This is a genomic window from Hymenobacter sp. J193, assembly GCF_024700075.1.
Taxonomy (GTDB): Bacteria; Bacteroidota; Bacteroidia; order Cytophagales; family Hymenobacteraceae; genus Hymenobacter.
The window spans coordinates 3,722,416-3,780,086 of the sequence record NZ_JAJONE010000001.1 but is presented as its reverse complement, the minus strand read 5'-3'; the positions used below and the strand labels follow the sequence as shown (position 1 = coordinate 3,780,086).

The window sequence follows — 57,671 nt, the reverse complement described above, 5'->3', positions numbered from 1 at the left end:
GTTTCCTTGCCTATTTGGGTGGGAATAAAGCGGCTTACATTAGTACCATCCCCCAGTTTGCCTGACATATTATTACCCCAGGCCCACAATGTTCCATCCTTACGAATAGCAACAGCATACCCGTTGCCAGCACTAATACTAGCCCATGTTGTATTAGCACTAATTTTTGCCGGGCTTACATAAGAGCCGTAAGTACCATTTTGCGCTAATTGCCCCAGCTTGTTGCTGCCCCAGCCCCATAACGTTCCATCAGCGTGTATAGCCAACGCGAAGTCCTCATACGTTGCTACGCTTTTCCATTTGTCCGTAGTGGCAATGTGTTTCGGAGAGCTGCGAAGACTTTGAGCTGAACTTTCTCCTAGCACATAATCTCTGTTTGATCCCCAAGACCATAGAGTACCGTCAGGCAGGATTGAAAGAGAGTGCCCGGCCCCAGCCGCAACGGTTGTTGACGTATTTTGAGCTATGACAGGTAAGCCGAAGGAATATATATAGGCTAGTAAAAGCACTGTGAGTATCGATTGCTTCATGACAGAGACATAAGACTTTATTACAAAGATAATTTCATTCCTTATCATGAAGCATTTAATAGCTTCTCTTATTATATCCTTTCACCACCCGTCCACTTGCTGAGCTTCTGCTGCTGGCGGAAGTAGCGCAGGGTCCAGCGCCGTTCCGGGCACATCCAGCGCTACGCGGAGACCGTGACCTTAGCGTTTCAGGATCAGGTCATCTACTCGAAAAGCACGCTTTACCAGCGCATCGTCCTTACTAAAAATCAGCGCGAGCTGCGCCTGTTCCTCAACGGCAACCTGCAGTTCAGCTCCCAGGATGAGTACCGCTACCACGAGGCGCTGGTGCACCCAGCCATGCAGGCCCTGCCCCAGGCCCGGCGCGTACTGGTGCTGGGCGGCGGCGACGGGCTGGCCGTGCGCGAGCTGCTGAAGTACCCCCAGCTGCAGCAGATCCGTCTCGTCGACCTCGACCCCGGCATGACGCAGCTGTTTCGTCCGGCCCTCTACGGCTCCTACCACGCCATTCAGAACCTCACCAGCCAGCTTCCGGCCCAGGTCTACGACGTAGTGGGTCCCATCTGCGAGTCGTCGGACCCCTTTGGGCTCTAGATGCTGCTGCCCGAAACCCGCCGCGGCGACCTGCTGGCCATTCGCTCGGCCGGGGCCTACGGAGAGGTCATGTCGTCGGGCTACAACCTGCGCGAGAAGGCCGGGACCGAGTATCGGTAGCTTTATTGATGGGAGAAAAGCCGCGGACTCTTCGCCCGGCATCTTTTTCCCGGAAAGGAGAGTTAGTGCGTAAAACCGTTTTCTGGTGAGCATATATTAAGCACACAGACCTTACTTCCTTCGGCGGCATTATCCCAAATCCGGGCTAATGTGTAATATTGGGGGCTACGCTCGGGTTTATGCTCGCAGCGCCAACGGTTATCGTCGCTTTATTCTGATGCTCACTTATTCGCCGGGGCTGCACATGCTGGCCACATTTTCGGCCCCCGTTGGTCCGCTCACGGCGGCGGCGGCCTGTCGGTCTTTCTTCGACGGCGAAATAGCCCGGCTGGGCCTCACGAAGGTGGGCGAAGTGTACCACACCTTTCCCAATGGCTCCTTCACGGCGGTGGTAGGCCTCACCGAGTCGCACCTAAGCATTCATACCTGGCCGGAGCATGGCCTGGCCACGTTCGACGTGTTCCTGAGCAACTTTCAGCGCGACAACTCAGCTACCGTGCGGCAGCTGTACGCGGCCACGCTGCAGTTTTTCGAGGCCACAGAGCAAAGCAAAACCGAGGTAAGCCGATGAGCACCGCCGCTACCTCCGCCCAGGCCCAACTGTCATGCCCCAAGTGCCAGGCCCCGGTCCCGTACTTCGACGAGGCCAACAGCACGCACTTTGTGTGCCCGCAGTGCGAGTCCTACTTCGAGGCCACCGATGACAAGCCCGTCCGGGCCATCGGTAAGTTCAACGGGGCGCATGCCGCGCCGGTGCTGCCAGTAGGCGCTGTGGGCACGCTACGCGGGCAGCAGTACCGGGTAACGGGCTGGACGCAGCGGCGCGAATCCAAGACCATCTATCAGTGGCAGGAGTACATGCTGCGCCACGAAGAAACCGGCATTTACGCCCAGCTGGCCGTGTACGAAGGGCACTGGATGCTGGTAGGCCCCGCCGCCCAGAGCTACAAGGTGCAGATGCGCCAGATCGTGGAAACGCCGGAAACCACGTACAACATCTACAACAAGTATAAGGTGCAGATCCTGTTTGCCGCCGGCGAGTTCGACTGGGATATTCGGGAAGACGAGCAGCTGACGGTGACGGAATACATTGCGCCCCCGCACATGCTGGTGCAGGAGAAAAGGGGCAAAACCGAGCACTGGTACAAAGGCCTGCACCTGGAGCCCCGGGAAATTGCCGACGCCTTCGGTATCCCCAGCCACCAGCTGCCCTACCGCAATGGCGTGGGAGCCGTGCAGCCGCCCCCTGGCACCGCAGCCTGGCCGGTGCTGCGCAACTTCACCCTGGGCATGGCCTTGCTGATCGTGTTTACCCAGCTGGCCTTCCTCGTTATCAAGCCCGAAAAGCAAGTGCTGGCCCAGGAGTTCAGCAGCGGCCGCGACACCTCGTCGACAGCTGCCGTGGCTGAGGCGCTGGCGGCGGGCAGCAACCGGGTTATCGTTTCCAAGCCCTTTGAGGTGGAGGGGCCGGCGGCCCTGGAGTTTCGGGTAGGCTCCTCGCTAACCAACCAGTGGCTGGAAGTGCCCGTGACGCTGGTAAACGAGCAAACCGGCCGGCAGTACGAATTCACCAAGAACCTGGAATACTACTCCGGGGTGGAAGACGGGGAAAGCTGGAGCGAGGGCGACCCGGCCCAGGATGCTACCCTGGCCAAGATTCCGACCGGCCGCTACCACCTCAACCTCTACCCCGTCACCGAAAACGGCCAGGACCTGCCCCTGCGGCTGCAGGTAAGCCAGCATACGCCCCTGCACTCCAATGCGGTGCTGGCCTTGCTGGCGTTGTTGGCGTACCCGGTCCTGCTCTACGGGTGGCGCAGCTACCACGAGCAGCAGCGCTGGCAGAACAGTGACTACGGCCCCCAGTAAACCAACTAACGCGCCCCCCATGCCGTTTCTTCGCTCCCTGCTTTCCATCCGCTACTACGCCCTCGTGGCCTTGCTCGTGTACGGGGTGTTCGTGTGGGCCAACGCCACCAGCACCCGCCTGCTCGGCGACGACAACGAAGCTCCCGCCAATGCCCGCGGCAACGGCCTGCGCGGCGGCCGTACGCATTTTTATCATAAATAGGTGATGAGGTGACAGATAACACGTGACAGGTTTTGGCGGCAGACTCAGGCCGCAGGCCGCGTCTGTTCGCCGAAGACTGAAAGCCAGTCCCCTGACTGGCGGCCGCAACGCGGCCATCCAAAGCCGCGCCATCTGCCTGTCACTTGTCACGTGTCACCTGTTACCTCCCTTCCCCAGCACCGCTCACCTCATCACCTCCCGCATGGAATACCTCAACTTCAAGCTTATTGCCGCCTCGGTTATCTATTCCGTCATCGGCATCATCATTCTGTTTGCCAGCTTTTTCATCTTTGATAAGCTCACGCCGCGCACCCTCTGGCGCGAGATTGTGGAAGAGCACAACACGGCCCTGGCCATTGTGGCGGCGGCCTTTATCGTGGCTGTAGCCCTGATTATCAGCTCGGCCATTCATGGGTAACCCCGAGGCGGCAACGCCCGATTTGCCCGCGGCGCGGCCGGCCGGGCCGGCCGCGCGCGAAACGCAGTCGGTGCTGCTGCTGGGCTCGGTGTTCATCATTGCCACCTGCGGGCTTATCTACGAGCTGATTGCGGGCACGCTTGCCAGCTACCTGCTCGGCGACTCCGTCACGCAGTTTTCCACCATCATTGGGGCCTACCTGTTTTCGATGGGCGTGGGCTCGTGGTTTTCGCGCTACCTGGGCCAGCCCCTGCTCAAGTGGTTTATCCGGCTCGAAATTCTGGTGGGGCTGGTGGGCGGCTTTTCGGCCCCGCTCCTGTTTGTGCTGTTCGAGTACGTCACCTCCTTCCGGCTGATTCTCTACGCGCTGGTGGGCCTCACGGGCATTCTGGTAGGGCTGGAAATTCCGCTGCTGATGCGCATTCTAGAAAACCGGTTCGAGTTCAAGGACCTGGTTTCGCGGGTGTTCACCTTCGACTATATCGGGGCGCTGCTGGCCTCACTTATCTTTCCGCTGGTGCTGGTGCCGCAGCTGGGGCTGATGCGCACTTCCCTGCTGTTTGGGGCGCTGAACGTGGTGGTAGCCGCCGTGGCGCTGTACCGCTTCCAGGAAACCCGCCCCTACCGCCGCGCCTTTGCCGGGCTGATGGCGCTGTCCCTGCTGGCGTTGGGCGGCACGTTTGCCTACGCCGGCCGCATCCAGCGCTATACCGAAACCCTGGCGTTTCAGGATCAGGTCATCTACTCAAAAAGCACGCTTTACCAGCGCATCGTCATTACCAAAAATCAGCGCGAGCTACGCCTGTTCCTCAACGGCAACCTGCAGTTTAGCTCCCAGGATGAGTACCGCTACCACGAGGCGCTGGTGCACCCGGCCATGCAGGCCCTGCCCCAGGCCCGGCGCGTACTGGTGCTGGGCGGCGGCGACGGGCTGGCCGTGCGCGAGCTGCTGAAGTACCCCCAGTTGCAGCAGATCCGCCTCGTCGACCTCGACCCCGGCATGACGCAGCTGTTTCGCAGCAACGCCCTGCTCACCAGCCTCAACCAGCGGGCTTTCTTCTCGCCGAAGGTAGACGTCATCAACGGCGACGCCTACCAGTGGGTGCGCCAGGACACCACCCGCTACGACTGCCTGATTGTGGACTTCCCCGACCCCGGCAACTACTCCATCGGCAAGCTGTACTCGGCCGCCTTCTACCAGGAGCTGCACCGCCTGCTCCGGCCCGGCGGGCGCATTGTGGTGCAGAGCACCTCCCCCTACGTGGCGCGGCAGTCGTTCTGGTGCATTGTGCACACGCTGCGGGCCGCTGGGTTCCATACCATACCCTACCATTGCTACGTGCCCTCGTTTGGGGAGTGGGGCTACGTGATGGCCGGCCAGAATGCCCACTGGCGCCCCGATGCCGGCCCGCTGCCCCAGGGCCTGCGCTACGTCACACCCACCACCATCCGTCAGATGCTCGATTTCCCGCCCGATATGGCCGAAATACCCACCGAAATAAACCAGCTGAACAACCAGGCGCTGGTTCGCTATTTCGAGGAAGACTGGGGCCCGTATGCGCAGTAAGGAGCCAGCTGGCAACTCCCTTAGCCGCCGTGCCTTTCTGGCCCGGACTGGCGCCGGCGTGGCCGGGGCGCTGCTGGGGCCAGGCGTGCTCCTGGAAAGCTGCGGGCCGGCCGGCTCAGGGCTGGAGCACATCCGGGGCGGTTTGCGCGGGGCCAACCACCGGGTAGGCCACCTGGTGCGCCACCCCGAGCAACTGCCTCCGCCCTCTCGCGAATTGCAAACCGGCGTGCTGATCGTAGGCGGGGGCGTGGCCGGCCTTACTGCCCGGCGCGAGCTGGCCCGCCACGGCCGCTCCGACGTACTGCTGCTGGAGCTGGAAAACCACCCCGGCGGCAACGCGGCCAGCGGCCGGAATACCGTGTCGGCCTACCCCTGGGGCGCCCACTACCTGCCCATACCCGATGTGCGCAACCGGGAGTTGCTGGCCTTTCTGCACGAAAGTGGCGTCATCACCGGCTACGATAAGGTTTCCGGCCTGCCCATCTACAACGAATACCACCTGTGCCATGACCCCGAGGAGCGGCTGCTCATCAACGGGCACTGGCAGGCCGGGCTGGTACCCGAAACCGGTGTACCCGCCGCCGAACGAGCCCAGATAGCAAGCTTTTCCCGGCTGGTAGAAGAGCTGAAGCAGGCCCGTGGCACCGACGGGCGCGAGGCTTTCACCATTCCGCTCGACCAATCTTCCGGGGACGAGCAGTTCCGCCAGCTTGACCAGCTCAGCTTTGCGGAATACCTCTCACGGGAAAACTTTACCTCGCCCCACCTGCGCTGGTACCTCGACTACGGCTGCCGCGACGACTACGGCGCCACGCTGGAGCAGGTATCGGCTTGGGCGGGACTCCACTATTTTGCCGCCCGCAAAGGCCAGGCCCACAACGCCGGCAGCTCCGACGTGCTGACCTGGCCCGAGGGTAATGGCTTTCTGGCTGAGCAGCTGCGCCGGCAGGCTTCTTCCCCCATTCTTGCCGAAACGGTGGCCTGCCGGCTGCACGAAACCCCAGCGGGCGTGGAAGTACTGGCCTATGATGCCGCCCATAAGGAAACCATCCGCATTCAGGCCCGGCAGGTGGTACTGGCCGTGCCTCAGTTCGTGGCCCATCAGCTGCTGACCGAAGTAGCGGGTGTAGCTCAGCCAACCCAGCCCCTGCACCATGCCCCCTGGCTCATTGCCAACCTGACGGTTACGCAGCTGCCCCAGGGGCCCGGTCAGCCGCTGTGCTGGGACAATGTGGGCTATGGCGGGGCCTCGGTGGGCTACGTGAATGCCAGTCATCAAAGCCTGAGCTTGAGTGCCGACGAGCCTAAGGTGATGACGCTCTACTGGCCACTCTGCAACGAAGCGCCTGCCGCGGCCCGCCGCCAGGCCTACCAGAAAACGTACGCGGAGTGGCTGCCGCAGATTATGGCCGAAATGGAGCGGCTGCACCCCGGCCTGACGCCCTACGTGCAGCGCGTGGAGGCCTGGGTGTGGGGCCACGGCATGGTAGCGCCCACGCCCGGCTACCTCTGGGGCCCCGACCGCACCCAACTGGCCCGGCCGTTGCGCCAGCGCCTCTTCTTTGCCCATACCGACTACAGCGGTATGTCGATTTTCGAGGAGGCCTTCTATCAGGGCATCCGGGTAGCCCGGGAAGTTACGGGTCAGGAAAAGGCATAGAAAGAGGTATGTGTATCTTCTCTGGCTCTATACCGCCAGCAAAAAGCTACAGAAAACTACACAGCACGCTGCATTATTACGAAATATTCGTAGAATTACGATTAATTCGTAATTATTATGCTCACTGCCTCCGTAGACTGTTCTCGTATGAGCCCATTGCTGTACAGGGCGCTGCTCTTGCTGGGAATGCTGAGTTGGCTGACGCCCGTGGCCCTGGGCCAGGCCCGGCTGAGCGGCACCGTGCTCGACTCACTTACGCAACAGCCTTTACCATTCAGCACCGTGTTTCTGGCCAACACCACCCGCGGCGTCACCACCGACGAGGCTGGGCGCTTCGTGTTTGAGCAAGTGCCGGCGGGCAGCTACGAGGCCGTAGCATCGTATTTGGGCTATCGGCTGCAGCGGCAGAATATTACGGTGCGCACCGAGCCGCAGCAGCTAACATTCCGACTCGCGCCCAGCGCCAATGCCCTGCGGGAAGTGGTGGTGCGCCCCACGCCCAACAAGCCCGAGGACTATCAGGTCTTTGCCGATGCGCTGTTGGGCAGCACGTCGTTTTCCAAATTGTGCCGCATTCGCAACCCCAAGGCCGTGCAGGTGCGCTTCGATGCCGGGAAGAACGAGCTTACGGCCAGCTGCCCGGACTTTTTGGAAATTGAGAACCGGGCGCTAGGATACCGCATCCGCTACTACGGGCTGGAGTTCACGCTCAATTTTCAGGAAGATTGGGTATCGTTTTATGGTTCGCCGGTGTTTGAGCCGCTACGGGCACGCTCGGCCCGGCAGCAGCGTACCTGGGAAGGTAACCGCCGTAAGGCCTATACTGGCTCACTGCTTCATTTTCTGCGCTCGGCCTATACTGGCCAAGTAGCGGAAGCCGGCTTTCGGGTGCAGCGGCTGCGGCGCCTCCCCCACCCCGCCTGGCCCCGCGCCGACAGCCTGCTAAAGCTGCTGCGGAGTATGCCGGCAGAAGTGTGGAACCGCAATTCCGCCGTTTTTAGCGACTCCGCGCAGCGGCTGAGCAAGTTTCCCCGGCAAGTAGAATACCTGTTTGCCGAGCCCCTGCCGGCCACTGCGTACCGGCAGAAACTTCCCGATGGTGTTGCGCTGCGCTTTGCCGATCTGCTGCAGGTCACGTATGCCGCCGAGCCAGCCGACCCTGCCTACGTAGCCTACACGGCCCGCCAGCGGCGCCCCGGCCAACCGCTACCGGCCGGACTCAGCGTCCAATCCTCGGTGCTGCACCTACAAAGCCCGACGGTAGAGCTGCAACCCAACGGCGCGCCCACCGATCCACTGGCGTTATTGACGGAAGACTATTGGGGATTTGAGAAGATGGGCGAGTTTCTGCCGCTGGATTACCAGCCGTAACCCGGCCCCGTATTCCAGGCAAAGGGCGTATTTTCGGCGGCTATTCTCCTCTGCTATGTCGCCTGCTGTCGTTTCTGCCGCCGTGGCTGCCCCGCGCCAGCCCTGGATCCGCTCGGCCCGCTTTGATGGGCTCTGGATTCTGGGGCCACCATTCTTGGCGCTACTGTTGGTGGCGCTGCTGCCGCCCGCATTCCGCACCACAGGCCGGATGCCCACGCTGGCCTGGCTGGTGCTGGTCGTGTTCATTGACGTGGCGCACGTGTACAGCACCTTGTTCCGCACCTACCTCGACCCCGTGCGCCGCCACCGCTACCGCACCCTGCTGTGGGTGGTGCCGCTGGCCTGCTACCTGGCAGGTGCAGCGCTGTACTGGCACAGTGCGGGCTGGTTTTGGCGCGCCTTGGCCTATGGGGCAGTATTTCACTTCATCCGGCAGCAGTATGGTTTTCTACGCCTCTACAGCCGCCAGGAAACCGCGCCAGGCTGGCATCGGCAACTGGACGTGGTGCTGATATATGCCGCCACGCTCTACCCGCTACTGTACTGGCATTTGTCGGCCCCGCGCAATTTTGTGTGGTTTGTGACTGGTGACTTTCTGCACTACGACTGGCCGATGGGCCGGCTGGTGCTAAGCTGCCTGTTCGGGCTCCTGCTTGTGGCGTATCTGGGCAAGGAAATACACGCCTGGCAGCGCGGCCAGCCCTACAACGTGCCGCGTAATCTGCTACTGTTGGGCACAGCAGCCTCCTGGTACGTGGGTATTGTACTGCTGAACGGCGACCTGGCCTTCACCCTGCTCAACGTCGTGGCCCACGGCATTCCGTACCTGGCGCTGATTTGGGTTACCAGTCAACCCGCCGGAACGGGGCGGAAGCGGGCGCAGCACTGGTGGCAGGGCCGCACCGGCGTGGCACTTTTCCTGGGGTTGCTTTTGGGGTTGGCTTATGTGGAAGAAGGCATCTGGGACGGGCTGGTGTGGCGGGAGCATGCGCCGGTGTTCGGCTGGTTTCAGCAGCTGCCTGCCGTATCCGATTCGCTTTATTTAGCCCTGCTGGTGCCGTTGCTGGCCCTGCCCCAGGCCACCCACTACGTGCTGGACGGCTTTATCTGGCGGCGCAACAGTTGATAAAGCGTCCTAGTGGCTTACAGTGCCAGCTCCACCGCTACGGCCGTGGAGCCGCCCGCGTCATCATCCGTCACCAGCAGCAGATCAAACGTGTTGCCTTTCAGGCGGCGGCGCACGGCTACGCTCTCCACCTTGCCCCGGTAAGGCCGGCCGCCGGGCAGCGCCAGCTGCGCCAGCCGCACGGGCAAAGGCTGCGCACTAACCTGGCTTAGGTCGAGTACCCCCCACGAACGAGCCCAGCACGGCCCCGTCCAGCACGGCATCCTGGGTGTCTTCCACGGAGGCCGTAACAAAGAGCTTCTCCGCAAACCACGTAGCGCCCGAAAAGCCGGCCGGCTTCCCGTCGATTGTGGGCAGCTGATAGAACTGCCGACGCACCGCGGGCAGCTGGGCCGAGTGGTGGTGCAGATATTCCAGCGTGTCAACCAGAGGCAGCCGGAAGACCAGGTTGCCAGCCTCCGAGCCCACGGTGCGCTGAAACAGTACCAGCTCGGTGGCCGTGGCCGCCACGGCTTCCATATTCAGGACGGTGCCTGCGGGCAGCAGGGGACGCAGCGCGGCGTAGAGGCCACTTAAGCTGAGTGGATACACACTGGCCGCCGCGCCCGTGGTGCCGGGCAATGGCACCCAGAAGCCCTGCTCCCGCGCAGCCGTGGCGCCCGAGCCCAGCACCAGCAGCCCGCTTTCGCCGGCCGGGGTGGTGAGGGCGGTAAGGCACTCCAGGTCCAGCTTTATGTTTTTGGGAATACGGCCGGTGCTGAAATGGGCCGTTTCAAACAAGGTCAGCCGCTCCCCTGCCGCCAGGGAGGCCGCATCCAGCCGGTACAGAAAAGGCGCATCATCGCCAATGACGTAGGCTACGTCGCCGATAACCTCAATACCGGAAGCAGAGGGCAGATTGGGCAACGAAATTTCCTGAACAATGGTGGCACGCATCGGGCGCAGGTAAAGAGGTTAACAGAGGGTTGGCCCGGGTCATTACTTTACACGGGCCATGCAAAGCAATGACATTAGGAATGTCATTGCTTTGCATTTAGAATGTCATTGCCTTTCATTTCAAATGTCATTGCTTTACACGCATCATGCAAAGCAATGACATTCGAAAGATAAGTGGCGTAGCATGGCTTGAGTGCACGCTCAGCGCAACCTGACAAGCCGGCGTTGGCTTTACTTCACAATGGTGAACTCGACGCGGCGGTTGAGGCGGCGGGTTTCTTCGCGGTCGTTGCTGGCGCGGGGCTTGGAGCCGCCATAGCCGATGGTGCTGATCCGGGTTTCGGCCACGCCCCGGCGCACGAGGTAGCGCTTCACCTCCGTCACCCGCTCCTCCGACAGCTTCACGTTCAGCCTGGCATCCCCCACATTATCGGTGTGGCCCTCGAGCCGGATATTCACCGTGGGGTTGTCGATGAGTGTGGAAGCCAGGCGGTTCAGCTCTGTGTAAGAAGCCGGCAGCATGGTAAACTTTCCCTGCGCAAAGATGAGCGTGGGCAGCTCCAGGCGCGAGCCTACGCTGGCGGGCACCACCAGCAGGTCGCGGGTTTGGTTGGTGGTAAGGTTGAGCGTATCGGTAGCCGTGAGAAAACCGCCGGCCGTGGCCGCCACGCGGTAGCGCCCGGGGGGTACCAGCAGCTGGTAGGTACCACCACTGGCCTCGCTGCGGGCCTGCACCACCACTATGGTTGTACCATCCAGGCGCTCCAGCTTGATGGAAGCCGCCACCGGTTTGCGGGTTTTGGCGTCCAGCACCCGCCCCGAAAGGCTGGCCCGGAACAAAGCCGGCCCCGCTACCGGCTTGGCCGTCGTGTCGGGAGCGGGTGGGACAACGGCCCCTACTTCCGCGCGCACAATATCGGCGGGACCATTGGCCGTGCGGGCCTGGGCAAAATACGCCTGCTTGCCGTCGGCCGTCAGCTGGAAGTAGGCATCGAAGCCGGGGCCGTTGATGCCGGGCCCCAGGTTCTGGGGGGCGCTCCAGCTGGTCCAGGAGTCGTCGAGGCGGTGGCTGACGAAGATATCCGCGCTGCCGTAGCCAGCGTGGCCGTAGGAGGCGAAGTACAGCGTGCGACCGTCGGGCGTAAGCCAGGGCGCAAACTCAAACCCGGGCGAGTTGATGCCGTTGCCCAGATTGCGCGGCTCGCCCCACGTGCCGTCGCGGCCGGGCAGGCTCACGTACAGGTCGTTGGCTCCGTAGGCATCGGGGCGCTCCAGGGAAAGCAGCAGCACTTTCTCGTCGGCCGGCGCGAAGAACGTGGTGGAGGTGCCGTTGGAATAGTAGTTGGTGATATCCAGGGGCTCAGGCTTGAGGGCCTGCTTGCCCGTGAGGTCGGCGCGGGAAAGGCCATCATCCCGGAACGAGCCGTCGCGCTCGTAGTGGCCGCGTATCAGCAGGGCTTTCCCGTTTTCCACCACAGCCATTACACCGTTGTTTTGCGGGGTATTCAGAGCATCGAGACGCTGGCCCAGGCCCCAGGTGCGGCCCCCGTCGCTGGAGCGGCTCACCCAGATATCCGCCGACTCGGTGTTGCCTTCGGTGTTGCCGGCAAAGCGGTTGCGGGCAAAATACAGCGTGCTGCCATCGGGGCTAAGCACGGGCTGCAGCTCATTGCCCACGCTGTTTACGCCCGGGCCCAAGCTAGTTGGTGGTCCCCACGCGGGCTGGTCGGTGGCTACGTTCAGCTTCAGCGGAAAAAGCCACCACTGCTGGCTGGCGCGCCCCAGGGCCCGTTGTCCCACTACTGGCGTGGCGTTGGCCTTATCGGCGGATGCCAGGGCCAGGCTGAAGTCGTTGCCCCGGGAGGCCAGCTGAAAGGAACCGGCCGGCCCGGCTGGCACAATGCGCCACTGCTGGTAGAAGCTGCCCGACCAGGCCTGCTGCGTAACGGCGGCATTGTCGGCGGGGCCATCCAGCGTCAGGGCTTTGCCGCTGTGGCGCACTTCGATGCGGTAGTAGGTGCTGTTGGGCGTGACGGGTGTGAAGCGCCACTGCTGGCTTTGGGCCTGGGTGAATTCCCACTGCACGGCCCGGGCGCCGTTTTCGGGCGAGGCATTGCTGACGTCCAGTGCCCGGCCGCTGCTACGCGATACGACGCCGTACCACACGTTGCTGGCGGGAGCCGGGCCCGCCGTTTGGGCCCAGGCACTGGCTATGCTTACCAGCCCCACCAGCAGGCCGCTTATCAATCGAATCATTCGTAGCCAAAACATGATAACCGGCCCCAAGTTAGCCGATTTCCGTGCGGCGGCGCCTACCTGCCTACTGATACAGGTGTCCCCGGGCCTTGCACGAAGCCTGAAGGCGCTTTCAGCAGACCGCGAGTACAAATGAGATTCGGCGGCGCTTAGCCCTTACCGGCCCTTGTTTTCGCTGATGAATTTAAAGCGTATAAACCGTTCGTTTTCATAAATAGGGGCAAAATGTCCGCCGGCCATAGCACCTGTTTGGCTTGGGGCAGCTTCTGCCAATTGCCCATTTGCGTGGTCATTTCCGGTGGCTTTCGTCATCGGCAGTGCCGGATGAGCCCCCGGCGTGAGGTCCGGCACGTGGCAAATGAAGGAAAGCAGCCTGGAAGCCATAGCAGTACATTTTATAGGCAGGAAATCCAAAGGTGCTATCCGTAAGTAGCACCAGTGTTTATGAACAATGCGAATATAAATTAATAATATTTTAATCAAAAAAAACCATATATAGACTGGTTTATATTACCAGCAAATTCCGGGTGGCCCAGGCCTTATATTTGCTCAGGGCTGCTACCGGCGCAAACAGCTGCTATGCCACGCCGCTTGCTGGCCTGTTTCCCGGCAGCGCGGCCGCATCGGCAGCCAGGGCATTTGCGGGCACCGGTACTACCAGGGTTACTATAGTGCCCCGGTTAGGAGACGCATCAAAGTCGGCCTGACCGCCCAGGTACGCCAGCCTACTTTGCATATTATGCAAGCCCAGACCCTCGGCACTTTTCCTGCCTTCCGTGTCGTAGCCCACGCCGTTGTCTTCTATCATCACCGTCAGGTCCTGCTCCGTCTGAACAAGCTGCACGTGGATTTCGGTGGCCTGGGCGTGTTTCAGGATGTTCTGCACGGCTTCCTGAATAGCCCGGAACAGGACAGCTTCCACCAGCACGTCCAGGCGGCTGTGCTCTACGCCAAACACCTGCATTCTTACCTGCAGGCGGCTATCGATTCTGGCAATATTGACCAGCAGGTTCTTGACCGCCGGCACCAAGCCGGCCTTCAGTAGATTTGCCGGCAACAGGTTATGCGAGATACTGCGCACTTCCTTCACCGACTCATCCAGGCCGTGCAGGGCATTGGTCAGCAGTTCCTGATGGGCCGGATTGGTGAGGGCCAGCCGGTGTTCCAGCGCCAGCAGGTTCATGCGGGTGGCACTCAGCAGCTGGCCCACGCCATCGTGCAGCTCAGCGCCCACGCGCTGCCGCTCCTTTTCCTCGCCTTCCAGCACCGCCACGGCCCGCTGCCGCACGAGGCGCTGCCGCTCCTGGGCAAACTCTACTTCCCGCCGCAGGTGCCGCCGCCCGATGAGCAGATAGCCAATGCCCGCTACCAGCACTACGCCCCCCAGAGCGGCCTGCAACAGCCGCTGCCGCTGCTCCACGGCGGCGCGCTGGTGCTGTTCGGCCAGCTCCAGGTGCCGCAGCTGCTCACTGAAATTGAGGGCCTGTACCTGCATGAGCTTGGCTTGGCTGAACAGCGTGTCGCGGGTGGCATTGGCCGCCACCAGAAACTGATAGGCCTGCGCCGTGTTGTCCTGGTGCGCGTAGATGTCGGCCAGATAAGCGCTGGCTTCCATAACGCCCTTGGTGTAGCGCCCTTGCTTGCTGGCCTGCAGGGCCTGCCGGGCGTAGCGCACGGCGTCGGTGGCTTGCCCGCGGGCCCGGGCCAGGCGGGCCAACCCCAGATACGAGCGGCACAAGGCGTAGGAAACCGGCATACCCTGGGCCCGCGCAATGGACTGCTGGTAATACGCCGCCGCCGCCGCCGGATTTTGCCGGGCTTCTATGTCGCCCAGGATGGACAGGTCGCCGATTTCGCTGTGTTGGTCGCGCAGCCGCTTGTCCAGCTCGTAGCCCCACTGGGTGTAGTAGCGGGCGGAGTCGAGCTGGCCTGTTTGCAGATAGGCGTACCCGATGTTGCCGGGAATAGGCGCCAGCAGCACGGAGTCGGGAATTTGCTGCGCCAGGTTGGTAGCCCGGAAAAAGTACCGCAGCGCCAGCACGTAGTTGCCCTGCTCCAGATGCGCATAGCCCAGGCCGTTGTCGGCGTGCACGAGGCCGCCGCGGTAGTGAATAGTTTCGGCCAGCTTGCGCGCCTGCAGGTGGCTTTGTACGGCCGTAGGGTAGTTGCCGCTGCGCAGAAAGGCCCAGCCCAGCATCAGCAGGGCCCGGCACTCGCCCGGCCGGAATTGCAACCGGCGAGCCAGCGCCAGGCTTTTTTGACCATACTCAATGGCAGCCAGCGGGTTATCATCGGTACGGTCCCAGGCCAGCTGTATCAGCAGCTGCACCCGGCTGGTATCGGGCCCGGACCGGGCCAGGAGCCGCTGCAGGCTGTCAGCCCGGGCACTGGGCTGCTGGGCCTCAACCCGTTGCGTTGCCAGCAGCACCAGGAATACAAATAATAGGGGCAGTTTCTTCAACGGGGATAAGGTAAATTCCGGTCAAGATACTATTCCCCCTGCTTCCTATCCACTGCTTTGCCAGATTCAGCCGGCAGAAAAAACGCCACCGACCGTCAGGCAGCCCCTGCCGTACCAGGGCCGCACGCAGCGCACAAAAACGCCCCGGCCAATTGCTCGGCCGGGGCGTTTTCAAATGGGTGCCTAGACGCTTATTTGTTGTCGGCGTCGGGCTCGATGAAGGCTTGCTCCTCCATTTCGGTGGGCACTACCACAATACCCTGCTGCAGCTTGGAGTTTTTGCGGCCGTACAGGAAGTATACCACGAAGCCCAGCAGCATCCAGATAAGCGCGAGCTTGAGCGTGTCGTAATCGAGGGCCATGATCATGAGCAGGCAGATACCGGCTCCCAGAAACGGCACCAGCGGGAAGCTGGCCGACGAAAGCGGGGAACGGAATGGCCGCGGCTGGTTGGGGTCGGAGCGGCGCATGAGCCACACGCCGATGCTCACCAGCACGAAGGCCAGCAGCGTACCGAAGGAAGTCAAATCACCCGCCAGGGAGCCGGGAATGAAAGCCGCGAAGGCGCCCACAAACACCAGCAGCGCCAGGTTTGACTTATAGGGGGTGTGGAACTTGGGGTGCAGCTCCGAAAAAGCCTTGGGCATCAGTCCGTCGTTGGCCATGGAGAAGAACACGCGGCTCTGGCCCATCAGCATCACTAGAATAACCGACGAGAAGCCTGCCAGGATAGCCACCGTCACGGCCGTGCTCAGCCACTCGAAACCGGGCATGTGCTCCTTGATAGCATACGCTACCGAAGCCTCGCCACCCTTGGCCGGGTCGGCAAACTCGCGCCAGCTGGCCACGCCCGTCAGTACGTGCCCAAACAGGATGTAAAGCACGGTGCACACCGCCAGGGAACCGAGAATACCGATGGGCATATCCCGCTTCGGGTTCTTGGCTTCCTGCGCCGCCGTCGATACGGCGTCGAAGCCAATGAAGGCAAAAAATACAATGGCCGCCCCGCCCAGGATACCACCCCAGCCGTGCTTGTTCCAGGCCTCGTAGGAGCGCACTATCTCGCCAGCCGCATTTTTCACGGGCTCGGCGTTTTCGGGAATCAGGTAAGGCGTGTGGTTGGCCGGGTTGATGAACTGCCAGCCAACGGCAATGAAAATCAGCACAATGGCCACCTTCACCACGACAATAACGGAGTTGAACGTAGCCGACTCCTGCGTGCCTTTGATCAGCAGCAAGCTCAGTACCACCACGATAAACAGAGCGGGCAGATTGATGATGCCATGCTCCATTACCCCGTTGACGGCGGCACTCTCCAGCGGAGAATGGCTCCAGGCGTACGGTATACTGGTGCCAAAGACCTCCAAGAGCTTGTTCAGGTACTCGCTCCAGGCAATGGCCACGGTGGCCGCCCCCAGGGCATATTCCATAATCAGCGCCCAGCCAATAACCCAGGCTATAAACTCGCCCATGGTAGTATAGGCATACGTGTAGGCCGAGCCGGCAATCGGAATCATGGCGGCAAACTCGGCGTAGCAGAGGCCGGCAAAGGCGCAGCCAATAGCGGCTACAATGAAGGCCAGCGTGACGCCCGGGCCGGATGCCTGCGCAGCAGCAGCAGCGGTGCGTACAAACAAGCCGGCCCCAATAATGGCGCCTACCCCGAGGGCTACCAGGTTGGCTGCCCCCAGCGTCCGTTTCAGCGTGCCTTCCCCGGAGGAGTTGGCTTCACCGAGCAGGATTGCCAGCGGCTTTTTGGCGAAAATATTTGCCATAGAAAAGGAGAGAAAAGAAAGAGAGAAAGGTGAGTGTGGGATTATGAAAATGGCAGAAAAAGCCGTCTGCAAACGGCTAGGTGGCCCGAATATAGCCGTTTCCGCTGACTGCTATGCCCGGCTGCGTACCTGGCAGCTGGTTTTTCCGGCGCCGGAGCTTAAACCAACCTGGCTGCTGGCCTTCTAACCAGCCGGTAAACTTCACCACAGACTCCACTCTTATGAAAAAGATGCTTGTATTGCTGGCTGCTGCGGCCCTGGTCAGCGCCTCCGCCTCCGCCCAGACGACCACCGAAACCACTACCCCATCGGCCGGCTACCAGGGCCGTGCCCACCTCTCGCCCGAGCAGCGCGCCCAGCGCATGACGGAGCGCCTCACCCGGGAGCTTACCCTCACGGCCGAGCAGGCGCCACGAGTGCAGGCCATTCTGCTGGCTCAGGCACAGGAAACTGAGGCCATCCGCGCCAAATACGCCGCCAGCACCGACCGCCGGGCCGCTCTGCCCGAAATGAAGGCTGCCAAAGACAAGTACGATGCGCAGCTGGCGGGCGTGCTCACGGCCGGGCAGCGTACCCGGTACGCTCAGCTGCGCGAGGAACAGCAGCAGAAGCGCAAGGAAAAAATCAAGGACGGCAAAGTAAAAGTCAAAGCGCAGTCGTAGGGCTTTTGGCAGCGTGCTTTCTGCGGAGCCCCGGCTTAATTGTCGGGGCTCTTTTTTGGCCAGAGCTTACGGCGGCGGATTTCAAAAATTAACGCATTGTTTTACAGGTAATTATTGTAAACTTATTTCAATCAGCCGCCCTCCGGCAGTACAGGCACATGCCTTCTTGTTTATATTTGAGAATATGCACCCGGCGCCCCAGGGGCCGGCCGCGGCGCATTCACCTCATCCACACCCCATGAGTCCTCTGCCCAGTAGTACCACGTCGGTACAGATTCAGCAGTTCTACGATAAAGGCCTGGCCCACGCGAGCTACGCCATCCGCAGCGGCCGCCAGGTGGCCATCATCGACCCGGCCCGCGACCCGCAGCCCTACTACGATTTCGCCGACGAGCACGACGCCAAGATCGTAGCCGTCATCGAAACCCACCCCCACGCCGACTTTGTGAGCAGCCACCTGGAAATAGCCCAGGAAACCGGCGCCACCATCTACGTCAGCAAGCTGGTGCACGCCAGCTACCCCCACCAGACGTTCGACGACGGCCAGCGCATCAGCCTGGGCTCGGTGGAATTGCACGCCATCAACACCCCCGGCCACTCCCCCGACTCCATCAGCATCCTGCTGGTAGATGAGTTTGCCCAGCACCGCGCCGTGTTTACCGGCGACACCCTGTTTGTGGGCGACGTAGGCCGCCCCGACCTGCGCGAGGACGATAACGTGGGCGGCCACAGCCGCGAGGAACTGGCCGCCCAGCTCTACCACAGCACCCGCCAGAAGCTGATGACGCTGCCCGCCACCACTAAGGTGTACCCGGCCCATGGCCCCGGCTCGCTCTGCGGCAAGACCACCAGCACCGACCTCGACAGCACCATCGGCCGGGAGGTGAAAACCAACTACGCCCTGCAGCCAATGTCGCAGGAAGAGTTTATCAAGGTTCTGCTGGAAGATCAGCCCTTCATGCCCAAGTATTTCGGGCACGATGTGGTGCTGAACAAGCAGGGTGCCCTGCCTTTTGAGGACAGCGTACGGGCCGTACCGCGCCTGCAGCCGGGTACGGCTCTGGCCCCGGGCGTGGTGGTGATTGACACGCGCCCGGCCGCGCAGTTCCGGGCGGGCCACATGCCCGGCGCCATCAACCTCATGGACGGCGGCAAGTTTGAAACCTGGCTGGGCTCGGTAGTAGGGCCGCAGGAGCCGTTCTACCTCATTGCCGACTCGCAGATTGCCCTGGATACCGTTATCCGCAAGTCCGCCAAGATTGGCTACGAAACCAACATCAAAGGCGCCCTGCTCACCCCCCGCGAGCTGCCCGCCGCCTCCCCCGCCACCGACGTGGAGCACGTGCGTCGGCAGCCGCAGGACTTCACCATCGTGGACATCCGCAACCGCACCGAAGCCCAGCAGCCCGTGTTCGACAACGCGCTGGTGATTCCGCTGCCCGAGCTGCGCGAGCGGGCCCACGAAATCCCCACCAGCAAGCCCGTGCTGATCCATTGCGCTGGCGGCTACCGCTCGGCGGCGGGCAGCAGCATTGTGCAGGCTGCGCTGCCGGTTGAGGTGCCCGTGTATGATCTGGGCGAGGCTGTTACGGACTTTCAGCCGGCCTCGGCCCACGCGTAAGCGCGGCCCTGGCCATGCAACTTTCTTCGGATAGTCTGGCTCTACTTCAGTGAGCAAATGCCCGGGGCCATGCGGCCCGGGCATTTTTCTTTCACTTGTTTTCAGCTATTCAAACTATGAAGAAAGTCTTTACTATTCTGCTGCTGGCGGGGAGCCTGCTCACGGGCTGCGAGGATGCCGAGGTGGCCAAAGGCACTCCCAAGTGCATCAAGGAAAAAATTGAGTCCTTCGCGAAAGAGACAATCTGTGAGGATGAGGTGAAGGTAGATGAGTATCTGTTTCAGGATGAAACGGTCTACTTATTTGCCGAAGGCAACTGCATAGCCGACGGGGGCGCAAAGGTGTACAACGCCGACTGCCAGTACATAGGATATCTGGGCGGTTTTGGCGGGCTCAACGATATCAACGGCGTAGATTTCAGAATGAGCGCCACTTTCCAGCGCACCGTGTGGGAGAAATAGGTACGCTTGCATTGCTTTTCGTCCAGCCCTGGCTCTACTGGCCGAGGCTTTCTTGTTGAAGCTGGCGGCCGTACCTTCGTGGTCATGCGCGTACTACACACCGCCGACTGGCACCTGGGCCAGCGCTTTATTCAGGGCCACGAGCGAACCGAGGAGCACCGCCATTTTCTGAACTGGCTGGTGCAAACCATCCAGGAGCAGCAGGTAGAAGTGCTGGTGGTGGCCGGCGACGTATTCGATACCGGCTCGCCTTCCAACCAGGCCCTGGAGCTGTACTACAGCTTTCTGCTGAATATGCAGAAAACCAACTGCCGCGACATCGTGGTGGTGGGCGGCAACCACGATTCGCCGGCCACGCTGAACGCCCCGGCCCGGCTGCTGCGCCACCTGCGCGTGCACGTGGTGGGCTGCGTGCCCGAGTGCTTTGAGGACCAGGTGCTGGTGCTGGATGATGCCGCCGGCCAGCCCGGTCTGGTGGTGTGCGCCGTGCCCTTCCTGCGCGACCGGGACGTGCGTCTTTCGGTGCCCGGCGAAACGGCCGAGGAGCGCGAAGCCCGCATCAAGCAAGGCATTGCCGACCACTACCTGCGCCTGTCGGAAGTAGAACAAGTATGGCAGCTGAAGGACCTGGGCCTGCCCGTGCTGGCCACCGGCCACCTCTACGCCGCTGGCGCCGCCCCGTCGGATTCGGAGCGCACAATTCACGTGGGCAACCTGGGGCAGGTAACGGCCGACCATTTTCCGGCGGTGTTCGACTACGTGGCGCTGGGCCACCTGCACCGCCCGCAGCGCGTGGGTGGGCGGGAGCATATCCGCTACTCCGGCTCCCCTATCCCGCTGTCTTTCTCGGAAATCGACCACCCGAAGGAAGTGCTGCTGCTGGACTTTGCGGGCGGCAAGCTCACTCAGCTGCTGAGTTTGCCGGTGCCGGGGGCGCGGCGGCTGGTGCGCTTCCACGGCACCCTGGATGAGGTAACTCTGGGCCTCGCCTCCTACGACAACACCGGCTACCTGCTGCCGGCCTGGGCCGATGTGCAGATTCACTCGGAACTCACCCAGCTGGAAGTGGCCGATGCCCTGCTCAAGGTGATTCAGGAGCTGGACCGCAAGCAGCTGGAAGTGCTGGCCCGCCGTCATTTTCGCCTCATAAAGCTCCGCGCCCTGGGCCAGGATGAGGAAGAAGCCGACGCCTCGCTCACCCGCAGCCTACATGACTTCACGGAGCGGGAAGTATTTGAGCAGCGCCTCGAAGCGGAGCCCGAAGCCAGCCGGGCGGAGCTGCTGCGCACCTTCGACGAGCTGCTGGAACGGATGTAGGGGCGCAGTGTCCTGCTCTCCCTGCTGCGCCGCTGGCACCAAGCCGGACCGCCGGAAGCGGCTTGGCAAAACACCGGCAGGCTCTTCCGGCGCAGTCTGTTTTTGAATCATATCCGGCAGCCCGCCACCGCTTTCTGCATGTCCGTTTCGCCGGCGCCTCACCCGCACAAGTACCTTTTGCCCGGCCTGACGGTGACGGACCTGACCAGCGCCGTGGTGTGGCTCCACTGCGCCGAGCTGCCGCCCACCGATACCCGCACGCTGGCTTCCATTCAGCCCGAAACGCTGGAGCTAAACCACGGCACTTTTATCAGCACGGCCGGTACGCTGCCGTTCCCGGCGGTAGCAGTGCAGCAGCTGGATGGCAACCTCCTTATTTCCTGCGGCTGCGCTACGCCTAAAGCGGTGCTCTGCGAGCATCAGGCGCTGGTGCTCCTGGCCGTGGTGCAGCGCCGGGAGCTGCGCCTGTTTTTCGACCAGCCGGCCCGCCACCACTACCTGCGCGCCCTTGCCCGCGACTATGGACTGGAGCAGGCTGCCGACCTGGATGCGCATTTTGAGCTGACGTACACGCGCCCGGCCTCTGTGACGGCCAAGCCCCGGCAGGCGGCACTCTACCCCGTTACGCCCGTTACCAACCAGGAGCTGATAGCGCAGCTGCTGCCGCCCAGGCCGACGCCGCTCGCTGCACCCGCGGGCAGCCGTAAGCTATTGGTGCTGGGCCGCCATAAGCACTACGGGCACCTGACGCTGCAACTGGCCGAGGCCGCCCTCACGGCAACGGGCAAAGTCAAGAACCCCATTCTTCTGCTTCAGCCGCTGGAAGGCATCTGGCTTCTGCAGGATGCCGAGGAAATCAAGTTCTACACCGCCGTAGCGCACTTCCAGCGCAATTTTGAGGATACCCGCTCAGCAGCGTCCCTCAACGCCCTGCGGGCCGTGGTGCAGAACCCGGCCGGCGTAGCTTTTTACACGCACACCCCGTCCGTTTCCGACAACTTCACGGCCCAATCCCTGAGCCTGGTGCAGCTCCGCACAGCCCGCACCGACCTGCGGCTGACGGTAACCCAGCAGAACGACTACTACGAAATCAGCGGCAAGCTGCTGCTCCACGACCAGCCCTACGACCTCCAGAGCCTCACCATCCGCTACGACTATTTTGTGGCGACGCCGGAGGCCCTGTACCTGCTGGACGATGTGGCGGTGTGGCGGGTGGTGGAGTTTTTCCGGAAGCGCAACAACACCCTGCTGATTCACCAAAGCAAGTTCGCGGAGTTTCAGCGGGATGTGCTGGCCAACCTCGAAGACCGGCTGCGCATCAGCTACGGCCACCTGCGCCCGGCTACGCCCGAGCAGCGCGCTGCCCTGGGCTTCGACGCCCCGCCCGAGCTGCTGCTTTATCTTTCCGATGCCGGCCCGGGCGTGGAGCTGCTGCCGGTGATGCGCTACGGCCCCAAGGAAGTGTCCATCCTCTCGCGGCGGCAGCTGCACGCGGTGGATGAGTTGGGCCGGCCGTTTGTGCTAACCCGGGATGCTACGGCCGAGGACCGGTTTGTGGCGGCGCTGCTACGTCAGTATCCTGAGTTCCAAGAGCAGCTGCAGCAGGAGGCGCTGTACGTGCCCAAAACGCAGTTTTTGCGGGAAGAATGGTTGCTGGAAGCATTCGACGACTGGCGCCGGGCCGGCATTACCATCCTGGGCTTCAACCAGCTCAGGAAAAACACGCTCAATCCGTACAAAGCCCGCATTACGGTACGCGTGACCGGCGAAACCAACTGGTTTGATACGGCCGTAGGGGTACACTTTGGGCGGCAGCAGGTTACGCTGCAGCACCTGCAGCAGGCCGTTCGCAACCGCCGCCGCTACGTACCGCTCGATGATGGCACGCGCGGCATTTTGCCCCAGGAATGGCTGGAGAAGTTTGCTGCCTGGTTTGCCGCCGGCCACGTGGAAGAAGACCGGATTCGCACGCCCAGCATCAACTTCGCCACCCTCGCCGAGCTGTACGACCCCGAAGCCCTGGCGCCCTCCGCTGCGGCCCAGCTGGCCCGCTACCGCGCCGCCGTTACTGACTTCTCCGGCATTGAGTTAGTGCCCGTGCCAGCTGAGTTGCAGGCCACCCTGCGCGAGTACCAACGCCAGGGCCTCAACTGGCTCAACTTCCTCGACACCTTCAACTTCGGCGGCTGCTTGGCCGATGATATGGGCCTGGGCAAAACCCTGCAGGTACTGGCATTTTTGCTGACGCAGCGCGCAAAGGGCCACCCGACCGCCAGCCTGGTGGTAGTACCGACCTCGCTGGTGTTCAACTGGCTGGCCGAGGTGCAGAAGTTTGCCCCGACGCTGCGGGTGTACGTGCTGCACGGTTCCGGCCGCCGCCAGGCTGCTCGGGAATTTGAGGGGTTTGATATCGTGCTGACGACCTACAACACGATGGTATCGGACATTCGCTGGCTGCGCGAATACTGCTTCAACTACGTGGTGCTGGACGAGGCACAGGCCATCAAAAACCCCGACTCCCAGCGCTACCGCGCCGCCTGCCTGCTGCAGGCCCGCAACCGCTTGGTGCTGACGGGCACTCCGGTCGAAAACAACACCTACGACCTCTACGGGCAGCTTTCCTTTGCCTGCCCCGGCCTGCTGGGCAGCCGCCAGTTCTTTCAGGACCAGTATGCCGCCCCCATCGACAAGTTCAAGGATGGGCGGCACGCGCGGGCGCTGCAGCGCAAAATCAGCCCGTTTGTGCTGCGCCGCACCAAGGCCCAGGTAGCGGCCGAGCTGCCTGCCAAAACCGAAATGGTGCTCTACTGCGAAATGGGTGCGGAGCAGCGCCGCATCTATGAGGCATGCCGCCAGGAATTCCGGGCCAAGCTGACGGGCCAGCACCCCGATACGCCCCGCAAAAACAGCGCGCACGTGCTGCAGGGCCTCACCCGCCTGCGCCAGATCTGCAATGCCCCGGCGCTGCTGCCCGATGAGGAGTACCTGGGCCCTACCTCGGCCAAGCTGAACGTGCTGCTGGAGGAAATTGAAACCAAAGCCCCACAGCACAAGCTCCTGATTTTCTCGCAGTTTGTGGGCATGCTCGACCTGATTCGCCCGGAGCTGGAGCAGCGCAGTATCGGCTACCAGCAGCTCACTGGTCAGACGCGTAACCGGGCAGCCGCAGTGCGGGCGTTTCAGGAGGATGAAAGCGTGCGGGTGTTCCTGATCAGCCTTAAAGCGGGCGGCACCGGCCTCAACCTCACCGCCGCCGACTACGTGTACCTTGTGGACCCGTGGTGGAACCCGGCCGTCGAAAACCAGGCCATTGACCGCGCCCACCGCCTCGGCCAGACGCGCAAGGTGGTGGCCGTGCGCCTTATCTGCCCCGATACCATTGAGGAGAAAATCATGAAGCTGCAGGAAGGCAAGCGGGAGCTGGCCCACGACCTGATCAAAACTGACGCTTCCCTGCTCAAGTCCCTGACGGCGCAGCAGTTGCTGGAGCTGTTCAGTTAGATTTTTTACCTTCGATCCTACCTATACACTGCCTATGTCCGCTACGTCCTATATCCTTCTTTACCAGTCCCCAATGGACAACCTCAGCTGGAAGTCCACCTCCAGAACGAGACGGTGTGGCTCACGCAGGCCCAGATGGCAGAGCTGTTTGATACCACCAAACAGAACGTCAGCTTGCACACGCGCAACGCATTCCGAAAAGGTGAGCTTGATGAGAATTCAGTTGTCAAGAAATCCTTGACAACTGCCGCCGATAGTAAATCCTAACGCACGAAGCACTACAACCTCGACGTAATCATTTCCGTCGGGTATCGGGTGAAATCGTTGCAAGGGACGCACTTCCGGCAGTGGGCTACTGGCGTGCTGCGGCAGTATCTGGTGCAGCTGCGAAGCAACGTGGCCACACGAGGGTGACGCTGGTCGTGAACCTGATCAATCAGGGAAATTAGCGCGTCTGGACGTCAATTGTAGGGGCGGGGCTTGCCCCCGCCCGGTATTGGACCACGAGCACGAGGTTCCTTCAACGACGGGCGGGGGCGAGCCCCGCCCCTACATTAACCTACTTTCCACCCACATAAAACGGGATGTTGGCCGTAGCTACGTTGTCTTGGCCGTCGTAGGCATAGACGAAGAGGCGGTAGGCGCCTTCCTGCTTGGGGGCGGTGAGGGCAGTCTGGCCGGTAGCGCCCTTCGGCAGCAGGCCGGCAATGGCACTAGGGCGGCTTTCCCGGTCACCGCCGGATTTCAGGTCGGTGCTTTCCGGCAGCAACTCGTAGCGGTAGGTTAGCTTGTCCTTGTCGGGGTCCGATACGGCGGCTTGCACGGGGTAGGATTTGCCGGGCTGCAGCCGCACGTTGTCGGTAGCCTGCTTGCCATCCAGTGTGAAGGAGGCCAGGTGTGGGGCGCGGTTTTTGGGCCACTGACCGCTCCAAAGGTACTGCATCACATCCACCACTTCCGACTCCTTGCCATCCTCGGTGAAGATGCCGTACCAGGTGGGCGTGCGCTCCTGTTTCTGGCCCCACAAAAACACGTAAGTGCCCAGGCACTGGGTTTTATCTTTGGCCACGGAGGCTTCGTAGCGGCTCTGATACACGGCGGCTTTCTGGCTGCTGGTTTCCTCCACCGATGCTTTCCAGGGCGTCACGGGGCTTTCCCAGTGGCCGGTGGGGCCCCACTCAGCTACCACGTAGGGGCCAGTCCAACCCATGGTGCGCACCTGCTGCGGAATGGCGGCCAGCCCGGCGTAGGTGTTGATGCTTAGAATATCCACCGACGGGCACTTGGCCTTGATGTAGTCAACTTCGGGCTGGTTGATGCCGGCCAGCACGGTGCTGGTAGGGTGGTTGGGGTCCACTTCGTGAATCATGCGGGCAATCTGCTCCACGGCGTCCCACACCTTGGGGTTCTTATACTCTAGGTTCAGCTCGTTGCCGATGCCCCAAAACAGCACGGCGGGGTTGTCTTTGTACTTGATGACCTCGGCGCGCAGCTTCTGCAGCTGGGCCGCCACGGCCTGGGGGTCGTCGTAGTTGAAGCCGTGCCGCTCCCGGGCCACATCCAGGCCCAGCATCACGGTAAGGCCATTCTTTTGAGCTTCGGCCAGCGTTTTGTCGGCCCCATCGGTGCTCCAGGTGCGCAGGGAGTTGCCGCCGTAGGCCCGCACGCGCTCCGGAAACTGTCCCCCGCCCGCACCTTTGATAAAGTAGGGCTGCTCGCCACGCCGCAGCTCATAGCGGCCGTCGGCTTGCTTTACTTCAACTTTGATGGGGCCGTTTTGCGCGGAGGCCGCGGAGGTAAAAGCCAGCAGCGCCAGCAACACAGGAAACTTCATGGGATGCGCGAAAAGAGAACGGGAAGGATTGGCCTAAAGCTAGCACGCGTTTGGCATACCCGCCAACTCAACAGCTAGCCGGAGCCCGGGAGACGCCATTGGGCGGCCCAGCTAGTGCGAGTTTTTGCCGAGCTGAACTCGCGCCTGGGAAGCGGCACACAACAATGCGGCCCGGGCGTACGTTACGGAGCCTACACCATTTTCCTTGTCAATCATGAGCATATTTGGTTCTGACCGCCCGAGCGGCACTATGGGTGGCCTGCTTTCAGGCCTGTTTGGCGGACGTACTGCCGTAAACCCAACCACTGGAACGTACGATACCGCCGCTCGTCCCGGGGGTATGAACCGCAAGCTGCTGGGCGGTGCCCTACTAGCTGCCGGGGCCGCTTACCTCTACAACCGCAACAAAAACAAAGTCGCCAGCAAGCCCTGGTAAGCTGGCCGCCCTGATTACGCAAACGCCCCATTCCTATCAGGATGGGGCGTTTTTGTGGGCATACTGCTGCAGTAGGCGCACATGCCCCAACTGGTGCCCTTGCTCTGCGTTTCCAAACGCCTTGCTGGCAAAATGCGTCACAGAGGCTCGCTGGCGGCTACCTTGTTTCGGTGTCGAACGATATATTTTTCCTCGCCATCGTGAATGGTATACAGATAATTCTTATCACGATATTCAACATCAACGGTACTCCTGCCTTTGATCTGACGAAATGAATTTATGTCGATTCCATTCAGGTCATCATTCAATTTATATTGGTTACTCCCATCATATTCATACTCAATACGAACTACATTAACATTATCAAATTTCATAAATCTGCTTTTTGTAAAGCGAGTTACATAAATCGGGTTTTTCAACTCTTCCGCAAGTTTATAATTCATTACATGAAAGGCCCAAGCTCCACACATGAATATTAAGATTAGTAAAAACAACTTCTTCATTTCAAGTGAGCTTTATTACGATTTACTATGTTTTAGCCAACTTACTACTGGCGCGGCTTTGGAGGCTCATCCCCCACCCATGTTCATGGGTGGTCACGAGGTATGCTGCGCTAAGCTCGTGCCAGATGGGCTTATTGAGAAGTTTAATCAGGCATGTTCAGTAGCTCTACCTTACTTAGAGCGTGTTGGGGAATTTAGGACCGATTGAGCGACATGGTGATGTTGGCCAATAACAGCCACGTGACATGGCTAGCGGGGGTAAATTCGTAATCGACTACGACGCGGCGAAAGCAGGCCAGCCAGGCGAAGGTGCGCTCGACGACCCAGCGCCGGGCCAGGGGTACGAAGCCGTGCAGGGTAGGCGGCCGACTACTAATTTGTTGGACTAGGCCCAACCGCAGCAGTTGCTGGGCAAAGCGCCCACGGTAGGCCGCATCGGTCAGCACAAGCTGCAGGCGCCGTGCCCACCAAGGCCGCTGGGGCAGCAATGCCAGGGCGCCGGTGCTGTCGTGGCGGTGGGCCGCGTGCACGTGCGCGGCCCAGATACGCCCGCCGGAATCCACTAGGAGCTGGCGTTTGCGGCCGTTGACGAGCTTGTGCGCGTCCAGGCCGCGGTGCTCGTAGATGCGCGGGGCCAGCTTGACGCTTTGGCTATCTATGCAGGCCAGCGCCGGAGTCGGTTCGCGGCCGTGTGCGACTCGGTCCAGGGCGTTGACGACCGTATTGAGTTGCTGCCACAGACCCAGCCGTTGCCAGCGATAGAAATAGTAGTAAACCGCCGTCCAGGGTGGAAACTGTGGGGGCAGCGCCCGCCACTGGCAGCCCGTGCGGCACACATACAGTAAGGCGTTGAACACCTGCCGCAAACACAAGCGCCGCCGTCGTTGCGTGGGCAGCAGCGACTTGATAACTTGCCACTGCGAGTCAGTAAGGGGTTGGTAGCCATCAACCATAATGCCCGTGGAAGCCTAGGAACTCCCCGCGCAACTTACTGACTCGTCTCTTTTTAGCCCTTACTCAATTCCCAAACACGCTCTTAAATAGCCATTTTTAAAATACAAGTCACATCCATTGTCTAAAAATCCATAACCAAATGACAGAGTATCGAATTTAGCGTTGCCTAATTTGAATCTAGTTCTGCACTCTTCCTTTGACATGCCAACTCTAATTCCGCAATTCAGCTTGATCCTAGCGTCACTAACGGACATTTTTGAAACCGTTGAATCATCTAACCATTGAATAAAAGACGTACCTATACTTAATCTTTTGCCCACAAATATTCCTCTCTCGTCATTTATAACTGTATCATTGGTGACTTCAAAAGTGACCGGCTGATTCCTCACAAAATCATTTACGCTTTTCTCTTTGATTAAACTAGTACACAATTCAAGGCTGTCCATCATAAGCTCCTCGACAGGCAAGGAGCCTTCCTTAACAACCTCAGCTTTATCTGGCAGAGTCATTTGGGCTCTTGTTTCATCCTTTGTGTTGTTACAACCTGAGAATATGCCGGCCGCACAAAACAGAAATCTTAAATAATTCTTCATCTTTTTTTAGTTAAACAGGTTGCCACTAATTTTTATCTACCTCACGGCCGCCCTGCCATTGTAAACACCAGTTCCCCGCCCTTCACTACATCGGCATACTGTAGAAATGGCCGAGTGAGCTTCTGGCCGTTGAGACGGGTTTCCCTCACGTAGACGTTTTTGTCGCTCTGGTTGCGCACGGTGATGCGGAAGGTGTTGCCGTTTTCCAAGTTGATGGTGGCGCCGTGCACGGCCGGGCTGCCGAGGGCGTACTCCGGCGAGCCGGGGGCCACGGGGTAGAAGCCCAGGGCCGAGAAGATGTACCAGGCCGACATCTGCCCGCAGTCGTCGTTGCCGCCGAGGCCGTCGGGCGTGGGGCGGTACATTTTGGGTAGAATCATCCGCACGCGGGCCTGGGTTTTGTAGGGCTGGCTGGTCCAGTTGTAGAGGTAGGCCACGTGGTGGGCAGGCTCGTTACCGTGCACGTAGTTGCCGATGATACCGTCGCGGGTGATGTCCTCGGTTTCGGCGAAGAACATATCGGGCAGATGCATGGTGAACAGTGAATCCAGATGGGGCAGAAACTTCTTCTCACCGCCCATCTTGGCGATAAGCGCCGCCGGGTCCTGGGGCACGTAGAGGCTGTAGTTCCAGGCGTTGCCCTCGATGAAGCCTTGATTATGGGTGCTCAGCACGTCGAACTCCTTGCGGAAGGAGCCGTCGGCAAGGCGCGGGCGCATGAAGTTGATGCGCTGGTCGTACACGTTCTGCCAGTTCTGGGCGCGCTTGCTGAACTCCGCTTCGATGTCCGTCTTGCCCAGCTTTTTGGCCAACTGCGCAATACACCAGTCGTCGTAGGCGTATTCCAGCGTTTTGGAAACGGAGGCGCCGCTTTTGTCTTCGGGCACGTAACCTAGCTGCTCGTATAGGCCGATGCCGTCGTAGCGCTGCTGGTGGGCGGTGGCCACGCAGGCGTCGAGGGCGCGCTGGGCCTGGTCGGCGGGCACCACGCCTTTCAGCACGGCATCCACAATCACCGGCACCGAGTGGTAACCAATCATGCACCAGTTTTCGTTGGCGTAGTGGCTCCAGATGGGCAGCATGTGCAGGGTGCTCTGGTCGAAGTGCGCCAGCATGGATTGCACCATGTCGGCGTTGCGCCTGGGTTGTAGCAGGTTGTAGAGCGGATGCAGGGCTCGGTAGGTGTCCCAGAGCGAAAACGTGGTGTAATTGGTGAAGCCCTCGGCCTTATGGATGTTCTGGTCGAGGCCGCGGTACTGGCCGTCCACGTCCATGTAGGTGGTTGGGCTGAGGGCGGCGTGGTACATGGCGGTGTAGAAGTTCTCCTTGTCGGCCCGCTTCGGCGACTCAATTACCACTTTGCCTAGCTCCTGCTGCCACATCGCCTGCCCCGCCCGCTTTACTGCCTCGAAGTCCCAGCCCGGAACTTCCGCCCGCATGTTGCGTAGCGCGCCCTCGGAACTCACGCCCGACAAGGCCATTTTCACCTTCACCTTCTCGCCGGCCGTGGTCTTGAAATCGAAGAACAGGCGCAGCTGCTCCCCGGCCAGCTCGGGGAAGTTTTTGGTTTGGTCGAAGCGGCCCCAGAAGCCGCGGTACACCTGCTTCTTGGACAGGTTGCGGCTGCCGTAGCTCACAAACGGCTTCGAGAAGCTCATGGCGAAGTACTCGGTGCGGGTACGCGCCCAGCCGTGGGTTTGGCGGTACCCGGTCACGAGCGAGTCGTTTTCCACCCGAACGAAGGTCCAAACGTTCTTATCAGGGTAGTTATAGATGCCAGCTGTGAGGTCGAGAATGATGTGCGCTTGGTCGGACTGCGGGAAGGTGTACTGGTGCATCCCCACCCGGTTGGAGGCCGTCAGCTCGGCCAGAATGTTGTGGTCGTCGAGCTTGACGCGGTAGTAGGCGGGTTCGACCACCTCGTTTTGGTGCGAATACTTCGAGCGGTAGCCGCGTTCGGGCTGGTCGGCGGTGCCGGGGTTGAGTTGGAGGGGGCCGGTGGTGGGCATCACCAGAAAGTCGCCCAGATCGGAGTGGCCGGTGCCGCTGAAGTGGGTGTGTGAGAAACCCACGATGGTTTTATCAGCGTACTGATAGCCGGCGCAGTACTCGTACACTTTGGGGTTGTACTTGCCGTTCTGCTCGTAGCTGAGCGTGTCGGTATCGGGCGAGAGCTGCACCATGCCGAAGGGCACCGTGGCCCCCGGATACGTGTGCCCCATCCGAGCCGTGCCCACCAGCGGCTTGGCGTATTGCACGAGGTTTTCGGTGGTTTTGGCTTTCTGGGCGAGAGTGGGAACGGCTGCCAGCAGCAGCGCGGCAAAGAAGGAAAGGCGGGGCATCAGCTTCGGGAGTGGCGTTGAAGCTGGTAAGGTAGGAAGCGAATGTTTTACGGGCGCCCTGCAACTAACACCATTCGTTACTTCCCTCTAACATGCCTTCTCCCATCCACAACGCAGCCACTATGTACTGGCCGTAGTGGCTTAATAGCATTTGTGCTAAGCTTCCACGCCGATAAACTCATATCAGGATAAAAGGGACGCCAACGGCTGGTATCGGCAGGATTATTCTGAAACTCTTTGTCGTTAATCAGATACAGCCTATTTCTTTCCACTCGCCACTTACCTGTAACCTCAACCTGACAGCCACCTACACCAGCCGAGTAGACAAATACTCCATCTGGCTTCAGCGTAATCTTTGAATGCTTCTCGAATCTGTCGCCAACAGAGTAATACGTTCCTATAATTCTTTGATCAGGCTGAACTGCTACAGATATCAGCGTGTACAGACCTAGCCAAGTGTACTTCATTCAGTTATTTAAGCAATTGTTCAATAGTGATTTAGGAGCATCGCAGCAAGCGACTGTAGTTGATCAGCTTCGGTTGGAGGCATTGAAGTTGACAAGGTAGCAAGTGAATGTTTTACGGGCGCCCTGCTGATTTGGCACAGGAGAAGCTGAGGGCGTTTAATGCAATGCAGCAGCCCGGTTTCAGGTTAAGCGCTGAAGCGTGGCGCTATCCAGCTCCCGGCCCCGGATAATACGCTGGCCGGGCTCAGCAGGCGCTGTAGGGAAATCAACGGAAGATTCGGCCGCAGTCGAGGGAAGAGCGTTACAAGGGTACTACCCGTTCAACCGTTCAATTTATCTTCCATGAATCAGTCCCTGCTTTGCATCCTTGGCTGCTCGCTGGCCTTGCTCTCCTGTTCCCGCAAAAACGATACGGCTGCCGACCCGGCCACGAATGATCCGGCCGGTTCTCCGGTGGAAACGAAAGCCGCCAATACCAACTACCGGCCGGCTTTTACCGGCCAAACCCGCGTGAATGGCGTCACTACCCCTGCCGGCAGCTACCGGGCAACCATCCTTACGTCCTCGCTGGCCAACCCCTGGGGCATCACCAGCCTGCCTGATGGCCGCTTGCTGGTGACCGAGAAGGCCGGCCGTTTGCGGATCGTCAGCGCTTCCGGCGCGGTAAGCGCGCCCATCACGGGACTACCGTCGGTGAATGCAGCCGGGCAGGGAGGTCTGCTGGGCCTGTGCCTCGATCCTGATTTTGCGACTAATCGGATGGTATACTGGTCGTTTTCGGAAGCCCGCCCGGGGGGCAACGTAACGGCCATTGCCAAGGGCCGGCTGGCCGACAACGGCCAGGCGATGGAAGGAGCCACCGTGATTTACCGGGCTGAGCCCCCGTACGAGGGCACGCTGCACTATGGCGGCCGGGTGGTGTTTGACCGCACCGGCAACCTGCTGGTGAGCACCGGCGAGCGGTCGGACCTGGCCACGCGGCCCCAGGCGCAGGCCGTAGCGTCGGCCCTGGGCAAGATTATCCGCATCACGAAGGACGGGCAGCCGGCACCCGGGAACCCGGCTTTTGGCGCGGCAGGTGCCCGCCCCGAGCTGTTCTCCATCGGGCATCGGAATCCGCAGGGGCTGGCCATTCATCCCGTAACCGGGGAGGCCTGGCAAAGTGAGCATGGCCCCCGCGGCGGCGACGAGCTTAACCGCCTCCAAAGCGGCGCTAACTATGGCTGGCCGACCATAACCTATGGCATTGAATACAGCGGTCAGCCCGTGGGCAGTGCCATTCAGCAACGCGAAGGGCTTGAGCAGCCGGTGTATTACTGGGACCCGGTGGTGTCGCCGAGCGGCATGACGTTTTATAGCAGTGACCGGATTGCCGGCTGGAAAGACAACTTGTTTATCGGCTGCCTCAGCGGCCAGCACATCGTGCGCCTGGTGCTTGAAAACAACCGGGTAGTAGGCGAAGAACGGTTGCTGGCCGGCGAAGGCCAACGCTTCCGGGACCTTGCGCAGGGAGCCGACGGCGCCTTGTATGCCGTCACCGACCAAGGCCGGCTGTATCGCATCGACCGGGAATAATAGCTTTGCCCGGCCTGGTGCCATTGCACTTGTCGGCCGCCAGCTTGCCTGATATGTTACCGCCCCGGGAGTTGGGCGTACTCCGGTTGGCCTGCCGGCTTATTTCTCAGACCGGCCATCCTGGCCTGAATTGGAACTGACCCCACGCAAAAAGCCTACCTTACGCGCTTTATTCCGGGCTCTTTCAGCCTTGTCTGTTGAGGCTGCCTGAAGTGCCCGGTGCACCAGCTTTTCCACTCGCGCTCCGGGCGCCCAACTTGCTCAGGCGCGGCGGCTTATCGGTTACCTTACCTGGCTTAATGCCGATCTTCCGCGTGCTCCCACCCGCCTCGCTGCTTTCCGTTATCCAAGCACTACCCGATGCCACCCTGCTGCTGTCGGCGGAGCTGCGCATTGTGGCAGTCAGCGATACGTACCTGGCTGCCACGCTTACCCGCCGCGAGGACCTGCTGGGCCGACCTGTGTTCGAGGCATTTCCCGACAACCCGGCCCACCCCGAAGCCCATGCCGTGCTGAACGTGCAGGCCTCGCTGCGGCAGGTGCTGGAAACCCGGCAGCCGCACCAGATGGACCGGCTGCGCTACGACGTGCCCGACCCCGACCACCCGGGCAGGTTCGTGGAGCGCTACTGGCAGACGCGCAACGCCCCCGTGTTTGATGAGCAGGGGCGCGTAAGCCACCTTCTGCACGTAGTGACCGACGTGACGCAAAGCGTGCTCAGCGACCGGCTGCTACAGGCCAGCGAAGCCACCACCCGGCAGCTGCGTCTTATCACCGATGCACTGCCGGTGCTCATCGGCTACCTCGACCACGAAGAAAAGTACCGCTTTGCCAACCACGCCTACCAGGCCTGGTTCAACCAGACGCCTGAGGAGCTACTAGGGCGGCCCGTGCGCGAGGTGGTAGGCGAGGAGGCCTACGCCGGGGTAGAGCCTTACATCCGGCGGGCCCTGGCCGGCGAGCGGCTCAGCTTTTCGGCCCGAATGCCTTATCGTGAGGGGTTCACCAGGCACATCCACACCGATTACGTGCCCGACATGCGCGATGGGCAGGTTGTGGGCTTCTATACCCTGGTCAGCGACGTGACCGAGCAGCTGCTGGCCCGCGAGCAGGAGCAGGTTCTGAACCAGGAGCTGGCTGCTATCAACGAAGAGCTGGAGGCCTCGAATGAGGAGTTGCGCACTCACCACCTCGAATTGGTGCGTACGCAGCAGGCTTTGGTGGAAGCCGCGCAGCGCCAGGTGGAGGAGCGCGAAACGTTCTATCAGGTATTTGAGCAGACCCCAGCCTTAATTGCCCTGCTAAGTGGGCCCGAGCACTGCTATGAGTATGTGAACCAGGCGTATCAGTCGCTGTTTCCCGGCCGCCGGCTTGTGGGACTACCCATGGCTGAAGCCCTGCCCGAAACCGTGGAGCATGGCTTTATAGCGTTGATGGACAACGTCTACCGAACGGGGGAAACCTTCTACGGCAATGAGTTGCTGCTCACGGTGGCGCAACCCGATGGCCGGCCGCATCAGGACATGTATTTCACCTTCACCTACCAGACGTACCGCGAAAAGGGCGCCGTTGCCGGCGTTTCCATTTTTGCCTTCGAGGTTACGGAGCAGGTGCTGGCTCGGGAGCAGCGCGAGCAGGAGCGGCAGCGGCTTTTGGGGTTATTTATGCAGGCCCCCGCCGGCATCTGCATCCTGGCTGGGCCGGAGCTGGTATTCGAGTTCGTGAACCCCGGCTACCAGCTGCTGCTACCGGGCCGGAACCTGCTGGGCCAGTCCGTTTTTAAAGCCCTGCCCGAAATTGAGGGTACCCGCGTTGCCTCTTTCCTGCGCGGCGTGTACAATACCGGCCTGACGCACGAGGAGCAGGCCCTATTGGTGCCCATAGCCCGGCCGGCCGATGGAGTGGTGGAAAACCGCTACTTCAGCTTTGTGTACCAAGCTCGCCGCGACGAGCAGGGGCAGGTGAACGGCATTCTGGCATTTGTGTTTGAAGTTACGGCCCAGCAGCAGGCCGTAGCCGCCTTGCGCGAAAGCGAAGCGCGCTTCCGCATCATGGCCGATGCCGCCCCCAACCAGGTGTGGGCCGTAAACTCGGACACCACCATCCGCTACGCCAACCAGGCCTTTCTGGACTTTGTGGGCGTAAGCCTGGAAGAGTATGAGGCCACGGGCTGGGCGGCCTATCTACCGGCAGACGAGCTGGAGCGCGCCCAACACACCCTGGAGCAGGCCATCAGCACCCGCTCGCTCTACCGGCTGGAGCACCGCATGCGCCGCCACGACGGCGAGTACCGCTGGCTGCTCTCGCAGGGGGCCCCGAGCTTCTACCCAAGCGGCGAGCTGTACGGCTACGTGGGCTCGGCCATCGACATCACCGAGCTCAAGCAGGCCAACGAGCAGCTCATGCGCACCAACCAGGACCTGGACAACTTTGTGTACGCGGCCTCCCACGACCTCAAGCAGCCCGTCAACAACCTGGCCGGCCTGCTGGAAGAGGTGCGCCGCGGGAGCGTTTTTGCCGACCCGGAGGAAGAGCATCTGCTGGTGCCCCTGGTGCAGGAGGCGCTGCAGCAGCTCAGCGTCACCATCGACGACTTAGCCGCGCTGGGCCAGGCTCAGCAGCTCAGCCAGGCTCCGGCAGAGCTGGTTTCGCTGGATGACCTCACCGAAGAAGTTGTCAACACCCTGGAGCCGCAGGTGCGGGCGGCCCGGGCGCGCATCACCACCGACTTCTCGGCGCGCCCGGCCCTGTCGTTTGCCCGCGCCAACCTGCGCACCATCCTGCTCAACCTGCTGGGCAACTCGCTGAAGTACGCCGACCCCGACCGGCCGGCGCGCATTCACGTGTCGGTGTGGGTGGAGCGCAACCAACCCGTGCTGGTGGTGGAAGACAACGGCCTGGGCTTCGACGCGCAAAAGCACGGGGCCGAGCTGTTCCACCTTTTCCGTCGTCTGCACACGCACACGCCCGGAACCGGGGTGGGCCTGTACCTGGTTAACCGCATCGTGGAAGCGCGCGGCGGCTCCATTGAGGTAGACAGCCAGCCGGGCCAGGGCGCTACGTTCCGCATTCGGCTGGGCGGGGGCTGACAAAGGCAATCTGCCGGGTGTTTACGCCAGGGCTTATGGCCTGCGGGCAGCGCTGCCGCAGCACGTCCCGATTTACCATTTTTGAGCTGATCAATTCCTTACCGCTACGCAATGCCTGACTTACCGGTACCTGCGCCTCTCCGCTCCCTGCCCGCCGATGCCCTGCTGGCCGATTTGCTGGCCGTGTCGATGACCGGCGTGATTTACTACACACCCATCTACGACCCGGCCGGCTCGGGAAGCATCGTGGACTTTCGCTTCGAGTACCTCAATCCCGCGGCCCAGCGCATGATGCGCATGCCGGAAGTGCCTACGCTCACCCACAACGAGCAGTGGCCCCATAGCAAAGCCCACGGCACCTTCGACTTTCATGTGGATGCCTACATCAGCGGGGAGCCACGCAGTTACAATATCAACTACCAGGCCGACGGCTACGACAACTACTACCGCCTGGCCGCGCGCCGCTCCGGGGACGGAATGTGGGTGAGCTTCACCGACACGGCCGACCAGCCCCGCTCCCCCGTGGAAGTGGCCCTGCGTGAGGCCCAGGCCGCCGAAAAAGCCGCCCGCGCCGACGCCGAAATCCAGCGTCAGCGCCTCTGTCAGGTGCTCATGAGCCTGCCCGCTCAGGTGGCCACCTACCACGGGCCCGACCACGTGTACACGCTCGTCAATCAGCGCTACCAGGACTACTTTCCCCGGCACACTCTGCTTGGCCGCCCCGTGCGCGAGGCCGTGCCCGAAGCGGCCGATCAAGGATTTTTCGACCGTCTCGACCAAGTGTATACCAGCGGAGAACCTGCCTACGGCCTGGAGCTGCCCGTACATCTCGACTTTGACGGCACCGGCCAGCCCCAGCCGCAGCTGGTGTACATAAATGCCTTTTATCTGCCCCTGCGCGACGCCGCGGGCAACGTGGACGGCGTGCTCGACTTTTCCTACAACGTGACCGAGCAGGTACTGGCCCGCCAGCAGCTGCAGCAGCTCAACCAAGAGCTGGAAACGCGCGTGCAGGCCCGCACCCGGGAGGCTGAGCGCGCCCGGGCCGAAGCCGAGGAGCAGCGCGGCCGCCTGGAGCGCCTGTTCAGTCAGGCTCCGGCTCTGATCAACATCTTCACCGGGCCGGACCACGTGCTTTCCCTGGTTCACCCCCGCACCCGGGAACTACTGCCCAACCGCCTCCTGCAGGGGCTGCCGCGGCGCAAGGCCCTGCCCGAGCTGCCCGAGGCGCAGCACGAGCCCCTGGACCGCGTGTACCGTACCGGCGAGGCCCTGCACGAGCATGAGCGCCTCACCCGCCTCGACCGGCTGGGCAACGGCGAGCTGCAGGACGTGTACCTGGATTTGGCCTACCAGCCCCTGTTTGACGCCACCGGGCAGATTGAGGGCGTGATGAGCTTTGCCATTGATGTGACCGAGCGGGTGCAGGCCCGCCAGCAAAACGAAGCCCTGCAGGCTCAGGTGCTGGCTGCGGCCCGGCGGCAGGTGCAGGAGCGCGAGGCACTGTTCCACATCCTAGCCGACACGCCCGCCGCCGTGGCGTTGCTGCGCGGCCCCGAGCACCGCTTCGAGTACGTCAATGCCGCCTACCAGCAGCTTTTTCCCGAACGCCAGCTTACCGGCCGGCCCGTGGCCGAGGCCCTGCCCGAAACTATAGCGGCCGGCTTCCTGGCGCAGCTCGACAACGTATTCCGCACTGGCAACACGTTCTTCGGCACCGAGCTGCCCATGCGTCTGGAGCCGGCCGGAGGTAGGCCGGAGCAGGAAGTGTACTACACCTTCACGTACCAGGCTTACCGCGAGCAGGACCAGATTGCCGGCATTTCCATCTTCGCCTTCGACGTGACGGAGCAGGTGCAGGCCCGCCGGCAGCGCGAGGCCGAGCGCCAGCAGCTGCACCAGCTGTTTATGGTGGCCCCCGCTCCCATCGTCATCCTCGACGGCCCGGAGCTGGTGTTTCAGTTCGTCAACCCGGCCTACCAGCGCATCTTCCCGAGCCGCCTGCTGCTGGGGCGGCCCGTGCTCGATGCCCTTCCCGAAATTGCCGACGCGCCCATCTACCAGCAGCTGCGGGGCGTGTACGACACGGGCGAAACCCTGGTAGCCCGGGAAATGCCCCTGCAGCTGGCCCGCCACGACAGCGGCCCCCTGGAGAACCTGTTCTTCACCTTCACTTACCAGGCCCGCCGCAACGCCCAGGGAGAAGTGGATGGGGTACTGGCTTTCGCCCACGAAGTAACCGACCAGGTGCAGGCCCGGCGCGTAGTGGAGGAAGGCGGGCAGCAGGCCCTGGCCCTCGCGCAGGAGCTGAGCGAAGCCAACGAACAGCTGCAGCGCACCAACGTGGACCTGGACAACTTCATCTATACCGCCTCCCACGACCTGAAAGCCCCCATCAGCAACATCGAAGGCCTGCTTTACCTGCTGCAGGAGGAGCTGCCCGCCGACGGCGAGCAAAGCCGGAGCGTAGCCCCCACCCTGACGCGGATGATGGACTCGGTGGAGCGCTTCAAGCGCACGATTGACCACCTGACGGAAGTTTCCAAGCTGCAGAAGGAGCACGATGCGCCGGCCACGTCCGTGGATCTGGCCGCCGTGGTGGAGGACGTGCGTCAGGATCTGCTACCCCTGCTGCAGGCCACCGGCGCCAAGCTGGTTATTGACGTGGCGGCCCGCCCGGCCATTCAGTTCTCGGAGAAAAACCTGCGCTCGGTGGTCTACAACCTGCTCAGCAACGCGCTCAAGTACCACTCACCCAACCGGCCGCCCCGCGTGGACGTGCGGGCCCACGTACGCCCGGGCTACACCGTGCTGGAAGTGCACGACAACGGCCTGGGCATCGAGCCCTCCTACCGACCCCGCCTGTTCAGCATGTTCCAGCGCTTTCACACCCACGTGGAGGGCTCAGGTATTGGCCTCTACATGGTCAAGCGCATGGTCGACAATGCCGGCGGCCACATCGAAGTGCACTCCCAGCCCGGCGCCGGCACCACTTTCTTCGTACACCTGCCCCAGGTGCCTGGCGCTGCCGCCTGACGCTGCCTTTGACTTTCTGCTTTCTGCTGCATGGCTGCCATTTCCTGTACCCTGCTCGTCGACGACGACGAGACGACCAACTACCTGAACCAGACGCTGCTCCGGCGCATGGCCATTACCGACACGGTGCTGGTGGCCACCAACGGCCAGGAGGCTCTGGACCTGCTGCACACGCACTGCGCGCCGGTGGCCTCGCCCACCTGTCCGGCCCTGATTCTGCTGGACATGAAGATGCCCCGTATGAACGGTATGGAGTTTCTGCAGGCTTACACCCGGCGCCCGCCCACCGACAACCCGGCCGTGGTTATCATCATGCTTACTACGTCGCTCAACCCCAACGACGTGGCCAGCATGCAGAACCTGCCCATTGCCGGCTACCTCACCAAGCCCCTGACCCGGGAAAAAGTCGACCAGATTCTGCACGAGCATTTCCCCGCTGGCCCGGAGCCACTCAGCTAAAGCAGCTGCGGCGGCGCAAAAGCCGGCGCTACCTCATCTGCTTTTGCAGCGGGGCCAGGATTTTGTAGTCCACGTAGAAGGTGCCGAAGGGCACGAGGCAGGCCAGCAGCACTTTCCAGGTGGTAGTGGCGAAGCGCCAGCGGTACTCCACGCCCACGCGCAGGGTGTTAAGCACGAAAAGCAGAAACAGCAGCCCATGCACCGGCCCGAGGGCGCGCACCAGTGCCGGGTTGCCGTAAAAGTGTTTCAGGGGCACGGCCACCCCGACGAGCAGCAGCAGCGAAATGCCTTCGGCCAATGCCAGCAGGCGCAGGCGGCCAATAGGTGATTTGAACATAGTTTGTTGCCTTAAAAGCGAAGAAGCGGCCGCTGTGCCAGCGGGGAGAAGGGCCACGGAATGGCTACCAGGATGAGCACTAAGGCCAGCGCAAACCACAGAGCCATTGTGCGGAACTTTGCCTGGTCGGTTGTTTGACGCTTGGCCAGGGCCGAGCCGATGGTGAGCACCGTAATGGCCAGCGTCATCAACGCCACGTGCTGGACGCCGAAAAACAGTGAGGTAGGCGCGTGCGCCGCGTCGCGCAGGTGAAACGAGGCGATAACCGGACTCACCAGGTACAGCCCGTAGCCCAGCATAAGCTGCCCGTGAGCCACGGTGGCCGTGGTGTGCCGGAGGGTATTATCGAAGGCAGTGAACGGCCGCCTCCCCAGCCAGCCGCGGCAGGCCCGAAAAATGCTGGCAAAGATGCTCAGCAGCAGCACCCAGCGAACCAGGGAGTGCAGCGTTAAAAGTGTCAGGTACATACGGCCCCTTAAATGATGGGGCAAAGGTGCGGCGGCTACGCAGCGCCGGGTTAGCACCCAGCCGGCCAATTCTAGGACGGAGTATGCCGCTTGCGAAAAGCCAGCGGGGTCAGGCCCGTGTGCTTCCTGAACAGCCGGCTGAAGTAGGAAGCATCCTCGATGCCCACGGCCGCGCCCACCTCCCCCCACCGACCACTTGCTCTGAAACAGCAGCACCTTGGCTTCGAGCACAATGCTTTCCTCAATCCAGCGGGCCGGCGACTTACCCGTGACGCGGCGCACGCACTTGCTCAGGTGGTTGGGTGAGATATTGAGCCACTCGGCGTAGTCGCGCACGCGGTGCGTGGTTTTGAGCGAGGAAGCCACCAGGTGCTTGAAGTGATTGGTCAGGGCAGCGGCGGCCGAGAGCGGCGCGGGTGCGTCGGTGGTGTGGGCCCGGTTAAGCTCGTGCAGCAGCGCCAGCAGGTAGGCCCGCACCACGGCCGGGTAAGTTAGCCCGTGGGTGGTATACTCCACCAGCAGCCGGTGCAAAAGCTGCCCGACGAATTGGGCGGTTTGCGCGGGAAGCTCAATCACGGGCCGGCCCCAGAAATGCAGAAAATCAAATGGCACGGTGGCCTCGGCGGGGGCAGCCTGTCCCAGCAGGATAGCATCGTGAAAATGGCACACAAAGCCCGTATTCACGTCGCCCGGCTCAAAGGAATACACCTGCCCGGCCCGGGCTATCAGCATCTCGTGCGGGCCCACCGTGTAGCTGTCGTTGCCGATGCTCATGCGGGCCTGCCCCGAGGTAACATACACCAGCGAATGGCCGGTGGCCCGCGACGGGGGCACGGCCTGCGTAAACAGCGGGTAAAGCTGCTCCACGGCCACGATGAAAAACTGTCCGGGGTCGGCCAGCACGAGCTGCTGCACCGCTGCCGGCTCCGCCGTAAACCGCCGGACGTACTCCATCATGCGGTAGGTTTTGATGGCATTGGAAGCAGCAGTAGGCATCAGGGAGCAGTTGATTGTAAAAACAGGAGCCCCAGCTTTTCAGACGGGCCACGATCAAGCAAACGATAAAAGGGCAGGAATACTTTGCTGCCTATGATAGCGCAAATAGCCGCGTAAATAGAAAAGTGCTTTCGCGGTATTGCTCGATGCGCTATACAAGCCTATCTACGGGGGAGCCAGAAGTCCGATTCCAGGCAATAAAACCGGCCATTGGATATAAATTTACCTGATAATACGCAGCTCAATAGAAAGGACGTAAAGTCGGATTGGTCTTCACTATGGTTTTTGCAGGCTTACGACGTAACCTACCTTCACAGCACTATCACACCACAACTCCTGTTTTATGGCCCTGCGTAAGATTTCCGGTTGGTTGCTCAGCGCTTCCTTGTTGTTGGGAGCCTGTGAAAAAGAAGACCCGGTTTCCCTGCTGCCCGACAGCACGCAGACGGGCCAGAATACGGGCGGGTTCCTGCTCGACGGCACCGCGTACCCGGCCACTGGCTGGACCGGGAGCTTTCTGGGTATGGCCGGGACAATTCCTCCGCTCGAGGGCGGCTACGATGTGTCTGCCCTTGCTCCCCTGCCCGGCTGGCAGGTCAGGCCCGAGTATAGCCTGAGCCTCAACAGTGCCCGGGGCAAAAAGCAGGTGACCGTCACGCTGTACCTGCGCAAGCCCCAGGTGGGAGAGTTCCTGCTCAACCAGGACACGGGCCTGCCGCCTCTGGCCCCCGACAGCACGGTGGTAGACCATGCTACGGTGTATATCAGTGAGGACAGCAGCTCCGAACTCTACCAAACCAGCAGCCGGCACACCGGCCGCATCGTGCTGACGGTGAGCTACCCCGACGCGGCCGTATCTGCTGGCACCTTTGAGTTTACCGCCGCCAGCACCACTAACCCAAGCAAAACGGTAACCGTTAGTGCCGGCCGCTTCGACCGCAAGCAGTAATGCAGGCAAGAGTTCCAGCCCGGCCGCCATATCGGTCATTCAGGCTGTTTTAGCAGAAACTTAGGAGTAGCGCGACCAGCGGCAAGAGCTTCAATAGTTGCAGGAAGAGACGGTGAAGCCGGCAAGGCAACCCCAGCTTTCCCAGCGACCTAGGCAGCAGTGCTTTTATGCTTAGTATCACGGCCGCCGATATGCATAAAGCCGCAAATTCTCATCACTTAACTCTAACTGAAACTGGCCTATTGCTTGAATCTGCAGCTGAATAGCGTGCAGATCCTGCACTACGGATTTGTTGCTGATAAACCGAGGAAATTCCAGCCACTCGATTTCCTTGTAGGCGTACCAGCCCCTGGGGTTTCCGGTAATCATGGCTTCCATAGCGGTGTCATAGTAGTCGAAACGGTAGCTCGTATCCTCATCAAATACCAACCATCTGATCATCGTTTCTTGCTCCCAGATCAGTTTAACTCGGCATTCCGCAATCAGCGCCGCGTTTTCGACCAACGCGGATAGCAACTTTAGCCACTTTGCGTTACTCATCAACGGAGAAAGACGTTTTTCAGTGATAAGCCTCTCTATTGATATATTATCCCGCGTCATTATAAGCGTTTGTTAGATCCAGCTGAGCCACCGCCGGCTTCTGGTAAAACAACTCCAGACCCCAAGATACACCGTTCCGCTGGCCCAAGCTTTCTGAGGCTTCCAAACACGAGCCTTGTGGGACTTTCTTCCGGGGAAAAAGCTGAAAGTCACGGTCGTTTGCGCGGCGGGTAGTATCTTTCCTGGCTTATTTCTTCCGATGAAACACCTATACTTCCTGGTTGGCTTGCTCCTGACGGGCCTCACGGCTTCGGCCCAAACTTTTACGGGCGCCGGCGGCACCATCCCCGACGACAATACCACTGCCAGCTTTGCGGCTGCGGTGAGCGGTCTGAAGCCAGCCACCCTCAACGACCTGTTCGGGCTGGAATCGGTGTGTTTCACGATTGAGCACCCGCGTGTGGCCCAGCTGGTAGTGCAGCTGCAGGCCCCGGATGGGAAGGTGGCGAATTTATCCGTCGGCAACGGGGGCAACGGCGCCAACTACAGCAACACCTGCTTTAACAGCACGGCCATGCTCTCAGTGAAGGCAGGCACGGCCCCGTTCAGCAATACCTTCCGGCCGGAGGGGGTGCTGGGCAGCGTAAACAACAACCAGCCTGCCAACGGCACCTGGAGCCTACGCGTGCGTGACACCCAGGGCGGCCACGTGGGCAGCGTAACGTCCTGGTCACTCACCTTCGGCAACGCCCCGGCCACCCCGCCCGGCTTTATCTCGTCGAACCTGCCCATCGTGGTGATTAACACGGGCGGCCGTGCCATTCCCGACGACCCCAAGGTAGATGCCTACATGGGCATCATCAACCACAAGGACGGGCGCCGCAACCGCCTGGCCGATGCCTACGACGACTACCACAACCGCATTGGCATTGAGCTGCGCGGCAGCTCCTCGCAGCTGTTTCCGCAGAAGTCCTACAGCATCGAAACCCGCAACACGGGCAACTTCGAAAACGACACTGTGGTGATGGGCATGCCCGAGGAAAACGCCTGGATCCTCTACGCGCCCTACAACGACAAAACCGGCATGCGCAACGTGCTGAGCTACGATATTGCCAACCGCACGGGCCACTACGCCTCGCGCACCCACTACTGCGAGCTGATGCTCAACGGCGAGTACCAGGGCATTTACGTGATGATGGAGAAGATCAAGCGCGATGCCAACCGGGTCAACATCAAGAAAATTGACCCAGTGGATATTTCCGGCAACAAGCTCACCGGCGGCTACATCTTCAAGCTGGATAAGCCCACCGGCACCGGCGGCAACGAAGGCTGGAACTCCAAGCGCCTTAGCTCCAGCGGCAGCATCATCCACTTTCTCTACGAGTACCCCGCGGCCGACGAAATTCAACCCGAGCAGGCCAAATACCTGCAGGCTTACGTCGACTCCGTGGAAACGGCCCTGGCCTCGGCCGACTTCGCCGACCCCAAAACCGGCTACGCGAAGTACATTGACGTCAATTCCTTTATCGACTATTTTATCCTGAATGAAATCAGCAAGAACGTGGACGGGCTGCGCCTGAGCACCTTCCTGCACAAAAAGCGCCGTAGCGACGGGGGCAAGATTTACGCCGGCCCTGCCTGGGACTACAACCTGGCCTGGTGGAACGCCGACTACTGCGACGGTAACACGGAAACCGGCTGGGCCTACAACTTCAACAGCGTATGCCGCGGCGACGAGTGGCAGGTGCCTTTCTGGTGGGCGCGTATGCTCCAGGACCCGGCTTTCACGGCTGCCCTGCAGTGCCGCTGGAAAGAACTGCGCCAGCGCACCCTGAGCCTGGACCGCCTCAACACCTACATCGACTCCACCGCCAACCACCTGGACGAGGCGCAGGCCCGGCATTTTCAGCAATGGCCCATCCTGGGCACGTATACCTGGCCCAACCCTTCCCCCATTCCTGCCGACTACCCCGGCGAAATTGCGGCCCTGAAAAAGTGGCTGAAAGTGCGCTTTGCTTGGCTGGATGCCAACATGCCCGGCCTTTGCAGCAACGTAACGGCCGCTCAGCCCACCGGCCCGGCCACGGCCACGCAGGTATTTCCTAACCCTTTCGGCCCGGAACTGAGCTTACGCACCACGCTTACGGCCCGCGCTACGGTGCAGGTGCGCGTGCTCGACGTAACGGGACGGGAGGTAAGCCGGGTGGAATATGGCCAGCTGCCGGCCGGGCCGCACGAGCTGCCTATCAAACCCGCTCAGGCGCTGGCGCCGGGCATCTACTTCGTGCAGGCTACCATCGGTAGGACGGCTTACCATCTGAAGGTGGTGAAACAGTAGCGGCTTAGAAGCTGTTTTAAGTTAATTCTTCTGGAGGGTGCAGCGAAGCAAAGGGGCGGCGCTACACCCTCCTGGCGTTTTTGAGCTTACGCAATCCACTTTTTAGTGGTCGTAGCTGACGACCCGGGTTACTTTCCACTGCCCGTCCTTGAGGCGCCACACCATCATGTTCTTGAAGGTGCCGCAGTCGTCTTTGCCGTTTTCTACGTGGCAGAAGCGGTGCTCGTAGGTTTCCACGGCCCCGTAGCCGCTGATGGGAAATACTTCCAGAGTGCCGGGCACGAGCTGGCGGTTGAGGCCGGTGGTTTTGTTCTGGTCGAACAGATTCCGGAAGCCCTGCATGGTTTGCTGGAAGTTGGCCAGCCCGCCTTTGTCGTGGTAGAATTCCAGGTCTTCGGCGAAGAAAGTCTGAAGCTTTTCCACATCATGCTGGTTGAAAGCCAAGAACATCAGGCTGTCTTGCCGCGCAATGGTGCGGTAAAGCTCTTGAGAAACCGGTGCTTTAGGCGCCCGGGTCGCAGGAGCTGGCTTTACCGTGGTGCAGGCGCCAGTCAACCACGCTATTGCGGCCAGTAGTGCGTACGTATTTCTGCTGTTGCGGCTCATCAGATTGTAGGTAGCGGTATAGTCCTGCCAGGGGGCAGGTCGGGTCAAAGCTAACATGGCCTATTTTCTCCGCCAACCAGAAACGGCTGCCTACTTCCGGGGCTTACGGCGTCGGCGGCTGGCTACTCGTTCCCGCTCGGCTTTGCGCTCGGCCCGCACGGCCAGCCGCTCGTCCATGCGGCCCATCAGCCGCTCGCGCACGTGCCGGGCCAGGTCGGCGAGGGAAACCAGGCGGGTGGTGCGCAGAAAGCTAAGCACTTCGCGGCGACGCAGCGTACTCACGCCGGGCAGCCCCCGGGCCAGCAGGTATTGCTGAACCTCGCTGTGGCGCAGCAAGGCTGCCACGGCGGGCCGCTCCACGGTGGCGTTGTACAGGGCCGGGCGCTCGGTGCGCAAACCATCGGCCGTGGCGACCTGAATACCTACCCACTCCGGCAGCAAAGGCCGCAGCTTGGGCACGTGCTTTTCGGTGACCACGAAAGTGACGAAGTCGTAGGCCTTGGCGTAGCAGGGCAGCTGCTTGGCCACGCGCTGCAGGGTGTCGGCGTCGCCTTTCAGTTCGTAGCCGTGCATGAAGTGCTCAGTGATGTGCACGACGTCGGCGCGGGTGGTGCCGGTGGGCAGCTCGTCTACGTACAGGCCGCCCTGCAGCAAGGGGTACAAAAGCACACGGATTTCGGGGTCGTTCACGGGAAAGCTTCGGCAACTAAGGTGCAAGATACGCCATCCGGCACGCGAGGAAAAAGTCCGACTACCGGCCGCCCCGTTAACTTCGCAGCTGGATTCCGTTGGTTCCCGCTGTTTTCCTTGTTTGCTATGCCCTTGCCCATCACGTCGCGTACCTGGCTTTGGTTGTTTCTGGCTGCCCTGGGGCTGGCCTTCCTGCTGGGCCTGGGAGCCTGGGGGCCGCTGGAAAGCTCGGAGGCCCGCTACGCCGAAATCGGGCGGGAGATGCTGACGGGCCAGGACTGGCTCCACCCTCGCCTACTGGGCATTCAGCACTTTCATAAGCCCCCGCTCACCTACTGGCTCACGGCAGCCGGGCTGGGTATGTTCGGCGAAAGTGCGCTGGGCGTGCGGGTGCTGCCGGTGCTGGCCGTGCTGCTGCAGGTGCTGTTGGTATACGGGTTAGGTCTGCTCTTCTTCGCCCAGGACCGGGCCCGCGCCCTGGCCGCGGCCATCGTCTATGGCACCCTGCCCGTAGTGCTTATTTCGGCCCTCAACGTGACGACGGATGCCTACCTGGCCACGCTGGAGCTGGCGGCGGCCTACGGCATACTGCGCTATTACCACGGGGGCGGCATGCGGTGGCTGTATTTGTTCTGGCTGGGGCTGGGGCTGGCCTTCCTGACGAAAGGCCCCGTGGGTTTCATCCTGCCGCTAATGGTTGTTATCGGCTTTTACTTCCGGCGCGGGCAGGCGCGGCGGCCGTTTACCTGGCATCACGCCGTGGGCATTGGGCTGTTTTTGCTGGTGGGGCTGAGCTGGTATCTGTACCTGATGGCCGAAAACCCGGCGTTTCTGCGCTATTTCCTGTTCGAGCATACCGTGGAGCGGTTTGCCAACGCCGCCACCTTCAACCGGGCCAAGCCCTGGTGGTTTTACCTGGTGCTGGCTCCGGCGACCAGCCTACCGTGGTCGGTGGCGCTGATTACGCAGGCTGTGCGCACGCGCTGGGCGGAGGTGCCGCAGCAGTGGCGGAACGTGCTGCTGTTCTGGGTGGTGCTGCCGCTGGTGTTCTTCTCCATTTCCAAGTCCAAGCTGCTGCTGTACGTGCTGCCGGTATTCCCGGGCGTAGCCTTGCTCACGGTGTACTACCTGGGCCGCCTGACGGATGGGGCACTGCACCGCTGGTACGTGGGTTTCCTGGCCTTCTGGGGGCTGCTGCTGGCGGCGCTGTGCCTAGTGCCGGTGCTGAGCGCCGTGGGCTGGGTGCCGCTGGAAGCCGGGCCGCTCACAGCCGGGGCCGCCGCAGCCGGTATTGCCCTGCTGGTGTTGCTGCTGATGTTCTGGGACGAAATACGGGTGGCCCCACGCCTGCTGGTGGCAGCTGGTCTGTTCACGGTGGTACTGCTGGTAGCAGCCAAGCCCCTGCTGCACCAGAACGAGCTGACCTTCAACGGCAGTCGGCCCCTGGCCGAGTTCCTGCGCGAAAAGCAGCTTTCCAACCGGCAGGTTCTGGTGTACAATGAGCTGCTCCCGTCTCTGGCCTTCGAGCTGGGCCGCGTGCCCGTGTCGCTCTACGATGGCAACCAGAGCCTGAGCCGGGAAACCCAGTTCGAGGCCAACGACACCTGGCAGCGCCAGCTCATCAACCTGCAAAATCCGCAGCAGGAGCCCTACCTCGGCAGCTTGCTGGTGCAGCGCCCCGTGCTGCTGGTGAAAGGCGAGATGCGCGCCGAACGCCGCTGGATGCTGCGCTACTTCCGTCAGCAGCAAAAGCTGGGCAAGTGGACGGTGTGGTGGTAGAAAATCTGGGCTTTGGGGTAGCTGGCCTCATTGGCAAGGCAAACGGTTGGGCGGGTAGCCGTATCAGTCGCCGGGCCGCCGGCTAAGCCGGATGCCTGCTTATTGCTGGGAGTTACCCAAGAGTACACACGTGCTGGCGCTCTACTGCTTAAGCGGTCCTTTGCCCCCCAAAATCTGACCAGTGACTAGCGCCAGGCAGCACAGCCTGGTTTTTGACGCGGGCTCCACCGGCTCGCCCTGGGTACCCCCGAAGCCCCTACCCACGGGCAAGCCGGCACTGCGGTTTGGCCGGGGCAAATACCACCTCTTGGGGGCCGGCACAGAGTACCTGACCATAACTTAAGCGGCGGCGGGCAGTTAGTATACTTCCACCTCCTGCTGCCCGGCCATGAACATTCTGCTTACCGGTGCCAATGGCTACATTGGCCAGCGTCTATTGCCCCTATTGGTGCAGGCCGGCCACCACGTAACCTGCCTCGTGCGCGACGCCCGCCGGGTAGACCTGCCCGAGACTTTGCGCCAACAGGTGCGTGTAGTACAGGGCGACCTGCTACGTCCCGATTCCCTGGCCGACCTGCCCCTGGACGTGGACGCGGCCTACTACCTGGTGCACTCCATGAGCGGGCACGACAAAGACTTTTTCCGCCTGGAGCAGGAGTCGGCCCACAATTTCGCGCAGTACCTCAACCGCACGGCGGCCAAGCAGGTAGTCTATCTTTCCGGCATTGCCAACGACCGGGCCCTGAGCGTGCACCTTCGCTCCCGCAAGGCCGTGGAAAAGGTACTGCGCAAGCAGGCCCGCGCCTCGCTCACAGTACTGCGGGCCAGCATCATCATCGGCTCGGGCTCGGCCTCGTTTGAAATCATCCGGGACCTGGTGGAAAAGCTGCCGGTGATGGTGACGCCGCGCTGGTTGAACTCGCGCTGTCAGCCCCTGGGCATCCGCGACGTGATGCACTACCTGCTGGCCGTGCTCGACAATCCCGCCTGCCAGGGCCGCTCCTTTGACGTGGGCGGGCCGGACGTGCTAACCTACCGGCAGATGCTGCTGGAGCTGGCGCAAGTTCGCGGCTACCGGCGCTATATTTTCACGGTGCCCGTGCTCACGCCCCGCCTTTCCTCCTGGTGGCTGTATCTGGTGACCAGCACCACGTTTTCCCTGGCCCAGAGCCTGGTGGAAAGTCTGCGCAACGACACCATCGTGGACCCGGACCGCAGCATTGAGGCGGTGGTGCCCCATGCCTGCATGCCGTACCGCGCCGCCGTGGAGCTGGCCTACCAGCGCATTGAGCAGAACGAGGTAGTGAGCAGCTGGAGCGACGCGCTTAGCAGCGGGGTAATGCCCCCGGCCTATATGGACCACATTCAGCTGCCCCGGCACGGCATTCTGCAGGACTGTCGGCGCCTGCGCTTCCGGCGCGACCCAGAGGCCGTGCGCCGCAACGTGTGGCAGATTGGCGGGCAGCGGGGCTGGTATAAAGTAGACTGGCTGTGGCGGGTGCGCGGCCTCCTGGATAAGTTGGTGGGTGGCGTGGGCCTGCGCCGGGGCCGCCGCTCCCCTACCGACCTGCGCGCCGGCGACCCGCTCGACTTCTGGCGCGTGCTGGTGGCCGACCCGGCCGCCCGCCGCCTATTGCTCTATGCCGAAATGAAGCTACCCGGTGAAGCTTGGCTGCAGTTCCAGATTTTGCCCAACGACGACGGCACCCACACCCTGGAGCAGCTGGCCGTGTTCCGGCCCCGGGGCCTGGCTGGGCGCTTGTACTGGTACTCGCTGGTGCCTTTCCACGCCATCATTTTTCGGGGCATGGTGGAGAATATAGTGGAGTACACGGGTCCGCCGGCTCGTGCCTTACCCACCCCACCGCCGCCACAGCCAGAGCACGGCGCTTAGCAGCAAGCTCACCAGCAGCATGGATACGATGGGCGCGTAGAACCGAAACCCCGGCCGCTCCACCCGAATATCACCGGGCAGGTGGCCAAACCAGCCCAGCAGCCACCCCCCGCCCAGCCACAGAAACGCGCCCAGCAGGACGATGGCTAGACCAAGGAGAACTAGGGTTTTACCGAGTTGGGGATGCATAGATATTCCTTTATCTATGGAGAACTGACTAAGCCATTCAGCAACCGATACAGCTGCCGAAGGCCAGCCGTGCCGGTGCCATTCAAATCTTCTACGACCTTGCGCTGGCCGTCGTTATATTCTATTACCAGTTTGACGTGGGTGCGGTGATTTTGCGGTGAAAGGGCAAAGCTGGCCGGTAAGCCGGCAAACTTTATATAGTTGAGCAGCTCCGCCAGTTGTATCTTCTGCGCCGGAAGCAGGCGACTTGCGCGCTGTTGCATGGTCACCTTCGTCGTATCCAGGGCTTCCGCCCGGCGACGCCAGAGATGCACGGATTCTTCGGTCACGGTGATGCGGGTACGGATAGCCTGATGATATACGGAGTAGCCTTCGTACTCAACCCGTTGAATGCGGTGCTGCGTGGGGTGAGCATTGTACTCCACAAAGCCGCCACCTACGTACGACAGCAGCTGCGTGCGGCGGTTTTGCAACTGTCTCCTTGGGCCGTGGCTGCGGGCATAGTCAGCATACTCTAGGAGGTGTTGGCCTTGCTCCACAACCACGCGCGCTACCGGATATCGGCGGTTCAGTACGTTGTAGAAATTGCGCACTACGAGCAGTTTGCTACCCATATCCAGCACGCAGAACACCAAGCTGGTATTCTTACGTTGGGCCAGCACCAACAAATCCGGCAGGCCGTTCTGGTCGAAATCAGCCTTGAACCACGTCTGACCGCTGCGCACGGCAAACCGAGTGAAACGGTACGGCTTATACGCTGCTGCGGCGGAGTCGCCCAGCGTTGCTTCGGCATACTCCCACCCCAGGGGGTGGATGAGGTCCAGCACCTGAGCGTCGGTTTGCAGGGCAGCAATGCGGCTCGCTTTTTTCCTGGGCCTGGGCATGACCTGCCCAGAGCATCAGCAACAGGCTTATCAAGAATAGTTTAAGCCACCTACGCATCACCCCTGCCCGAAAATCGGCTCGATGCGACCTTCGGGCGTCACTTGCAGCACGGCTTCGTAGCGGTTGCCGGTTTTGCTGGACACGAACCCGCGGATGACGCCGGTTTTGCCTTTGCGCAGCAGCTGATTCATCTGGGCGTCGGACAGGGTTTTGCCGCCCCACTCGAAGGGCACCCGAAACTGGCAGTCTTCGCGGAAGCGGGAGCAGCCCCAGGCGCTTTTGCCGCGCAGCATCTGGCCCAGGCGGCACACCGGGCACGGAATCTGGCCAGGGTCGGAGGGCGTGGTGGGCTTGCTTTCGGCGGCGCGCACCAGCTCCAGGGTGCGCTGCGGCGTGAGGCGAATGGCGGCCCCAAACTTCTGCCCGGCATCGTCCAAAAAGCCCTGCATCACCTGGGTGCGGCCTTTTTTGAGCAGGTCGCCCACCTGTTTGTCGGTGAGTTTCTTGCCCTCAAACTCCGGAGGCAGGCGGAACTGGCAGCCTTCTTTCCAGCGCGAACAGCCCAGAGCGGTTTTGCCACGCAGCACGTGGCCGCCTCCGCAAGCCGGGCACGGCCCCAGCGCCCCCGGCACGGCCGGCGTCGGCGCGGCCTTGGGCGGACTGGCCTTGGCACCCGCGGCGGCTTTCTGGCCGGTGAGGTCGGCCATTTCGGGCCGGTGAATGCTGATGCCGCGGCCGGAGCCATCCTGCTTTACTTCCTGTACCATCTCGCGCACCAGGGCCTTCAGGTCGCTCAGGAACTGCTCGGGCTCCAGCTGGCCGCCTTCAATCTGGCGCAGCTTCCGCTCCCACTGCCCCGTCAGCTCCGCCGATTTGAGGGTAGGGTTACGAATCAGGCCAATCAGCTCCACGCCGGTGGGGGTGGGCACCACCTTCTTTTTGTCGCGGCGGATGTAGCCGCGCTTGAACAGGGTTTCGATGATGGCGGCCCGCGTAGAAGGGCGGCCGATGCCGTTTTCCTTCATGGCCTGGCGCAGTTCCTCGTCGTCGACGTTGCGGCCGGCGGTTTCCATGCCGCGCAGGAGCATGGCCTCGGAGTACTCGCGCGGGGGCTGGGTCATCTTGGAATCCAGCCGGGGCTTGTGGGGGCCGCTTTCGCCTTTCTCGAAGCTGGGCAGCACGGTGTTCACCACATCATCGTCGCCCTCGCCGGTGGCTTTGGGGGCCGAGGGCGCCTGCTGCTTTTCCGGGTCGCCGTAAACCACGCGCCAGCCGGGGTTGAGAATCTGGCGGCCCCGCACCCGGAAAGTGCGGCCGGCCGCGTCGGCCGTCACCGTTGTGTTGGAAACTTCGCAGTCGGGGTAGAAAGCGGCCAGGAAGCGGCGCACGATGATGTCATACACGCTTTGCTCGTGGTGGCCCAGGCCGCCCGCGCTGGCCCCGGTGGGAATAATGGCGTGGTGGTCGGTGACTTTGTTGTTGTTGAAAACCTTGGGGCTCTTCTTGATTTTGGTGGCCAGCAGGGGCGCGGTGAGGCCCGCGTAGGCCCCGAGCCCGCGCATGATGCCCGCAATTTTAGGGTACTGGTCGTCGGGCAGGAAGGTGGTATCCACACGGGGGTAGCTCACCACTTTCTTCTCGTAGAGGCCCTGCACGGTTTTGAGGGTATCCTCGGCCGAAAGGCCCAGCTGGTTGTTGCACTGCACCTGCAGGGAGGTGAGGTCGAACAGGGCGGGCGGGCTTTCCAGGGCCTTCTTGATTTCGACGTTGGTCACCGTCAGGGGCACGTCTTTTACCGCCGCCATGGCCTCATCGGCTTCCTCCTGGGTCACGAAGTAGCCGCGGGCTTTCAGGCGGGCCTTTTCAGCAAGCACCCCGTCGGGCTCGTCATCGTCCTTGCCTTTCTTGACGGGGGCTACGTGGCTGAACATGGTGCCCCGGTACTCGGTGCGCAGCACCCAGTAAGGCTCGGGCCGGAAGTTCTGGATTTCGTGGTACCGGTCCACCAGCAAGGCCAGCGTGGGCGTTTGCACCCGCCCGATGCTGAGCACCTGCCGCTGCCCGGGCGCGTACTTGAGCGTGAACAGGCGCGTCGCGTTCAAACCCAGCAGCCAGTCGCCCACGGCGCGGCTTTTGCCGGCCTGGTAGAGCTTCTCGAACTCGGCCCCATCGCGCAGGTTGGCAAAGCCCTGGCGGATGGCTTCCTCGGTGAGCGACGATATCCAGAGGCGCTTGATGGGCTTGCGGTACTTGGCTTCGAGCAGCACCCAGCGCTGAATGACCTCCCCTTCCTGCCCGGCGTCGCCGCAGTTGATGACTTCCTCGGCAGAGGCCAGCAGGTTCTTGATGACGTTGAACTGGCGCACCACCCCGTCGTCGCGGCGCATAAGCTTGATGCCGAAGTTCTCGGGCAGCATGGGCAAATCGTGGATGCTCCAGCGCTTCCACTCGGGGCGGTAGTCTTCGGGCTCGCGCAGCTGGCAGAAGTGCCCAAACGTCCAGGTGACCTGGTAGCCGTTGCCCTCGAAGTAGCCATCCATTTTGCGGCTGGCACCCAGCACGTGGGCAATTTCGCGGGCGACGCTGGGCTTTTCGGCAATGCAGACTTTCAACTCGTGGGATTCTCTCGGATGGATGATAACACCGGCTCCGGGCCGGCAGACAATCAACAAAGATACGCCGCGAAAAGGTCGGTGCCGAACGAGGTGGCCCCTGTCATTCCGAGCAAAGCGAGGAATCTGGCTTGGCCCGTCCACGCTTCTTAAGATTCCTCGCTTTGCTCGGAATGACAGTTGTTATAGGTCGTTCAACGAGGAGACGCGAATACGCGTCTCTACATCGTTCGGCTGGTTCGCGTACCTTCGCTTTCCTCACGTCTTCCGCTATGCTAAACTCTTTGCGCATCCAGAATTTCAAATCCTGGAAGGATACCGACACCATCGAATTCGGCTCCCTCACCGGCTTCTTCGGCACCAACTCCTCCGGCAAAACCAGCATCCTGCAGTTCCTGCTGATGCTCAAACAGACGGTGGAATCGTCGGATAGACTGCAGATTTTAAATTTAGGAGATGAGAGGTCTTATGTAGACTTAGGCACTTTGTACGATGTAGTGCATCAACGTAAAGACCCTGCAGAAATTACCTTCAAGGTAGAATGGAAGCTATTAATAGATGAAGCCTTTTCTCCTAAACACTTACGCAAGTTCACTTGGGCAAATTATAAAAACACATTTGAAAGCAAAATAAGAAAAAGAGGTGACCATATATCTTTACAGAATTATCATTACAGAAGTAAAGAAAGGTCTTTTACGCTACAAATGACCGGCCAGGATTACGAGACTAGTTCACCTATTTACTCTCTGCTCACAGAAGGTTTAACAGATCCTCATTCTCATGAAGCAGTTAGATTTCCTCAACGCTACGTGGAAATAAATAAATTTTATGGAATGCCTTCTGGATTTGCTTTACCAGCGGGGCAATACGATCAGATAGCAAGGATGGTATTCGAGTTTGAACAATTATTTAAGCGCACTTATTATCTAGGCCCTTTAAGAGAATATCCTAATCGATTATACGTTTGGGGAGGTGAACAACCTGAAGGAGTTGGAAACCGAGGAGAAAAAGCTGTAGCTGCTTTACTATATTCAAAACGGCTAGCTACTATAAAAATCCAAGACAACGTATTTCGCACACTAGAGGAGCATGTTGCTTATTGGTTAGAAGAGCTAGGTATGATTCACTCCTTCGAAGTACGTCCGATTGCGCCGAACCGGAAAGAATATGAAGTACGCATTAAACGCACGGCCGAATCGGCGGAGGTATTTTTGACCGACGTAGGTTTCGGCGTGTCGCAGCTGCTGCCAGTGCTGGTGCTGCTGTTTTACGTGCCGGAAGGCTCCACTATTATTCTGGAGCAGCCCGAAATTCATTTGCACCCGGCCGTGCAGGCGGGGCTGGCCGATGTATTTATTGACGCCATCAAGCGGCGCAACGTGCAGATTATTCTGGAAAGCCACAGTGAGCATCTGTTGCAGCGCCTGCAGCGGCGGCTGGCGGAAGAAGCCTTGCCCACGGAGCAGGTGAAACTATATTTCACCGATTTTGTGGGCGCCGCCTCCACTCTCACCCCGCTAGACCTGGACGAATACGGCAACATCCGCAACTGGCCCAACAACTTCTTCGGCGACTCCTTTGCCGATGCTTCCGCCATGATGGACGCCGAGCTAAAGCGCCGCGAAGCCGCGGGGGAGAAATAAGCTATGCCTACGCCTGCCAAGTGCATTCTGGATACCAATGTGCTATTGACCGCCGATGGCAAATCGGATGCGGGCCTGGCCTGCGTGCGGGCCGCAAAAACCCGCCTGGATACCGTGCGCGAACAAGGTGGCTTGGTGATTGATGCGGGCTTTCTGATCCTTAAGGAGTACGGGCACAAGCTGCAGCCGTTAGGCCCCAATACCCCCGGCAACGCGTTTCTCAAGTGGCTGCTGCAAAACAAGGCTACGCCTGTCTTCTGCGAGCAAGTACCCCTGGAAATAGCCGAGGACGGTTCCTTTGCCGCTTTCCCCGCCGACCCTAACCTGGCCCGTTTCGACCTCTCAGACCGCAAGTTCGTTGCTGTGGCGCTTACCCATCCGGCCCACCCGCCTATCGTAAATGCGACGGATACCGACTGGCACCACGCCCGCGAGGCCCTGGAGGGCCACGGTATCCGCCTGGAGTTTCTGTGCCCGGCCGAAATGACCCACTCCCGTTAGTTTGTTACTTCCAATACCGCGTGGTAGCCGGCTGTGGCTAATACGTGCGCTTACTATTGCGGGCTTCGAACCCCTGCCCAGGAAAGAAATATAGCCGTATTCGGATAATAAACTACTATCCGCCTATGGTTCAGGTTACGTACACGCAGCCGTAGTCATTTTCCCGGGTGTGTATGTGGTGGATTTTCTCGTTGCTGGCGGCCGTGTCGGCGGCCGTGGTGGTGACGCTTTCCAAGGTGGGCGTGAAGAATATCGAGTCGAGCGTGGCTTTTGCTATTCAGTCGGTGCTGATTGTAGGCGTGGCCTGGAGCGTGGTGGCCTGGCAGGGGCACCTGGGGCAGGTAGCTGAAATAGACCGGCGCACCTGGCTGTTTCTGGTGGCCGCAGGCATTATCACCTGCCTGTCGTCGCTGTTCTCGTTTCAGGCCCTCAAGTTGGGACAGGCCTCGCAAACGTCCTCCTTCGATAAGGTTTCCCTGGTCTTTTCGATTGTGCTGGCGGCCGTGTTTCTCAAGGAGAAGATTACCTGGCAGGTGTGGCTGGGCGCGGCCCTCATGGGCGGCGGGGCCCTGCTCATTGCCTTCACGAAGGCGCCCAAGTAAGAATTTTGTAGCTCTATGCCGAACATAAAAAAGGCGCTCCGTGCATACGGAGCGCCTTTTCTGCTAAGTCGGATTCGACTACGAGTTCTTTTTGTGCTTGGCCTTGATTTTGGCGTCGCCCATTTTGGTTTTCTGCTTCACGTCGGCATCGGCGGGGGCCGTTATGTCGGTTTTGGCGGGGTTGGACGCCGTAGCCGCGCCGCCTTCCCGGATTTCGCCTACCAACGACACCATCACCTGGCCCGAGGCCGAGTTGGAGTCGATGGTCAACACTTTGTTCTGCATGCCCATTTTGCCGGCCGAGTTGAATTTGGCGGTGATGGAACCGGTTTTGCCGGGCATCACGGGTTCCCGCGTCCACTCGGGCGTGGTGCAGCCGCAGCTGGCCTGGATGTTGGAAATGACCAACGGCGCGGTGCCCGTGTTCTTGAAGGTGAAGGTGTGGTCGACCACGTCGCCGGGCTTAATCACGCCGAAGTCATACTTCATTTCGGCAAACTGAATCTGCGGGCCGGCGGCTTGCGTGGCGGCAGCGGGAGTCGATTGGGCCTGAGCGGCGGCACCACCCAGCATCAGCGACAGGGCCAGAACAAGTACTTTTTTCATGACTGGGAAGTTGAAAATGAGGTTGATATTCAAAAGTAAATGGTTTTGCGGCCCGCGCCAATTATCCTGCCAGTTTAGCGTTGCGGAAATGAGCGTTTGGTGAGAAACCCACAACCAGCTGAATAGGTTGCACCTACGCATTACTCGGCCAGCAGCTTCTGGTTGAAGTTCAGCAGAAACAGCCGCTCGGCCGCCCGCGTGATGGCCGTGTAGAGCCAGCGCGCAAATTCGGAGTTCACCATCTCGTCCTTCAGGAAGCCATGGTCGACGAACACGGCCTGCCACTGGCCGCCCTGGGCTTT

At 61.2% G+C, this 57,671-nt stretch carries 48 protein-coding genes and 1 pseudogene (2 of these 49 only partly in view); 27 read left to right on the top strand and 22 right to left on the bottom strand.

What is annotated here, in order from left to right; all coding sequences use genetic code 11:
* Positions 1-530: the 5' end (the start) of a T9SS type A sorting domain-containing protein gene (locus LRS06_RS16580; RefSeq protein WP_257872501.1), read on the bottom strand. The gene continues 1,897 nt to the left of window position 1, outside the view; the window shows 530 of its 2,427 coding nt (coding positions 1-530); the start codon lies at positions 528-530; the stop codon falls past the left edge of the window.
* A gap of 174 nt (positions 531-704) precedes the next feature.
* Here LRS06_RS16580 and LRS06_RS16575 point away from each other — a divergent pair, with 174 nt between their 5' ends.
* The 9 genes from LRS06_RS16575 (at position 705) to LRS06_RS16535 (ending at position 9,457) form a co-directional block, all read left to right on the top strand.
* Positions 705-1,124 (top strand): hypothetical protein, encoded by a 420-nt coding sequence (locus LRS06_RS16575; RefSeq protein ID WP_257872500.1) that lies wholly within the window; start codon positions 705-707, stop codon positions 1,122-1,124.
* Between the two features lie 337 nt (positions 1,125-1,461).
* The gene (locus LRS06_RS16570) at positions 1,462-1,815 is read left to right on the top strand and encodes an S-adenosylmethionine decarboxylase family protein (protein ID WP_257872499.1); all 354 of its coding nucleotides are present in this window, start codon (positions 1,462-1,464) and stop codon (positions 1,813-1,815) included.
* Positions 1,812-3,113: a DUF4178 domain-containing protein gene (locus tag LRS06_RS16565; protein ID WP_257872498.1), complete on the top strand. Its 1,302-nt coding sequence runs from the start codon at positions 1,812-1,814 to the stop codon at positions 3,111-3,113. The genes LRS06_RS16570 and LRS06_RS16565 overlap by 4 nt, the downstream gene beginning before the upstream one ends.
* Positions 3,114-3,132: 19 nt before the next feature.
* Entirely contained in the window at positions 3,133-3,315 is a 183-nt protein-coding gene (locus tag LRS06_RS16560) for a hypothetical protein (RefSeq protein ID WP_257872497.1), read from the top strand.
* Positions 3,316-3,517: 202 nt separating this feature from the next.
* A complete protein-coding gene (locus LRS06_RS16555) occupies positions 3,518-3,733 on the top strand; it encodes a DUF350 domain-containing protein (protein WP_257872496.1) in 216 nt (71 codons plus the stop codon).
* Entirely contained in the window at positions 3,726-5,300 is a 1,575-nt protein-coding gene (locus tag LRS06_RS16550) for a polyamine aminopropyltransferase (RefSeq protein WP_257872495.1), read from the top strand. Before LRS06_RS16555 ends, LRS06_RS16550 begins: the two co-directional genes overlap by 8 nt.
* Entirely contained in the window at positions 5,290-6,960 is a 1,671-nt protein-coding gene (locus LRS06_RS16545) for an FAD-dependent oxidoreductase (protein ID WP_257872494.1), read from the top strand. Before LRS06_RS16550 ends, LRS06_RS16545 begins: the two co-directional genes overlap by 11 nt.
* Positions 6,961-7,107: 147 nt before the next feature.
* Complete coding sequence (locus LRS06_RS16540; protein ID WP_257872493.1) at positions 7,108-8,331, top strand: carboxypeptidase-like regulatory domain-containing protein; 1,224 nt, start codon at positions 7,108-7,110, stop codon at positions 8,329-8,331.
* A 55-nt stretch (positions 8,332-8,386) separates the two neighbouring features.
* Positions 8,387-9,457 carry a hypothetical protein gene (locus LRS06_RS16535; RefSeq protein ID WP_257872492.1) on the top strand — a complete coding sequence of 357 codons (1,071 nt, stop codon included), beginning with the start codon at positions 8,387-8,389 and terminating at the stop codon, positions 9,455-9,457.
* A 17-nt stretch (positions 9,458-9,474) separates the two neighbouring features.
* Here the strand turns inward: LRS06_RS16535 and LRS06_RS16530 are convergent, their stop codons facing one another.
* The 6 genes from LRS06_RS16530 to LRS06_RS16505 all read right to left on the bottom strand — a co-directional run bounded on the left by LRS06_RS16530 (position 9,475) and on the right by LRS06_RS16505 (position 16,885).
* Positions 9,475-9,645 (bottom strand): hypothetical protein, encoded by a 171-nt coding sequence (locus LRS06_RS16530; protein ID WP_257872491.1) that lies wholly within the window; start codon positions 9,643-9,645, stop codon positions 9,475-9,477.
* Between the two features lie 10 nt (positions 9,646-9,655).
* Positions 9,656-10,393, bottom strand: a complete 738-nt coding sequence (locus tag LRS06_RS16525) for a hypothetical protein (protein WP_257872490.1) — start codon at positions 10,391-10,393, stop codon at positions 9,656-9,658.
* Between the two features lie 231 nt (positions 10,394-10,624).
* Entirely contained in the window at positions 10,625-12,649 is a 2,025-nt protein-coding gene (locus tag LRS06_RS16520) for an RICIN domain-containing protein (protein WP_257872489.1), read from the bottom strand.
* A 156-nt stretch (positions 12,650-12,805) separates the two neighbouring features.
* Positions 12,806-13,063, bottom strand: a complete 258-nt coding sequence (locus tag LRS06_RS16515) for a hypothetical protein (protein ID WP_257872488.1) — start codon at positions 13,061-13,063, stop codon at positions 12,806-12,808.
* Between the two features lie 163 nt (positions 13,064-13,226).
* On the bottom strand, positions 13,227-15,110 hold the full coding sequence (locus LRS06_RS16510; RefSeq protein WP_257872487.1) for a tetratricopeptide repeat protein: 1,884 nt from the start codon (positions 15,108-15,110) through the stop codon (positions 13,227-13,229).
* A 191-nt stretch (positions 15,111-15,301) separates the two neighbouring features.
* Positions 15,302-16,885: an amino acid permease gene (locus LRS06_RS16505; RefSeq protein WP_257872486.1), complete on the bottom strand. Its 1,584-nt coding sequence runs from the start codon at positions 16,883-16,885 to the stop codon at positions 15,302-15,304.
* A gap of 221 nt (positions 16,886-17,106) precedes the next feature.
* Between LRS06_RS16505 and LRS06_RS16500 the strand changes: the two genes are divergently transcribed.
* The 6 genes and pseudogenes from LRS06_RS16500 to rhuM form a co-directional block, all read left to right on the top strand.
* Positions 17,107-17,547 (top strand): hypothetical protein, encoded by a 441-nt coding sequence (locus tag LRS06_RS16500; protein ID WP_257872485.1) that lies wholly within the window; start codon positions 17,107-17,109, stop codon positions 17,545-17,547.
* A gap of 238 nt (positions 17,548-17,785) precedes the next feature.
* Positions 17,786-19,168 carry an MBL fold metallo-hydrolase gene (locus LRS06_RS16495; protein WP_257872484.1) on the top strand — a complete coding sequence of 461 codons (1,383 nt, stop codon included), beginning with the start codon at positions 17,786-17,788 and terminating at the stop codon, positions 19,166-19,168.
* 116 nt (positions 19,169-19,284) lie between these two features.
* Complete coding sequence (locus LRS06_RS16490) at positions 19,285-19,629, top strand: hypothetical protein (protein ID WP_257872483.1); 345 nt, start codon at positions 19,285-19,287, stop codon at positions 19,627-19,629.
* An 84-nt stretch (positions 19,630-19,713) separates the two neighbouring features.
* On the top strand, positions 19,714-20,946 hold the full coding sequence (sbcD, locus tag LRS06_RS16485) for an exonuclease subunit SbcD (protein ID WP_257872482.1): 1,233 nt from the start codon (positions 19,714-19,716) through the stop codon (positions 20,944-20,946).
* 138 nt (positions 20,947-21,084) lie between these two features.
* Positions 21,085-24,447 carry a DEAD/DEAH box helicase gene (locus LRS06_RS16480; protein WP_257872481.1) on the top strand — a complete coding sequence of 1,121 codons (3,363 nt, stop codon included), beginning with the start codon at positions 21,085-21,087 and terminating at the stop codon, positions 24,445-24,447.
* 282 nt (positions 24,448-24,729) lie between these two features.
* A pseudogene (rhuM, locus tag LRS06_RS25580) lies at positions 24,730-24,861 on the top strand (RhuM family protein); the annotation flags it as partial.
* 145 nt (positions 24,862-25,006) lie between these two features.
* Here the strand turns inward: rhuM and LRS06_RS16475 are convergent.
* Complete coding sequence (locus tag LRS06_RS16475; protein ID WP_257872480.1) at positions 25,007-26,281, bottom strand: glycoside hydrolase family 2 TIM barrel-domain containing protein; 1,275 nt, start codon at positions 26,279-26,281, stop codon at positions 25,007-25,009.
* 214 nt (positions 26,282-26,495) lie between these two features.
* On the opposite strand from LRS06_RS16475, the gene LRS06_RS16470 reads away from it, so the two are divergent.
* A complete protein-coding gene (locus LRS06_RS16470; RefSeq protein WP_257872479.1) occupies positions 26,496-26,717 on the top strand; it encodes a hypothetical protein in 222 nt (73 codons plus the stop codon).
* A 137-nt stretch (positions 26,718-26,854) separates the two neighbouring features.
* Here LRS06_RS16470 and LRS06_RS16465 read toward each other — a convergent pair whose 3' ends face one another.
* The 4 genes from LRS06_RS16465 to LRS06_RS16450 all read right to left on the bottom strand — a co-directional run bounded on the left by LRS06_RS16465 (position 26,855) and on the right by LRS06_RS16450 (position 31,109).
* Positions 26,855-27,220, bottom strand: coding sequence for a hypothetical protein (locus tag LRS06_RS16465; protein WP_257872478.1), 366 nt, complete (start codon positions 27,218-27,220; stop codon positions 26,855-26,857).
* A 194-nt stretch (positions 27,221-27,414) separates the two neighbouring features.
* Positions 27,415-28,173, bottom strand: a complete 759-nt coding sequence (locus LRS06_RS16460) for an IS5 family transposase (protein ID WP_257869755.1) — start codon at positions 28,171-28,173, stop codon at positions 27,415-27,417.
* Positions 28,174-28,233: 60 nt separating this feature from the next.
* Positions 28,234-28,767, bottom strand: a complete 534-nt coding sequence (locus LRS06_RS16455) for a hypothetical protein (protein WP_257872477.1) — start codon at positions 28,765-28,767, stop codon at positions 28,234-28,236.
* Positions 28,768-28,808: 41 nt separating this feature from the next.
* The gene (locus LRS06_RS16450) at positions 28,809-31,109 is read right to left on the bottom strand and encodes a GH92 family glycosyl hydrolase (RefSeq protein ID WP_257872476.1); all 2,301 of its coding nucleotides are present in this window, start codon (positions 31,107-31,109) and stop codon (positions 28,809-28,811) included.
* An 809-nt stretch (positions 31,110-31,918) separates the two neighbouring features.
* Between LRS06_RS16450 and LRS06_RS16445 the strand changes: the two genes are divergently transcribed.
* The 4 genes from LRS06_RS16445 (at position 31,919) to LRS06_RS16430 (ending at position 39,735) form a co-directional block, all read left to right on the top strand.
* Complete coding sequence (locus tag LRS06_RS16445; RefSeq protein WP_257872475.1) at positions 31,919-33,151, top strand: PQQ-dependent sugar dehydrogenase; 1,233 nt, start codon at positions 31,919-31,921, stop codon at positions 33,149-33,151.
* Positions 33,152-33,450: 299 nt separating this feature from the next.
* Positions 33,451-36,240: a PAS domain-containing protein gene (locus LRS06_RS16440; protein WP_257872474.1), complete on the top strand. Its 2,790-nt coding sequence runs from the start codon at positions 33,451-33,453 to the stop codon at positions 36,238-36,240.
* 111 nt (positions 36,241-36,351) lie between these two features.
* Positions 36,352-39,276, top strand: a complete 2,925-nt coding sequence (locus LRS06_RS16435) for a PAS domain-containing sensor histidine kinase (RefSeq protein WP_257872473.1) — start codon at positions 36,352-36,354, stop codon at positions 39,274-39,276.
* 30 nt (positions 39,277-39,306) lie between these two features.
* Entirely contained in the window at positions 39,307-39,735 is a 429-nt protein-coding gene (locus tag LRS06_RS16430) for a response regulator (protein ID WP_257872472.1), read from the top strand.
* Positions 39,736-39,763: 28 nt separating this feature from the next.
* Here the strand turns inward: LRS06_RS16430 and LRS06_RS16425 are convergent, their stop codons facing one another.
* Both LRS06_RS16425 and LRS06_RS25575 read right to left on the bottom strand, forming a co-directional pair.
* Entirely contained in the window at positions 39,764-40,072 is a 309-nt protein-coding gene (locus tag LRS06_RS16425; RefSeq protein ID WP_257872471.1) for a DUF3817 domain-containing protein, read from the bottom strand.
* A gap of 538 nt (positions 40,073-40,610) precedes the next feature.
* Positions 40,611-40,706, bottom strand: coding sequence for an AraC family transcriptional regulator (locus LRS06_RS25575; protein WP_374679446.1), 96 nt, complete (start codon positions 40,704-40,706; stop codon positions 40,611-40,613).
* Between the two features lie 1,172 nt (positions 40,707-41,878).
* Here LRS06_RS25575 and LRS06_RS16415 point away from each other — a divergent pair.
* Positions 41,879-42,484: a DUF6252 family protein gene (locus LRS06_RS16415; protein ID WP_257872470.1), complete on the top strand. Its 606-nt coding sequence runs from the start codon at positions 41,879-41,881 to the stop codon at positions 42,482-42,484.
* Between the two features lie 177 nt (positions 42,485-42,661).
* Here LRS06_RS16415 and LRS06_RS16410 read toward each other — a convergent pair whose 3' ends face one another.
* Positions 42,662-43,084: a hypothetical protein gene (locus LRS06_RS16410; protein ID WP_257872469.1), complete on the bottom strand. Its 423-nt coding sequence runs from the start codon at positions 43,082-43,084 to the stop codon at positions 42,662-42,664.
* A 199-nt stretch (positions 43,085-43,283) separates the two neighbouring features.
* Here LRS06_RS16410 and LRS06_RS16405 point away from each other — a divergent pair, with 199 nt between their 5' ends.
* Positions 43,284-45,362: a CotH kinase family protein gene (locus tag LRS06_RS16405; RefSeq protein ID WP_257872468.1), complete on the top strand. Its 2,079-nt coding sequence runs from the start codon at positions 43,284-43,286 to the stop codon at positions 45,360-45,362.
* Positions 45,363-45,464: 102 nt separating this feature from the next.
* On the opposite strand, the gene LRS06_RS16400 is transcribed toward LRS06_RS16405, so the two are convergent.
* Positions 45,465-46,016 carry a nuclear transport factor 2 family protein gene (locus LRS06_RS16400; protein WP_257872467.1) on the bottom strand — a complete coding sequence of 184 codons (552 nt, stop codon included), beginning with the start codon at positions 46,014-46,016 and terminating at the stop codon, positions 45,465-45,467.
* Positions 46,017-46,058: 42 nt separating this feature from the next.
* Positions 46,059-46,658, bottom strand: coding sequence for a sce7726 family protein (locus tag LRS06_RS16395; protein WP_257872466.1), 600 nt, complete (start codon positions 46,656-46,658; stop codon positions 46,059-46,061).
* Positions 46,659-46,784: 126 nt separating this feature from the next.
* Here LRS06_RS16395 and LRS06_RS16390 point away from each other — a divergent pair, with 126 nt between their 5' ends.
* Positions 46,785-48,437 carry a glycosyltransferase family 39 protein gene (locus tag LRS06_RS16390; protein ID WP_257872465.1) on the top strand — a complete coding sequence of 551 codons (1,653 nt, stop codon included), beginning with the start codon at positions 46,785-46,787 and terminating at the stop codon, positions 48,435-48,437.
* Positions 48,438-48,825: 388 nt separating this feature from the next.
* Complete coding sequence (locus LRS06_RS16385) at positions 48,826-50,331, top strand: SDR family oxidoreductase (protein WP_257872464.1); 1,506 nt, start codon at positions 48,826-48,828, stop codon at positions 50,329-50,331.
* Here LRS06_RS16385 and LRS06_RS16380 read toward each other — a convergent pair.
* From LRS06_RS16380 to LRS06_RS16370, 3 genes are read right to left on the bottom strand one after another with little or no spacing between them, the layout of a single operon-like run.
* The gene (locus LRS06_RS16380; RefSeq protein WP_257872463.1) at positions 50,290-50,520 is read right to left on the bottom strand and encodes a DUF2905 domain-containing protein; all 231 of its coding nucleotides are present in this window, start codon (positions 50,518-50,520) and stop codon (positions 50,290-50,292) included. The two genes, LRS06_RS16385 and LRS06_RS16380, sit on opposite strands and share 42 nt — an antisense overlap.
* Before the next feature lie 14 nt (positions 50,521-50,534).
* Entirely contained in the window at positions 50,535-51,404 is an 870-nt protein-coding gene (locus tag LRS06_RS16375) for a hypothetical protein (protein ID WP_257872462.1), read from the bottom strand.
* Positions 51,405-51,461: 57 nt separating this feature from the next.
* A complete protein-coding gene (locus LRS06_RS16370; protein ID WP_257872461.1) occupies positions 51,462-54,017 on the bottom strand; it encodes a type IA DNA topoisomerase in 2,556 nt (851 codons plus the stop codon).
* Between the two features lie 272 nt (positions 54,018-54,289).
* Between LRS06_RS16370 and LRS06_RS16365 the strand changes: the two genes are divergently transcribed.
* The 3 genes from LRS06_RS16365 (at position 54,290) to LRS06_RS16355 (ending at position 56,763) form a co-directional block, all read left to right on the top strand.
* On the top strand, positions 54,290-55,660 hold the full coding sequence (locus tag LRS06_RS16365) for a DUF3696 domain-containing protein (RefSeq protein WP_257872460.1): 1,371 nt from the start codon (positions 54,290-54,292) through the stop codon (positions 55,658-55,660).
* Positions 55,661-55,663: 3 nt separating this feature from the next.
* Entirely contained in the window at positions 55,664-56,161 is a 498-nt protein-coding gene (locus LRS06_RS16360) for a hypothetical protein (protein ID WP_257872459.1), read from the top strand.
* Positions 56,162-56,334: 173 nt separating this feature from the next.
* Positions 56,335-56,763, top strand: a complete 429-nt coding sequence (locus LRS06_RS16355) for an EamA family transporter (protein WP_257872458.1) — start codon at positions 56,335-56,337, stop codon at positions 56,761-56,763.
* 78 nt (positions 56,764-56,841) lie between these two features.
* Here the strand turns inward: LRS06_RS16355 and LRS06_RS16350 are convergent, their stop codons facing one another.
* Positions 56,842-57,369 carry a DUF1573 domain-containing protein gene (locus LRS06_RS16350; RefSeq protein ID WP_257872457.1) on the bottom strand — a complete coding sequence of 176 codons (528 nt, stop codon included), beginning with the start codon at positions 57,367-57,369 and terminating at the stop codon, positions 56,842-56,844.
* Positions 57,370-57,509: 140 nt separating this feature from the next.
* Positions 57,510-57,671, bottom strand: the 3' portion of a protein-coding gene (locus tag LRS06_RS16345) for an ATP-dependent RecD-like DNA helicase (RefSeq protein ID WP_257872456.1). Its footprint extends 1,251 nt past the window's final position; only the last 162 of its 1,413 coding nucleotides appear in the window; the start codon falls outside the window, past its right edge; its stop codon occupies positions 57,510-57,512.

Excerpts from the sequence above, each read along its gene's own strand:
- LRS06_RS16570 (WP_257872499.1), top strand. The coding sequence starts at position 1,462 with ATGCTCACTTATTCGCCGGGGCTGCACATGCTGGCCACATTTTCGGCC.
- LRS06_RS16565 (WP_257872498.1), top strand. The coding sequence starts at position 1,812 with ATGAGCACCGCCGCTACCTCCGCCCAGGCCCAACTGTCATGCCCCAAG.
- LRS06_RS16560 (WP_257872497.1), top strand. The coding sequence starts at position 3,133 with ATGCCGTTTCTTCGCTCCCTGCTTTCCATCCGCTACTACGCCCTCGTG.
- LRS06_RS16555 (WP_257872496.1), top strand. The coding sequence starts at position 3,518 with ATGGAATACCTCAACTTCAAGCTTATTGCCGCCTCGGTTATCTATTCC.
- LRS06_RS16550 (WP_257872495.1), top strand. The coding sequence starts at position 3,726 with ATGGGTAACCCCGAGGCGGCAACGCCCGATTTGCCCGCGGCGCGGCCG.
- LRS06_RS16545 (WP_257872494.1), top strand. The coding sequence starts at position 5,290 with ATGCGCAGTAAGGAGCCAGCTGGCAACTCCCTTAGCCGCCGTGCCTTT.
- LRS06_RS16540 (WP_257872493.1), top strand. The coding sequence starts at position 7,108 with ATGAGCCCATTGCTGTACAGGGCGCTGCTCTTGCTGGGAATGCTGAGT.
- LRS06_RS16535 (WP_257872492.1), top strand. The coding sequence starts at position 8,387 with ATGTCGCCTGCTGTCGTTTCTGCCGCCGTGGCTGCCCCGCGCCAGCCC.
- LRS06_RS16525 (WP_257872490.1), bottom strand. The coding sequence starts at position 10,393 with ATGCGTGCCACCATTGTTCAGGAAATTTCGTTGCCCAATCTGCCCTCT.
- LRS06_RS16520 (WP_257872489.1), bottom strand. The coding sequence starts at position 12,649 with ATGATTCGATTGATAAGCGGCCTGCTGGTGGGGCTGGTAAGCATAGCC.
- LRS06_RS16505 (WP_257872486.1), bottom strand. The coding sequence starts at position 16,885 with ATGGCAAATATTTTCGCCAAAAAGCCGCTGGCAATCCTGCTCGGTGAA.
- LRS06_RS16500 (WP_257872485.1), top strand. The coding sequence starts at position 17,107 with ATGAAAAAGATGCTTGTATTGCTGGCTGCTGCGGCCCTGGTCAGCGCC.
- LRS06_RS16495 (WP_257872484.1), top strand. The coding sequence starts at position 17,786 with ATGAGTCCTCTGCCCAGTAGTACCACGTCGGTACAGATTCAGCAGTTC.
- LRS06_RS16490 (WP_257872483.1), top strand. The coding sequence starts at position 19,285 with ATGAAGAAAGTCTTTACTATTCTGCTGCTGGCGGGGAGCCTGCTCACG.
- sbcD (WP_257872482.1), top strand. The coding sequence starts at position 19,714 with ATGCGCGTACTACACACCGCCGACTGGCACCTGGGCCAGCGCTTTATT.
- LRS06_RS16480 (WP_257872481.1), top strand. The coding sequence starts at position 21,085 with ATGTCCGTTTCGCCGGCGCCTCACCCGCACAAGTACCTTTTGCCCGGC.
- LRS06_RS16475 (WP_257872480.1), bottom strand. The coding sequence starts at position 26,281 with ATGAAGTTTCCTGTGTTGCTGGCGCTGCTGGCTTTTACCTCCGCGGCC.
- LRS06_RS16470 (WP_257872479.1), top strand. The coding sequence starts at position 26,496 with ATGAGCATATTTGGTTCTGACCGCCCGAGCGGCACTATGGGTGGCCTG.
- LRS06_RS16465 (WP_257872478.1), bottom strand. The coding sequence starts at position 27,220 with ATGAAGAAGTTGTTTTTACTAATCTTAATATTCATGTGTGGAGCTTGG.
- LRS06_RS16460 (WP_257869755.1), bottom strand. The coding sequence starts at position 28,173 with ATGGTTGATGGCTACCAACCCCTTACTGACTCGCAGTGGCAAGTTATC.
- LRS06_RS16455 (WP_257872477.1), bottom strand. The coding sequence starts at position 28,767 with ATGAAGAATTATTTAAGATTTCTGTTTTGTGCGGCCGGCATATTCTCA.
- LRS06_RS16450 (WP_257872476.1), bottom strand. The coding sequence starts at position 31,109 with ATGCCCCGCCTTTCCTTCTTTGCCGCGCTGCTGCTGGCAGCCGTTCCC.
- LRS06_RS16445 (WP_257872475.1), top strand. The coding sequence starts at position 31,919 with ATGAATCAGTCCCTGCTTTGCATCCTTGGCTGCTCGCTGGCCTTGCTC.
- LRS06_RS16440 (WP_257872474.1), top strand. The coding sequence starts at position 33,451 with ATGCCGATCTTCCGCGTGCTCCCACCCGCCTCGCTGCTTTCCGTTATC.
- LRS06_RS16435 (WP_257872473.1), top strand. The coding sequence starts at position 36,352 with ATGCCTGACTTACCGGTACCTGCGCCTCTCCGCTCCCTGCCCGCCGAT.
- LRS06_RS16430 (WP_257872472.1), top strand. The coding sequence starts at position 39,307 with ATGGCTGCCATTTCCTGTACCCTGCTCGTCGACGACGACGAGACGACC.
- LRS06_RS16425 (WP_257872471.1), bottom strand. The coding sequence starts at position 40,072 with ATGTTCAAATCACCTATTGGCCGCCTGCGCCTGCTGGCATTGGCCGAA.
- LRS06_RS16415 (WP_257872470.1), top strand. The coding sequence starts at position 41,879 with ATGGCCCTGCGTAAGATTTCCGGTTGGTTGCTCAGCGCTTCCTTGTTG.
- LRS06_RS16410 (WP_257872469.1), bottom strand. The coding sequence starts at position 43,084 with ATGACGCGGGATAATATATCAATAGAGAGGCTTATCACTGAAAAACGT.
- LRS06_RS16405 (WP_257872468.1), top strand. The coding sequence starts at position 43,284 with ATGAAACACCTATACTTCCTGGTTGGCTTGCTCCTGACGGGCCTCACG.
- LRS06_RS16390 (WP_257872465.1), top strand. The coding sequence starts at position 46,785 with ATGCCCTTGCCCATCACGTCGCGTACCTGGCTTTGGTTGTTTCTGGCT.
- LRS06_RS16385 (WP_257872464.1), top strand. The coding sequence starts at position 48,826 with ATGAACATTCTGCTTACCGGTGCCAATGGCTACATTGGCCAGCGTCTA.
- LRS06_RS16380 (WP_257872463.1), bottom strand. The coding sequence starts at position 50,520 with ATGCATCCCCAACTCGGTAAAACCCTAGTTCTCCTTGGTCTAGCCATC.
- LRS06_RS16375 (WP_257872462.1), bottom strand. The coding sequence starts at position 51,404 with ATGCCCAGGCCCAGGAAAAAAGCGAGCCGCATTGCTGCCCTGCAAACC.
- LRS06_RS16365 (WP_257872460.1), top strand. The coding sequence starts at position 54,290 with ATGCTAAACTCTTTGCGCATCCAGAATTTCAAATCCTGGAAGGATACC.
- LRS06_RS16360 (WP_257872459.1), top strand. The coding sequence starts at position 55,664 with ATGCCTACGCCTGCCAAGTGCATTCTGGATACCAATGTGCTATTGACC.
- LRS06_RS16355 (WP_257872458.1), top strand. The coding sequence starts at position 56,335 with ATGTGGTGGATTTTCTCGTTGCTGGCGGCCGTGTCGGCGGCCGTGGTG.
- LRS06_RS16350 (WP_257872457.1), bottom strand. The coding sequence starts at position 57,369 with ATGAAAAAAGTACTTGTTCTGGCCCTGTCGCTGATGCTGGGTGGTGCC.